Source organism: candidate division Zixibacteria bacterium HGW-Zixibacteria-1, assembly GCA_002838945.1.
Lineage (GTDB): Bacteria > Zixibacteria > MSB-5A5 > GN15 > PGXB01 > PGXB01.
Genome location: PGXB01000015.1, coordinates 1 through 57,671 on the forward strand (window position 1 = coordinate 1; position 57,671 = coordinate 57,671).

General features: G+C 48.5%; 49 protein-coding genes and 1 tRNA gene (1 of these 50 running past the window's edge). 39 read left to right on the forward strand and 11 right to left on the reverse strand.

From position 1 onward, the window contains the following. Positions 1-211: 211 nt before the first annotated feature. Complete coding sequence (locus tag CVT49_07475) at positions 212-493, reverse strand: hypothetical protein (GenBank protein PKK83588.1); 282 nt, start codon at positions 491-493, stop codon at positions 212-214. A 598-nt stretch (positions 494-1,091) separates the two neighbouring features. Further along, on the reverse strand, positions 1,092-3,974 hold the full coding sequence (locus CVT49_07480; GenBank protein PKK83589.1) for a hypothetical protein: 2,883 nt from the start codon (positions 3,972-3,974) through the stop codon (positions 1,092-1,094). A gap of 462 nt (positions 3,975-4,436) precedes the next feature. On the opposite strand from CVT49_07480, the gene CVT49_07485 reads away from it, so the two are divergent. From CVT49_07485 to CVT49_07545, 13 genes are all read left to right on the forward strand, one after another. Then, entirely contained in the window at positions 4,437-5,270 is an 834-nt protein-coding gene (locus CVT49_07485; protein ID PKK83590.1) for a hypothetical protein, read from the forward strand. 482 nt (positions 5,271-5,752) lie between these two features. Further along, positions 5,753-6,100, forward strand: a complete 348-nt coding sequence (locus CVT49_07490; protein PKK83591.1) for a hypothetical protein — start codon at positions 5,753-5,755, stop codon at positions 6,098-6,100. Next, positions 6,045-6,500 carry a diguanylate cyclase gene (locus CVT49_07495; protein PKK83592.1) on the forward strand — a complete coding sequence of 152 codons (456 nt, stop codon included), beginning with the start codon at positions 6,045-6,047 and terminating at the stop codon, positions 6,498-6,500. The genes CVT49_07490 and CVT49_07495 overlap by 56 nt, the downstream gene beginning before the upstream one ends. Positions 6,501-6,603: 103 nt before the next feature. Next, positions 6,604-7,950, forward strand: coding sequence for a Fis family transcriptional regulator (locus CVT49_07500; protein PKK83593.1), 1,347 nt, complete (start codon positions 6,604-6,606; stop codon positions 7,948-7,950). A 186-nt stretch (positions 7,951-8,136) separates the two neighbouring features. Further along, a complete protein-coding gene (locus CVT49_07505) occupies positions 8,137-8,886 on the forward strand; it encodes a hypothetical protein (protein PKK83594.1) in 750 nt (249 codons plus the stop codon). Positions 8,887-8,960: 74 nt separating this feature from the next. Then, a complete protein-coding gene (locus CVT49_07510; protein PKK83595.1) occupies positions 8,961-10,430 on the forward strand; it encodes a (Fe-S)-binding protein in 1,470 nt (489 codons plus the stop codon). Positions 10,431-10,432: 2 nt separating this feature from the next. After that, entirely contained in the window at positions 10,433-11,137 is a 705-nt protein-coding gene (locus CVT49_07515; protein PKK83596.1) for a hypothetical protein, read from the forward strand. Continuing rightward, positions 11,101-11,904, forward strand: a complete 804-nt coding sequence (locus tag CVT49_07520) for a 4Fe-4S ferredoxin (GenBank protein ID PKK83597.1) — start codon at positions 11,101-11,103, stop codon at positions 11,902-11,904. The genes CVT49_07515 and CVT49_07520 overlap by 37 nt, the downstream gene beginning before the upstream one ends. Beyond that, positions 11,897-13,771 carry a Ni/Fe-hydrogenase cytochrome b subunit gene (locus CVT49_07525; protein PKK83598.1) on the forward strand — a complete coding sequence of 625 codons (1,875 nt, stop codon included), beginning with the start codon at positions 11,897-11,899 and terminating at the stop codon, positions 13,769-13,771. The genes CVT49_07520 and CVT49_07525 overlap by 8 nt, the downstream gene beginning before the upstream one ends. Then, positions 13,722-14,183 carry a response regulator gene (locus CVT49_07530; GenBank protein ID PKK83599.1) on the forward strand — a complete coding sequence of 154 codons (462 nt, stop codon included), beginning with the start codon at positions 13,722-13,724 and terminating at the stop codon, positions 14,181-14,183. Before CVT49_07525 ends, CVT49_07530 begins: the two co-directional genes overlap by 50 nt. A gap of 7 nt (positions 14,184-14,190) precedes the next feature. Continuing rightward, the gene (locus CVT49_07535; protein ID PKK83600.1) at positions 14,191-15,648 is read left to right on the forward strand and encodes a hypothetical protein; all 1,458 of its coding nucleotides are present in this window, start codon (positions 14,191-14,193) and stop codon (positions 15,646-15,648) included. A 23-nt stretch (positions 15,649-15,671) separates the two neighbouring features. Further along, positions 15,672-16,202 (forward strand): hypothetical protein, encoded by a 531-nt coding sequence (locus CVT49_07540; GenBank protein ID PKK83601.1) that lies wholly within the window; start codon positions 15,672-15,674, stop codon positions 16,200-16,202. 38 nt (positions 16,203-16,240) lie between these two features. After that, positions 16,241-16,621 carry a response regulator gene (locus tag CVT49_07545; GenBank protein PKK83602.1) on the forward strand — a complete coding sequence of 127 codons (381 nt, stop codon included), beginning with the start codon at positions 16,241-16,243 and terminating at the stop codon, positions 16,619-16,621. Positions 16,622-16,694: 73 nt separating this feature from the next. Here the strand turns inward: CVT49_07545 and CVT49_07550 are convergent. Further along, positions 16,695-16,770 (reverse strand) — tRNA-Asn (locus CVT49_07550). A gap of 486 nt (positions 16,771-17,256) precedes the next feature. Here CVT49_07550 and CVT49_07555 point away from each other — a divergent pair. From CVT49_07555 to CVT49_07585, 7 genes are all read left to right on the forward strand, one after another. After that, complete coding sequence (locus CVT49_07555; GenBank protein ID PKK83603.1) at positions 17,257-18,036, forward strand: hypothetical protein; 780 nt, start codon at positions 17,257-17,259, stop codon at positions 18,034-18,036. Between the two features lie 156 nt (positions 18,037-18,192). Then, positions 18,193-19,164, forward strand: a complete 972-nt coding sequence (locus tag CVT49_07560) for a hypothetical protein (protein PKK83604.1) — start codon at positions 18,193-18,195, stop codon at positions 19,162-19,164. Between the two features lie 141 nt (positions 19,165-19,305). Beyond that, positions 19,306-20,274, forward strand: a complete 969-nt coding sequence (gene hprK, locus CVT49_07565; GenBank protein PKK83605.1) for an HPr(Ser) kinase/phosphatase — start codon at positions 19,306-19,308, stop codon at positions 20,272-20,274. Positions 20,275-21,072: 798 nt separating this feature from the next. Next, positions 21,073-21,357, forward strand: coding sequence for a hypothetical protein (locus tag CVT49_07570; GenBank protein ID PKK83606.1), 285 nt, complete (start codon positions 21,073-21,075; stop codon positions 21,355-21,357). A gap of 38 nt (positions 21,358-21,395) precedes the next feature. Beyond that, entirely contained in the window at positions 21,396-23,543 is a 2,148-nt protein-coding gene (locus CVT49_07575) for a hypothetical protein (protein ID PKK83607.1), read from the forward strand. 819 nt (positions 23,544-24,362) lie between these two features. Further along, positions 24,363-25,460 carry a hypothetical protein gene (locus CVT49_07580; GenBank protein ID PKK83608.1) on the forward strand — a complete coding sequence of 366 codons (1,098 nt, stop codon included), beginning with the start codon at positions 24,363-24,365 and terminating at the stop codon, positions 25,458-25,460. Between the two features lie 19 nt (positions 25,461-25,479). Beyond that, the gene (locus tag CVT49_07585; GenBank protein ID PKK83609.1) at positions 25,480-27,327 is read left to right on the forward strand and encodes a hypothetical protein; all 1,848 of its coding nucleotides are present in this window, start codon (positions 25,480-25,482) and stop codon (positions 27,325-27,327) included. Between the two features lie 65 nt (positions 27,328-27,392). Here the strand turns inward: CVT49_07585 and CVT49_07590 are convergent, their stop codons facing one another. Further along, positions 27,393-27,650 carry a hypothetical protein gene (locus CVT49_07590; GenBank protein ID PKK83610.1) on the reverse strand — a complete coding sequence of 86 codons (258 nt, stop codon included), beginning with the start codon at positions 27,648-27,650 and terminating at the stop codon, positions 27,393-27,395. A 76-nt stretch (positions 27,651-27,726) separates the two neighbouring features. On the opposite strand from CVT49_07590, the gene CVT49_07595 reads away from it, so the two are divergent. The 8 genes from CVT49_07595 to CVT49_07630 all read left to right on the forward strand — a co-directional run bounded on the left by CVT49_07595 (position 27,727) and on the right by CVT49_07630 (position 33,954). Further along, positions 27,727-28,479: a cyclopropane-fatty-acyl-phospholipid synthase gene (locus CVT49_07595; GenBank protein ID PKK83611.1), complete on the forward strand. Its 753-nt coding sequence runs from the start codon at positions 27,727-27,729 to the stop codon at positions 28,477-28,479. 71 nt (positions 28,480-28,550) lie between these two features. Beyond that, entirely contained in the window at positions 28,551-28,928 is a 378-nt protein-coding gene (locus CVT49_07600) for a cupin domain-containing protein (GenBank protein PKK83612.1), read from the forward strand. Positions 28,929-28,939: 11 nt separating this feature from the next. Then, positions 28,940-29,617, forward strand: a complete 678-nt coding sequence (locus CVT49_07605; protein PKK83613.1) for a transcriptional regulator — start codon at positions 28,940-28,942, stop codon at positions 29,615-29,617. Between the two features lie 85 nt (positions 29,618-29,702). Next, positions 29,703-30,494: a 4Fe-4S ferredoxin gene (locus CVT49_07610; protein PKK83614.1), complete on the forward strand. Its 792-nt coding sequence runs from the start codon at positions 29,703-29,705 to the stop codon at positions 30,492-30,494. Next, the gene (locus tag CVT49_07615) at positions 30,491-31,723 is read left to right on the forward strand and encodes a DUF438 domain-containing protein (GenBank protein PKK83615.1); all 1,233 of its coding nucleotides are present in this window, start codon (positions 30,491-30,493) and stop codon (positions 31,721-31,723) included. Before CVT49_07610 ends, CVT49_07615 begins: the two co-directional genes overlap by 4 nt. A gap of 12 nt (positions 31,724-31,735) precedes the next feature. Further along, the gene (locus tag CVT49_07620) at positions 31,736-32,290 is read left to right on the forward strand and encodes a hypothetical protein (protein ID PKK83651.1); all 555 of its coding nucleotides are present in this window, start codon (positions 31,736-31,738) and stop codon (positions 32,288-32,290) included. Further along, positions 32,283-32,630: a cupin domain-containing protein gene (locus CVT49_07625; protein ID PKK83616.1), complete on the forward strand. Its 348-nt coding sequence runs from the start codon at positions 32,283-32,285 to the stop codon at positions 32,628-32,630. Before CVT49_07620 ends, CVT49_07625 begins: the two co-directional genes overlap by 8 nt. 16 nt (positions 32,631-32,646) lie before the next feature. Beyond that, the gene (locus CVT49_07630; GenBank protein PKK83617.1) at positions 32,647-33,954 is read left to right on the forward strand and encodes a 4Fe-4S ferredoxin; all 1,308 of its coding nucleotides are present in this window, start codon (positions 32,647-32,649) and stop codon (positions 33,952-33,954) included. On the opposite strand, the gene CVT49_07635 is transcribed toward CVT49_07630, so the two are convergent. The 4 genes from CVT49_07635 to CVT49_07650 form a co-directional block, all read right to left on the reverse strand. After that, entirely contained in the window at positions 33,955-34,884 is a 930-nt protein-coding gene (locus CVT49_07635; protein PKK83618.1) for a hypothetical protein, read from the reverse strand. Positions 34,885-34,959: 75 nt separating this feature from the next. Next, entirely contained in the window at positions 34,960-35,850 is an 891-nt protein-coding gene (locus CVT49_07640; GenBank protein ID PKK83619.1) for a mechanosensitive ion channel family protein, read from the reverse strand. Between the two features lie 123 nt (positions 35,851-35,973). Continuing rightward, complete coding sequence (locus CVT49_07645; GenBank protein ID PKK83620.1) at positions 35,974-36,873, reverse strand: mechanosensitive ion channel protein MscS; 900 nt, start codon at positions 36,871-36,873, stop codon at positions 35,974-35,976. A 221-nt stretch (positions 36,874-37,094) separates the two neighbouring features. Continuing rightward, positions 37,095-38,915 carry an oligoendopeptidase gene (locus tag CVT49_07650; GenBank protein ID PKK83621.1) on the reverse strand — a complete coding sequence of 607 codons (1,821 nt, stop codon included), beginning with the start codon at positions 38,913-38,915 and terminating at the stop codon, positions 37,095-37,097. A gap of 231 nt (positions 38,916-39,146) precedes the next feature. Here CVT49_07650 and CVT49_07655 point away from each other — a divergent pair, with 231 nt between their 5' ends. The 5 genes from CVT49_07655 to CVT49_07675 all read left to right on the forward strand — a co-directional run bounded on the left by CVT49_07655 (position 39,147) and on the right by CVT49_07675 (position 46,112). Continuing rightward, positions 39,147-39,647, forward strand: a complete 501-nt coding sequence (locus CVT49_07655) for a hypothetical protein (GenBank protein PKK83622.1) — start codon at positions 39,147-39,149, stop codon at positions 39,645-39,647. 46 nt (positions 39,648-39,693) lie between these two features. Then, a complete protein-coding gene (gene pruA / locus CVT49_07660; GenBank protein PKK83623.1) occupies positions 39,694-41,313 on the forward strand; it encodes a 1-pyrroline-5-carboxylate dehydrogenase in 1,620 nt (539 codons plus the stop codon). 195 nt (positions 41,314-41,508) lie between these two features. Then, a complete protein-coding gene (locus tag CVT49_07665; GenBank protein ID PKK83624.1) occupies positions 41,509-43,026 on the forward strand; it encodes a carboxypeptidase M32 in 1,518 nt (505 codons plus the stop codon). Positions 43,027-43,078: 52 nt separating this feature from the next. Then, a complete protein-coding gene (locus CVT49_07670; protein ID PKK83625.1) occupies positions 43,079-45,724 on the forward strand; it encodes a hypothetical protein in 2,646 nt (881 codons plus the stop codon). A gap of 136 nt (positions 45,725-45,860) precedes the next feature. Beyond that, positions 45,861-46,112 (forward strand): hypothetical protein, encoded by a 252-nt coding sequence (locus CVT49_07675; protein ID PKK83626.1) that lies wholly within the window; start codon positions 45,861-45,863, stop codon positions 46,110-46,112. Between the two features lie 72 nt (positions 46,113-46,184). Here the strand turns inward: CVT49_07675 and CVT49_07680 are convergent, their stop codons facing one another. Then, on the reverse strand, positions 46,185-46,886 hold the full coding sequence (locus CVT49_07680; GenBank protein PKK83627.1) for a DNA-binding response regulator: 702 nt from the start codon (positions 46,884-46,886) through the stop codon (positions 46,185-46,187). Beyond that, on the reverse strand, positions 46,886-48,505 hold the full coding sequence (locus CVT49_07685) for a hypothetical protein (GenBank protein ID PKK83628.1): 1,620 nt from the start codon (positions 48,503-48,505) through the stop codon (positions 46,886-46,888). Before CVT49_07685 ends, CVT49_07680 begins: the two co-directional genes overlap by 1 nt. A 152-nt stretch (positions 48,506-48,657) precedes the next feature. On the opposite strand from CVT49_07685, the gene CVT49_07690 reads away from it, so the two are divergent. Genes CVT49_07690 through CVT49_07710 form a run of 5 tightly spaced genes read left to right on the forward strand, consistent with a single transcriptional unit; the run spans position 48,658 to position 54,636 of the window. Further along, positions 48,658-49,425 (forward strand): hypothetical protein, encoded by a 768-nt coding sequence (locus CVT49_07690; protein PKK83629.1) that lies wholly within the window; start codon positions 48,658-48,660, stop codon positions 49,423-49,425. After that, on the forward strand, positions 49,422-50,930 hold the full coding sequence (locus tag CVT49_07695; GenBank protein ID PKK83630.1) for a hypothetical protein: 1,509 nt from the start codon (positions 49,422-49,424) through the stop codon (positions 50,928-50,930). Before CVT49_07690 ends, CVT49_07695 begins: the two co-directional genes overlap by 4 nt. A 17-nt stretch (positions 50,931-50,947) precedes the next feature. Beyond that, positions 50,948-51,736, forward strand: a complete 789-nt coding sequence (locus CVT49_07700; GenBank protein ID PKK83631.1) for an ABC transporter ATP-binding protein — start codon at positions 50,948-50,950, stop codon at positions 51,734-51,736. After that, a complete protein-coding gene (locus CVT49_07705) occupies positions 51,687-53,153 on the forward strand; it encodes a hypothetical protein (GenBank protein ID PKK83632.1) in 1,467 nt (488 codons plus the stop codon). Before CVT49_07700 ends, CVT49_07705 begins: the two co-directional genes overlap by 50 nt. A 22-nt stretch (positions 53,154-53,175) precedes the next feature. Further along, positions 53,176-54,636, forward strand: a complete 1,461-nt coding sequence (locus CVT49_07710) for a hypothetical protein (GenBank protein PKK83633.1) — start codon at positions 53,176-53,178, stop codon at positions 54,634-54,636. Between the two features lie 84 nt (positions 54,637-54,720). Here CVT49_07710 and CVT49_07715 read toward each other — a convergent pair whose 3' ends face one another. After that, positions 54,721-56,025, reverse strand: coding sequence for a hypothetical protein (locus CVT49_07715; protein ID PKK83634.1), 1,305 nt, complete (start codon positions 56,023-56,025; stop codon positions 54,721-54,723). A gap of 358 nt (positions 56,026-56,383) precedes the next feature. Here CVT49_07715 and CVT49_07720 point away from each other — a divergent pair, with 358 nt between their 5' ends. Beyond that, a protein-coding gene (locus tag CVT49_07720; GenBank protein ID PKK83635.1) for a hypothetical protein crosses the window boundary here: on the forward strand, positions 56,384-57,671 show its 5' portion. The gene runs 287 nt beyond the window's last position; the window shows 1,288 of its 1,575 coding nt (coding positions 1-1,288); the start codon lies at positions 56,384-56,386; the stop codon falls past the right edge of the window.

The window sequence follows — 57,671 nt, forward strand, 5'->3', positions numbered from 1 at the left end:
TCGTCGTCATTCTACGCTGAATTATCTCAGCCCGGTTGACTTCGAACGGTTAAACCAACAACCTTATTTAATTGTCCAATAAAACAGGGCAAGATCAATTTCGACCTACCCGTACTTTTGCCGAGTTGTCATTCAAAGATGTGGTCATCCACTCAGGCAAGATAGAATGTTTTGAGGAATTGGCAAGGGGAAAATTGGGGGGGGTGTCAGGTCACAATTCCCCGATTGAAATCGGTGAATCAAGACCTGACACAACATTGGCAAAAACATAGGCTATACATCGATGAACTACATCCCGATGAAATTGAGCCATTCCCGTTCTGGAAGGAGAATCTGAAGAAGGATCCGGTTTGTTGACAACGGCTATCACGCCGGATGAAAAGGGCGGGCTTCGCACATGAACATGAATTAATAGGCAGAACCACTCCATTTGGCCTTCGGCGCATTCCGGGTTCTGCCCTACGGCCATCTGCACCTGACAGCACAAAATCATGATAACTCCCTGCAAAATCCACATCACTTTGATGGTAAATTGGTCAGCGGGGGGTATTGTAGAGGAGTGTTTCTTTTATTATGGGTATAAGTGCGCCAAAATGTGTGATTATTGAGGCCTTGTCTGGGGGCAGATGTGGACATCTGCCGCCCACTAAAACAACCTCGATAAATCTCGGTCCCTTCAAGAATTCAGGGTCTTCGACAAGACCTGACCGAACATTAAATGGGTGGCAGCCTCAAACATGTTTCATGCGAAGCAATGATACATGTTTGGGGATGTTTCTTAAAATCACCGCCCCATACAAGTTTGGCGCGGCCACCCTTTTGATTTATATCGTGACCGGTCGGTCCTCAGATCGACCGCCGATCACAAGAAAAGATGTCGAAACCGCGGGGTTTCGACCTGCTCGGACTAAATTTTACCGGAATTGGCAAGTGGGAAATGCAGTCTATTTATAATTAACCTGTTAGGCCGCCGGGAAACAATTACGTCCCCGTGACCGGGATTCGGCCTGCCGCCGGTTCAACAGGTCTATTCCTCAGGCAGTAAAAGAACTGCGTCTTTTCTCGCCATTCGGACCAGGTTTGGGTTTATTCTAAGGACAATCAGGCTGTGGCCCGTTTTTGTAAAGATAATTGATTAAATAGGTCACATCCAATATGTTAATTGCACCGGAATTATCAACGTCGGACAATGCAATCGGGTTGGGCGCGGTTCCGCCTTTGTATAAATAGTTGATCAAATATGTAAGATCCAATAAATTTACATTTCCATCATCGCTGGCATCACCGCATAAAAAACCCTGACAGGTATAAGAAACTATACGAACATCATCAATATTCCAGCCGATGTAGTGTAATCCCCCGTCGGTCGGTCCCATAACCCAGGCGGCATAAACGCTTTTCTGATTTGCGGCTATGTCGGATATATCAAATTCGATCGGCTGCCACTTCAGATCCGCGATAACCTCATTATTACGCCAGATTTCCGTCCAGTCGACGCCGTCAATACTAATCAAAATATTCACTTTATCATAAACATACTGTTCCACACCGAGCCATCGATAAAACTTGAGATGAACATTATCACGATCCGAACAATCAAATTCGGGACTGATGACATAGGTTATAGGAAGATTATTTTCGTAGTCGCCATTTAAATTATATCCCATGACCTTGGGACCGTTACATCCTTCGGTTGGATCCGGCACGGGATAGTTAAGTTCTTCACCGCCGAGACCGGCAGGGACACCGCGTGCCCATAGACCACCGGAAATCAACCATCCCCGATCGGTTTCGAAATCATCAGCAAAGAGAATGACCGAGTCGGCTATTGGAGAAAGGCTAATCGGATGAGCCGGGTCGGGTGAATAATGCAGCTCTCCACCTTCCTCTTCGGCGCTGACATAAAAAGCAATCGTACTGGTGCATCCCAAAGGAGGCAGAACCGCCTTATAAAGATTCGGCGACAGCATTTCCATGTCGGCCGTTTCCCAGCCGCCCTGATTGATGCAATAATGTAATTGTCCACTGCCCTGAACCGCAGTACCCGTTCCAATGCCTGTGACCTGAACATTAAAAGAAGTTTCTTCATACGGCAAAATGCGTTCAGGTACATCATCCGGAAAACTGATTGCCAGACTTTGAACCGACTTCAATTTTATCGCCGGATCGCCGAAGAGGTTTATTTCATAATAATTCCACCTGACCCCGGGGCTATTGATGTGATAAGCGTGATCGATTCGGGCCTCCGCCAGGGCCCGGCCCAATTCAGGTTTGGCTTCCTCACCGCTGTAAATGGCATCCCAGAATTCACGGTTGAAGATATGCACCGGGTGAGCGGTTGATCTCGATCCCAGGCCAATTCGTGAATTGGCGATACAGCCGAAGGCGCCGTTGGGCAGTTTGGTGGTCATATATTCCGCCCAGCAATCGGTTATGTCGAATTTGCCGGCATTGCACCCTTCGGCATAGATAAAGAAATAATCGGTATTGGCCAATTGGTTCTTAATCATCAGGGTGTCGGTCCTCATGGCGTACCCGTTATCGCTATGACCCAAATGATCGATGATATGAACTCCCGCATTCATTCTGGCGATCATTTGAGAAGCCGGCCAATAATTGGCAGACAGGCTTAAAATATCATAAAGCTTATCGATTTCATATTCCGTTTCAGGAAAGGCAAAGGTCAAGAACCCATGAGCATCGGAGTAATTAACCATTTCATCCATGGCGTAACCGCCATATTCGCCCAGTCCTCCGAAGCCCAATTGCTCACCCGATAATAAGACTTTTTGAAGGTATGATGATTCACTTCCGAGGTAGGCAAGGGTTTTATTGACCAGATTGGAGACCTCCTGGGAAGACCGTGCTCCAAATCTCCCGACATAAACATCAGGAAATAAATCAATGTCGCCGCCGTCTTCTCCGTCGGTGGGTTCTCCCCATCGTGTATCATTATCGTAATTAAATGTCCCGTCCAGGCAGGAAAAGTAAATATCACCCGGCATATCATACTCGGTTATCCCGGTGGTGCCCTCCCATGAAACAACATACATATCGAGCGCCGGAATAAAATCATCATCGGCGCCTATCACGACATATTCAATACCGTTGTTCAAATACTCCTGCCGGATATAATTGCGGACTGAGTGAGGATCGGATGCCCCAATCATGTCGAGAGTATGGATCTCCGTGATGACCCCGGTCGTGTCATGATATTCTTTCAGGGGCATGAAGGCATTTACGAATTGCGGAAGAGTTATAATCAGCATATCATATTCGGCGCGGCCCATTTTGACTGCGGTGGAATAAGAGTCCACAGCCGAAATATTATCGATCCATTTGATGACCTCAGCCTCGTCGGTCGAAGTATTTCTCAAGGCGGGAAATAATTTGTCCGATGATTCGGAATTTACCTTAACGGTCAAGTCTTTATAATAGGAAACGGAGCCATCGGCCGGGGTATATTCGAGCGGAAAAATATTCAGAACTAATATTTGATAACCACGAAAATACTGGACCCCGATTTTTTCGTATCTATTTGCCGGGAAGGGGGTAGTTTGTGAATATGTAATTGAATCCAGGAAAACATTGTCCAAATCATTTGGGGCGGCCGACAGGATAAAAGGTTTTTCGACCGGCTCAATAAAATAACCGGCCCCGATTACCGTTTTTTCCCCCGTCAAGACTTCAATCGATGAGACTTCTGATTTAAAAGGCAGGAGGATTCTAACACCAAATGATGGCAGAGAAGGCTGACCGATTTCGCCGTAATTAGGAACCCCTGGCATTATAACACGGTCATATATTTGATCGGCGATTTTAACTTTTATAAGTTCCGGTCGATCAAATGAATATTCCTGAATTATGGTCGACGATCGGCCATTTATGACCGACAGAAGCAAAACTGAAATAACCAGGATTGACTTTATAACGACCTGCTTCAATTTTGAATCAACAATATCGGCAGCCTGCATAGCGTCCTCCTCAAGATGTGGTATTTTTAATATAGCTGAAATCCTGAATTATGCAATAGATTGATTATGAAATGGAATTGGGTTAAATTATTTCCTTGGAATATGCGGTTATATTCAGCTCCCCGGCAAGGCTCGAACTTGCGACCCGGTGATTAACAGTCACCTCTCCAAAAGGATGGGCAGATCCTTCGCGGCTCAGGAGGCCTGTGGACCCGCCGCGGCGGGCCGCGCACAATACATTAACAGCAGGCTGTGGAGCACTTCGGAACCTCTTACGGGAACCAGAGGATGAAAACTATCTTGACAATTGATCGTGAGGGGGTAATATTTAGTCAGGCACTAGCTTTCGCGCAGGGAAATATCATGGAATACAGATTCTATAAATTAAGGTCATTTGCGGTTTTACTTTTTTATGCGGAGCCGTAAATTTATTGTCAAAAGTATTGGTGAAAGATATAGGATATGAGTGTTATAACCATCGCCAGAGCCGTCAAGAGCGGCGGCCGTGATCTGGCCGACTGTCTCGCCAGGCGGCTTGATTATAAGTTTCTTCAGAATCGGGATGTTATCACCGACTGCGCCAAAAAATACAATATTATGGAAGAGGAACTGATCAGAAAGCTGGAGGAGGTCCCCGGTTTCTGGCAGCGTCTGACCAAGGAGCATACCCGGTTTCTTGTTTATGTCCAGTCCGCGGTCGTGGACGCGGTAAAATGTGACAATGTCGTATATCTGGGCCTGGCCGGGCAGATTTTTCTGACCGGTATCAAGCATGTTTTCAAACTGCAGGTGGAAGCGCCTTTTGAGGACCGGGTCCGGCGGGCCATGAAAGAATTGAACATGGACAAAAATAAGGTCTCGGAATATCTAATGGACGCCGATGATAAACGCAGCCGGTGGGTAAAAATACTTTTCGGCGAAAACTGGCGGGATCTGGCCCTGTATGACCTTTCGGTGAACCTGAGTAAGATGTCCATCGATTCAATTTGCCGGATGGTTGTCTCCGCCATGGATAGTGAGGAGTTCAAGACGACCGAGCAGTCGAAGACCGCTCTCAATAATCTCTCGCTGGAATGTGAGGTGAGAGCGGCGTTTGCATCGGAGGACCTTCTCTGGAACCAGAAAATCGGTGTTATCGCCAACGGTTCCAATATTACGCTGAAGGGCATGGTCAAGAATAACAAGATCGAGCAGGAGCTGGTGGATATCGCTTCCAAAGTAAAAGGTGTGACCAATTGTCAATCCAACATCGTCCTGGCTTCCAAACAGCCCAAGGGCGGTATCTGGAACGATTGATTCCGGCATCGGGGTAACATATTATAAAAAATGACCCATCCGTCAGATGGGTCCGAAAATAAAAAGCTCCCCGAACCGTGCAGAACTCAGAACTTTTAAGTTGGTTTTAGGCCCATGGTGACTCCAACATGTTATGGCTCCAGCGTTACCCTGAGAAGCCGTTTATGGATTATTTATGGGTCTGATTGCCTATTTCTGTCATTAGCCAATGGCGTTATTAGACAATGAAATACGAGTATATTAAAAAAAGAGGCGGGCAAATCGTCGCCACCGGATTTAAAAAATCGTGGTTATTTCAAAAAAATTACCTTTTTGGATTGAACAAATTCTCCTGCCGTCGGTAATGGATATTAATGCCCTGCGCAACAGGGGCGTCAAACCTCACAGATTATATTTTAGAAAAGTGAATTAATTATTTGACAAAAGAATGACGATAACTTATAATGGTATTGTGCATATGCACAAAAATAAAAGGAGCCGAAATGGGTCGTCCCAAAAGGACTCGATTTTGCAGAAAATATCCGGCCGATCGGGTGTTCAAACCGCAGGGGATTCCGCTGAAGGAAATTGAGACTGTTTTCCTTACGCTGGATCAATTTGAGGCCATGCGGTTGTGTGACTATGACGGTCTTGAGCAGGAGGAGGCCGGCAATCGGATGGGTATCTCCAGGGGGACGGTACAAAGGCTGCTTTATGAGGCAAGAAAAAGGATGATTGAAGCGGTATTGAACAATAAAGCTTTAATCATAAACCTGAAAGAAAGCGAGGCATGTGATGTTGATATGCATTCCCACCATTGGCGATACCGGGAAAGAGGACGTGGTAAATGAGCACTTTGGATCGGCCCGATATTTTACGCTTTATGACAGCGAATTGGACCAAATCAAGGTTGTTGAAAATCGCAATGCTCATCATGATCATGGCACCTGCCACCCGATGAACCAGTTGGCCAAATATAAAATTGATGGAATTATCTGTTCCGGTATTGGAAGGCGGGCAATCCTGACGATGCAGGCCGAGGGAATCAAAGTCTATCATGCAAGAGACGCCCAAGTCGCCAAAGTCTTAGAAAATATAAAGAATGGTGATCTGGAAGAAGTCGATCCGTCGAGGGCCTGCCGGGGGCATGGCTTGCAGGGCGGCTTCGTACATGGCAATCAAGCCGGCTGCGGGCATGGTGGAAAAGGCGGGCATGGGCAGGGCCGGGATGGCGGTGGAAGTCGGGATTAGGAATATTTTTATATTTTCCTGCTCATCAAATACTTGAATATATATTAATCGGACTGTATAATAGGGGAGACCCATAAGATTTTATTGAAAAGGCATGCGGAGCATGGACGATAAGTCGGAAAATCTGAGATTTTTCAAGGTTATCCTGAGTTCGATCGCCGATGGTGTCTTCACCGTTGACAGTCGGCGGATGATTACCAGCTATAATCGGGCGGCGGAGAAGATAACCGGGATACCCGCTTCGAAAGCCATCGGTAAAAGATGTTCGGATGTTCTGCATTCGGATATCTGCGCGAATTGTCTTCTTGAAGAGACCCTTAAAACCGGCATTGAGGCCATCGACCGGCCGGTTTATATAATAAACAATCGGGGCGAAAAAATTCCGATCAGTATTTCCACCGCCGTTCTTCGAGATGACAAAGGTGAGGTCCTTGGCGCCGTGGAAACTTTCCGGGATCTCTCGGCCATCGAACATTTGAGAAAAGAGCTTAATCAGAAATACACTTTCGAGGATATAATTTCAAAAAGTCCCCGGCTTCATAAGCTTTTTGCGATTCTTCCGGACATTGCGGAAAGCGAGAGCACTGTCCTGATTCAGGGGCCGTCGGGATCGGGCAAGGAACTGTTCGCGCGGGCGATTCATAACTTGAGCCCGCGCAAAGACCGGCCCTATGTTATTATCAATTGCGGAACGCTGCCGCATCAACTGTTTGAATCGGAACTGTTCGGCTATATGAAAGGCGCTTTTACCGATGCCAAGCAGGACAAGCGAGGAAAGCTGGCCATGGCGGAGAGAGGCACTGTTTTTTTCGATGAAATCGGCGATTTGCCCTTGCCGACACAAATCAAACTGCTGCGCATGTTGCAGGAGCGCGAATACGAACCGGTCGGAAGCACTTCTCCGATAAAAGCGGACATCCGTGTGGTTGCGGCCACCAATAAAGATTTGAAGCAACTGGTGGCCCAGGCCAAGTTCAGGGATGATTTGTATTTCCGGCTGGCCGTGGTTAAGTTTGATTTACCGCCTCTGAGAGATCGTCGCGAAGATATTCCTTACCTGGTGGATCATTTTATCAAGCGTTTTAACGCCCGCAAGGGCAAGAAAGTGATCAGTGTCAGTCCCGATGTTATGAGCATACTCCTCCGCTATGATTTCCCGGGAAATATCCGTGAATTGGAAAACATTATTGAGTATGGCTTCGTGGTGTGCAAGGGAAGCATTATTCAGAAGGAACATCTTCCGGCAGAGCTTTTAAAGACGGTCAAGGAAAAACAGCATGATGAAAAAGAACCCGGCTCGCCAATCTCAGAATCGATAGATGAATACAGCCGTATTATCGATGCTTTCGAAAAAAACGAAGGCAGTATAGTCAGAACGGCTCAGTTTCTTGGAATCCACCGGACCACTCTTTGGCGTAAACTGAAGCGCTATAATATCCATATCAAATAGGTTCCCGCACCATTTGTAAATGTTGCGCATGTTGCAAATGCAACATATTATGTTGCATGCTACATCCATATGTTGCATTTAACGCAACACACAAAATCTGCATTATTACACAAGATATTATAAGTCAATTAATTACATCGAAATTGTAAACTTGGCATGATTGATGCATAGTAATGTTGCAGAACTATGATAAAAATAGCCATACCAAAGCTGAAAAACCGGGTGGCCCCCTGTTTTGAAGCGGCCAGCAGTTTCACGGTCGCTGTGGCCGACAATAACCGATTGATTTCGCAAAAGACTGTTCATTGTTCCGGCTCTGAAGGCTACCATCGCGTCCGGTTGATGAAACTTCATGATATAGATATGGTCCTATGCAATGGCATTGGGGGGTTTTACTCAGATTTGCTGCATACCATGGGGCTTCGAATCATCGGTAATTTAAACGGCGGCATAAGCCGCGTTCTCAGGTTGTATCTTTCGGGGGCTCTGAAATTATCCGAAAGCAATCCGGACATATCGACCAGAATGTCCGGAACCTCTCTTGATGAGTTGATAAGCTGGTCGCGCGAATTGTTCGAAAGAAACGGCTACTGTGTCAATCCGGGACCGGGAAGAGATTCCTTCCTGATCGATCTGGTGGCTGAGATGATCTGCCCGGTATGCGGGGAAAAAATAAGAGTGGCCATTTGCTGCGGCGCGCACACTTATCGGCCCGACCAGGAGATACGGGAGTTCCATTATACCGCCAAGTCGGAATATAATGCCCGCGTTTTTATCAGCCCGACTAATCCTGCGGCCGAACGATTCTGCCGCGAATATGGCATCGAGTTTATCCGATCCGATAAAGTCGGCTCCGATGCATCGGATTCCAGCCGGCAAACCATTCCTATTCTGAGCGGTCCGATCGAGGGGCACGAGAAGGTGTTCGAGTCATGAAATCAAACTTTAATTACAATGACATTATCGGCACGGTAAAGATGAGTAACATAATTAAAATAAATGGAGCATGAATGAAAACCAGTCTAATAACTCCCGAGGAGCGGATCAGGGCCTTCAAATCGGCCCGCAAAGCGGAGGTGAGCCGGAGGCAGAAGCTGGATGTCCGTTATCATGTGGAGGATTTCGATGTCAACGACCGCCCGCGGCGTTTTCTGGAGGCCTTTGCGGCCATCCTGAAGCATACCAATTATCGCATGGCGCTGGAGCATTTTATCCGTATGAGCGCCAAATGCTCGCGGTGCGCCGTGACCTGCCAGGTATATCAGGCGACCAATGATTTGAAAGACATCCCGTGTTATCGTTCCGAGCTGCTGTTGAGCGTTTATCGCCGGCATTTTACGGTCGGCGGTTTGATCAAGGGAAGGTTGATGGGCAATGATTATCTGACCGATGAGAAGATCCGGGAGATGGCCGAGAGTTTCTGGAACTGCACGGCTTGTCGAAGATGCTCGATGGAGTGCCCGTCAGGCATCGATCATGGTTTGATAACTCATCTGGGGAGGTTTATTCTCAGCGAGATAGGAATTGCACCGAGAGCTTTGGTAGTAAGCACACGCGAACAGCTTGAAGGTGCGACCGGGAACACGTCGGCCATACCGGTTCCGGCCATGATTGACACTCTGGATTTTCTGGAAGAGGACATGCTCGAAGAAAAAGGAGTGGAGATTAAATTTCCTCGTGATATTGAAGGGGCCGATTATGTCTTTTTCCCGGCGGTCAGCGATTTCCTGATGGAAGCGGAAACCCTGATGGGTATTGCCGCCGTATTCACGGCGACCGGCGACTCCTGGACCACCGGGACCGGTTATTTCGACGGCATCAATTATGGTCTTTTTTATAGCGACCGAATTCTGGAAAGAGTAGTCAAAAAGATTGACTCCGAGACGAGGCGATTGAAAGGCAGGAATGTCCTTATCGGCGAATGCGGTCATGCCTCGCGTTCCGCCAAATATTTTCTGCCGACGTACTGCGGCGGAAAGGACGCTTATCCTGTGATCAATATCATGGAATACACCCATAAAGTTTGGAAAGAGGGGCGGCTTAAATTCGATCCCGATATCGTTACCGAAAAGGTTGCCTATCACGATCCCTGCAATATTGCCCGTCAGCGATGGATTATCGATAAACCGCGCGAATTGCTGAAGGCTTTCTGCAAAAACTACGTGGAGATGACTCCCAGCGGCGAGAATAATATATGCTGCGGGGGAGGCGGCGGGACAGTATCCATCGACGAAATCCGGTCGTACCGGACGATGGTCGGCGGCAAATTAAAGGCGGATCAGATTCGCCGAAGCGAGTGCAAAATACTGGTGGCGCCATGCGCCAATTGCAAAAAGCAGCTTCGGGAACTGGTCGAGGATCAGAAAATCGACTGCGAGGTGGTCGGTTTGCATGATCTGATCTACAAGGCCATCATATTCGATGACAGCCTGAAAGTAAAAAAAGATGAAGTCAAGGACCATGAGATAGTTGAGGAATAAATATGGATTTTCTACTGGAATTCGCAAGGGGGCCTCTATTTCGATTAAGTCTGGCAATAATGCTTCTCGGTCTGGCAAGGATCCTGATTCTTGATCTTTGGGGAGCCTTTGAAGCATATCGCCGGGCAGGGGATAAAACCCTGCCATGGGGAGTCATGATCGGCCGCAGTCTGGAATGGCTGGTTCCATTCAGGCGGGTGTTCAACAATCGGCCGCTATATTCGATTTTTTCGATTCTTTTTCATGTCGGTCTGTTAATCGTTCCTGTTTTTCTTTTTGCCCATATTGATCTCTGGAAGGGAGCGATAGGAATATCATGGCCGACACTGCCGTACAACTGGGCCTATTGGTTGACGGTGACGACCATAATCTGTGCGGTGGCGCTTCTGGCCGGCCGCGCCTTCAGCCGTTCTTCCAGTTATCTCAGCCGCAAGCAGGACTTTATCTGGCCGATTATTTTGCTCATTCCGTTTATCACAGGCTTTGTTTGCGCCCATATTAATATCAACCCGGCGGTTTATCGTCTGTCGATGCTGGTTCATGTTTTCGCGGGTGACCTGATTTTTGTACTTATTCCATTCACCAAAATCGCTCACTGCGTGATCATGCCGCTTTCGCAGTTAATAGCGACCCTGGCCTGGAAATTTCCACCCGAAACGGATGAGAAGATATGTATGACCCTCAACAAGAAGGGAGAGCCGGTATGAGTTACGCGATTCTGACCGATATCACGAAATGCATCGGCTGTCTTGAATGTGTCGCCGCCTGCAAGAAGGTCAACGGGCTGGAAATGGATATTCCGCGTATCTGGCAGAAAAACGACGGTTTGTCCGCCGAAAACTGGACCTCGGTTCTGCAGAAGCCGGACAAGCATTACGTTCGCAAGCAATGCCGCCACTGCCTGGAGCCGGCCTGCGCCTCGGCCTGCCCGGTCGGCGCTCTGCATACCACGACAGAAGGCGCGGTTGTTTATGACGACGATAAATGCCTTGGATGCCGGTACTGCATGATGGCCTGTCCATACGGCATACCTCGCTATGACTGGGATCAAAAAGTTCCTTACGTGCGTAAGTGCATTTTGTGTTATGACAGAATCAAGGATGGCAAAAAACCGGTCTGTACCGAGATATGCCCGACCGGAGCGACTATATTCGGTTTGAGAAACGACCTGATCGAACTGGCACACGCTCGCATCAAAGAAAATCCCGGTAAGTACATCGATAAGGTCTGGGGTGAGCACGAGATTGGGGGAACCTCGGTTCTCTATATCTCGGACATGGATCTTGGATTTCTGGCATATCAGACAAACCTCGGCAATAAGGCGCTTCCGGAAAGAACCGCTCCGGCCATGAAGGCGGTTCCGGCCGCTTTTGTCGGGATGGGCGGGATAATGTACGGCCTTAACTGGATAGTCCGCCGTCGCATGGAACTTCGAAAAAAGGGAGAGACAGATAAGGCGGATTCAAATGAATAGAGTCCAAAATTTGAAACTGGTTCTGTGGATGATCATTGGCTTGGCGGCCGCCGTGGGGGTTACGCGGTTTATTTTCGGCCTTGGAGCTACGACCAATTTGACCGACGCCACTCCCTGGGGTCTCTGGATCGGGTTCGATGTGATGGCCGGCGTCGCCCTGGCCGCGGGGGGATTCGTTATCACCGCCCTGTTCTATATCATGAGGAGGGAAGAGTTCCATTCTTTTGTGAAACCGGCGGTACTGACCGCGTTTTTGGGATATGTTGCCGTCATTGTCGGATTGTTGTTTGACCTGGGATTGCCCTGGAATATCTGGCACATGATTATTTTCTGGAATCCTCATTCACCGCTTTTCGAAGTCGGCTGGTGCGTGATGCTATATACCACCGTGCTGCTTCTTGAATTCAGTCCGGTGCCGCTGGAGGAAGCGAGCCGCTATGCCAGAATCAGGACCTTTCTGCTGAAATTCCGCTTTCCCCTGATCCTGCTGGGAATAATGCTTTCGACCCTTCATCAATCCTCACTGGGTTCGCTTTTTCTGATAATGCCATATAAGCTTTATCCTCTTTGGTATTCGAATATAATGCCGATACAATTTTTCATATCGGCGGTGGCGCTGGGGTTGATGATGGTTGCTTTCGAAAGTCTCTTCTCACATTGGCTCTATCGCAGGAAGACGGAAACTCAGAATATTGCAAAGCTCGGCAAAATAGCCGTATGGGTGCTGCTGATATATCTCGCGGTCAAGCTAATCGACATAATTATATCAGGCGAGTTTTCACTGATTTTCTCCGGAACGTGGGAAGCCAACCTCTTCATAGTAGAGATTCTCATTTCGACAATAATACCGATAGTCATATTTTCTTTCAGGAACCTTCGCGACAAATCCGAATGGCAATGGGTCGGCGCTGTTTCGGTCGTTTTTGGCATGGTTTTTAACCGGATAAATGTCGGCGGTTTGACCATGCTTCGCGCGACGGGTGATGTCTATATTCCGTCGTGGATGGAAGTTTCAATCAGTCTTGGTGTTGTCTCGGCGGCTGTTCTGGCGTTCCTGTTTGCCATAGAAAAATTCCATGTCTGGGAGGATCGGCCGAAGCATCCGGAGACGGATCAATATGCCCTGCCTCAATTCGATCGCGCCTCGGAAGTCTGGCTGGGGCCGTCATCGGCGGCGGCACGAACCAAATATTCCCTGGCTTTCATAATATGTTTTGCGATTGCGTTTGCCTTCATTCCGGAACAGAAAATACGCAGTGAGGGAATCGAGCAAGTCCTCGTGCAAAGATCACGCGGCGGTGATAAGATATTTATCGATGGCAACCGCGACGATTACGGTGTTCTATTTGACCATGCCAGGCATGTCAAGGACAATGGAAAAGAGAATTCCTGCCTTTTATGTCATCATATGAATATGCCGCTTGACAGCAACAGCGGCTGCTGGGAGTGCCATCGGGACATGTACTCAAGGACCGATGTTTTTGATCATGACTGGCACGCCTCCGCCTCAGGCGGCAGACTGAGATGCAATGACTGCCACTCCTCCGGTGTTCAAAGAAACGGCGAAGCCGTGAAAAAATGCGAGGATTGTCATGCGGATCTGATTTTGCAGAACTCGCCGATCGTTGTCAAGAGTCTCGAGGCGGTTTCATATACTGACGCCATGCATGACCTGTGCGTCACCTGTCACCGAAAGAAGGCGGTGGAAATTGCAGATAAGAAGGACCTGGCGCTGTGTTCAACGTGTCATCAATCGGCACCACCTGATTATTTGCAGCGGCTGTTGAAATTCAAAAATCCCGGCCCGTCGTACAATCATGTTGTTTTGCCGGGGCTGGAAAAAGTTCAGCCGGAAAAGGTGCAATAAAAACATGGGTAATAAAATCATGATAATTGATGATGAGCAGGATGTGCTCGATTATTTGACAACTGTCCTGCAGGCCAATGGCTATGAAGCCATGAAATGTAAAACTGCCGATCAGGGCATGGAAATGGCCCGGAAAAACCGTCCGGATTTGATATGCCTGGATATCATGATGCCGAAAGAAACGGGGATTTCATTTTACGCCAAACTCAAGAAGACGGCCGAATTCAAAAATGTTCCGGTGGTGATTATCAGCGGGGCCATTCAGCGCGGGGAATTCGATTTCAGGTCCTATGTCGATGATGATACCATCGAAGAGCCGGAGTATTATGTCGAGAAACCGATAGTGGTCGATGAATTCCTGAACCTGGTGGCGAGCCTGCTGTCGGGACAAAAAACGGCGCGTGACAGGTGAGACGATCATGAGTGTGAAAGCTGCCAAAGATAAAAATGTATCGAAGTCATGGTTTGTGAATCGGTTTTTCCATCTGGTTCCATTCAATGTGGCCATTATTGATAAAGACTACAATATTGTCGAGGCCAATGACAATTTCCATGATTATTTCGGTGAATGGGAAGGGCGAAAGTGCTACACGGTTTACAAGAAACAGAACAAACCATGTTCGGTATGCCCGCACAAACATATCTTCGAGGATGGCCGGCCGCGGGTTGTCGATACGGTCGTGATCGATCGCGACGGCCGCAAGGCGCATAATGTGGTACAGAGTATGCCCATGCGAAAGGGATCGGGCAACCCCATTGACTATATTGTCGAGATGTCGTCGGTCGTGACCGAGACTACCCGTCAGCAGCAGGAATTTAATATTCTCTTCGATCGGGTTCCATGTTATGTCGCTGTGATAGACGAGAATTATCGAATTGTCCGGGCCAATGAGAGCTTTCGTGAAAATTTCGGCGATGTTATGGGGCGGTATTGCTTTGAAGTTTACAAACGGCGCCGCAGCCGATGTCATAATTGTCCGGCGGCAAAAACATTTCGGGACGGCAGGATTCACCATTCGAACCAAAGCGGCCTTGGTAAGAGGGGTCAGAAGATTGATTATATCGTGTCGACGTCGCCGCTGCGACGCGGCGGCGGACGAGTCGCTCATGTCATCGAAATATCGAATGATGTTACCAAAGTCAAAAGACTCGAGAGGGATATTCTCGATGCCGAGAGGCTGGCGGCTGTCGGGCAGACTGTCGCCGGTCTGGCGCACAGTATCAAAAATATTCTGATGGGCCTTGAAGGCGGAAAATATATGATCAGCCTGGGGCTGCAAAAGGGCGATCGGGCCATGATCGACCGCGGCAGTGAGATGCTCGATAGAAATTTCAATAAGACCACGACCCTGGTAAAAGATTTCCTCAGTTTTTCCAAGGGGCGGCTGCCAAACTTGAAGATGGTGGACCCGAACGAGCTGGTTATGGAAATTGTCGATTTGTATAAGGATATCGCGGCACAGTCGGGAATCGAACTGAAAGCCGATCTTAAGACGAGTACAAAAAAAGCGCCGCTTGATCCTGACGGTATCCATACCTGTCTGACGAATCTTGTTTCAAATGCCATCGATGCCTGCCTGATGGGGGAGCAAAAAGGTTCCGAAGTGGTGATATCGGTCAGGGATGAGAAGGGGAAACTTGTTTTCGGAGTGATGGATAACGGGGCCGGGATGGATTATGAAATAAAGAGAAAGATATTTACGACTTTCTTTACCACCAAGGGCGGGGGAGGGACCGGTCTCGGGCTTTTGACAAGCCGCAAGATTGTCCAGGAACATGGCGGCAAAATCGTGGTCGAGTCGCAGAAAAACAGGGGTTCCCGATTCCGCATGGAATTTCCCCGTACCCGGCTCACCGCTTTGAATAAAGAAAATTAAATATTTTTTATAAGGAGTCATAGATGACCGAACCAGCAGAAAAAACGATTCTGGTCGTTGATGATGAAGAGGATGTCAGGAATTTTCTTGAATTGGCCCTGATCGAGGCCGGGTTCAGGGTGATTACGGCGGCCGACGGTATTGAGGCGCTGGAGACCGTCAGGAAAAAAACTCCTGATCTTATCTCTCTGGACCTGGTGATGCCGAAAAAATCAGGGGCTAAATTTTACCGGGAGCTTACCAAAAACAAACAGTGGGCCAAAATACCGATCATCATCGTAACCGGTCATGCCCGCGACGAGCTCGGCAAAGCCGACCTGAAAGAACTTACCATGTCCGGCCCGGGGATATTTATCGAGAAACCGGTCAGGCCGGATCGCTATGTGGCGGCGGTGAAGAATAAACTGGGACTGGCCGTCACGGATGAAGAGAAGGAGCAGGCTGAACTTGTCGAACTGCAGAACGAGCTTAAGGATGTTATCGATAATGCGGATACCGAAACCCTGAAAAGCCTGAAAGACATTCTTGATCTAAAGATGAAAACCAGGAATTAACGGATTTGTCAACATGACAGACAGGAGAATATGGCATCATGCAAAATAATAAAACAATTTTGATCGTCGAAGATGAAGCCGATCTGGTCGAGGTGCTGACCGTTTTCTTCAAAGAAAACGGGTATAAAACCATCGCCGCCTTCGACGGGCACGAAGGGTTTCAGAAGGCGGAGTCAGAGCGGCCCGACCTGATCACACTGGACATATCGATGCCGGGTGAATCGGGGATAAAAATGTATCGTAATCTGATACATTCGGATAAAACGAAAGACATTCCGGTGATCATCCTGACCGGGGCGCCCTCCGAGTTAAAGACTTTTATTGCCCGGATGAAATCGTTTCCGGACCCGGCCGGGTATCTCGAGAAACCGGTCGATCGCGACGCGCTGCTGACCACAGTTCGGGGTTTGATCGGCTGACTGATCCTGACTCGTTTGAGTTGAACCTCCGATTGAGCGCAAAAAAAAACCGCCGTAACCGGCGGTTTTTTTTTTGCTCCCCCGGCAAGACTCGAACTTGCGACCCGGTGATTAACAGTCACCTGCTCTACCAACTGAGCTACAGGGGAGTATAAACTTACTACTTTATCTAAATTCTATATTATCTATGTCTTTATTATCAATATCTAAATCAGCAGTTCCTAAATTATTAATATCGATATTATTAATGTCTATTCTCTCAATCGGTTATCTTCTTGTATCGTCAAATCAGGCCCAAAGGCCAATCTTTTTCAATAAATCAAATCCTGCAGAAAACCAACTTTCTTAACTTGTCAAATCTATCAGTCCGCCAAAACCACCGAATAAACAAATACTCAAGTGAGTTTCCATCATTTATACGGCCGGCAATCCGCTCAAGATCGCCTATAATCTGCTTTAACAGGCAGTTATTATAATCTTTTTTCCGCCTTTGTCAAGCCGAAATAATCAAAATTCGGCCGCATAAATCCCGTTTCCGGCATATTTGGAAAAACAGAAAATAAATCTAACCCCTTGATATTTGTCGCGTATAGCTCTACATTAAACTCCCGAACACCAACGGCAGGGATGCTTGAATGAGTTGCAAACTTAAACAACCGGCCTTAATATTTCTGGTTCTTTTTCTGGGATTGTCTTCCGCTTATGGATTTGGCCATCCGGCGCATCCTGACGGCCGTGTGGGGCGCCCCGGCGGCTGGCTGTCGGCGGGGTATGCTTCGATTTTTGTCGAAAGGGGGATTCCCGGTTTTGACAAGACCAGATTCTCAGGGGGGCTTATTTTTCCCGTCATAAAAAATCTGACCATAGAGTCTTCCTATATGCTCGAAAGCGAAGACACCCTGTATCATATTTACACGGTCGGTTTTCGCGGTTATTCCGGAAACCCGATCAAGCCGAATTCCGGGATCAACCCGGACGGACGGATCGGTATTCCATTTATTCAGGTGACTCTTATTGGGAAAATGCCCGACGTTTCTCCGGAGAAACATCGGTACCGGGTGGAGATGGCCGCGCTTATGCCGATTTCGGGCCGCTTTACTCTCGGGGGCGGCTGGAATTATTATGAGAAAGACCACCCGCGTATTGTCGATGAGTTTATCGGAAAACTCAACTATTTTCCGAAGAGTTATGTTGCCGGGAGTGAATATGAAAGCCCCGATGGTGTCGAGGGTTACCCGTCATTTTTCCTTTCCGGGGGCGGATCCCAATATGGTTTTTTCGGCCAGCTTGACATCGCCGTTCCGGTCAGGCCCAATTTAACCCTGACCCTGCTGATTCGCGGGGAGAGGGTGGCTTCACCTTATGTCCGGACCGCCATTTTGAGCGGCCGGATAAGTTTTTATCCCGGTAATTAATCCCTCGCACCGATCCGATTTCTTCATCCTTTTTTTGCCGCTCGCTCAAATCAGGTTTTAAAGATTTTGGAACCTCGGCCAATTAGACAGGTAAAATTGGTACAAAATGACAGGAAAGCAAAACAGTTATTGCTTTCGAAAGGAGTTGTGATTGTTATGGACAGAAAGAGATTTGCACTGGTAATTGCTCTTACTGTCGCTGTTCTAACCTTATCCGCCGCCGCCTGGGCCGGGCCGAATAACGACGCCTGGATGGGAATCTATACCCAGACGGTTGATCCTGATTTGAAAGAAGCCTTCAACCTCGACAGCGATCATGGTGTCGTGGTCAAAATGGTTGTTCCCGATTCGCCGGCCGACCGCGCCGGGCTGAAACAGGGTGATATTATCCTGATGCTGGACGATCAGAAGCTTGTTGATGCCGATGATCTTGTGGTCTATGTTCAGAACCGCCGGCCGGGCGACAAAGTGAATGTGGAAGTCAACCGCCAAGGTGTGGCGAAGACAATTGAAGTCCAGCTTGGCCAACGAGATAATTATAGTGATGACCGTGATTATCTGTTCAACAGCCCAAATCCGGCCCCCCACTCATTCTCCAGGACTTACAAATTCTATGATTCCAAATATGCCGACAGCTATATCGGGGTGACGCTTCAGAGCCTTAATGCGCAGCTTGGCGAATATTTCGGTGTTGCAGACGGCAAAGGGGCACTGATTACCGAGGTTATGCCCGATTCCCCGGCCGGAAAAGCGGGGCTCAAGGCGGGTGATGTGGTGGTTGCCGTTGACGGCGGCGCCATCGGTGATCCTTCGGATGTCCAGAAGGCCGTGACGGCCAAAAACGAAGGGGACAAAATAGAAGTCAAAGTAATCCGCGACCGCGGCGAAAAGCAGTTCGCCTTCGAGGTCGAGAAATCCCCGGATACTTTTCAACCCTTCGGTAATTTCTGGGTTCCGGATAATGATGAAGATATGATTTTCCTGCCACGGATGAAGGGGCTTTTCCAGGGTGATTTCGATCAGGGAATTCCCGATATGAAGGAGCTTCAGGAGCAGATGAAGCAGCTTCAGGAAGAGCTCAAAAAGATGCAGGACAATATGAACGAAATGCAGAAAAAACATGAATAAAAACTCTCTCTTGCTGTTATGATTCTTTTGCTGTAATCCGTATTTCCTGACCCTCCGGAAACGATCCCGGAGGGTTTTTTTATTGCGCATAACCTCCGCGTAGATTATTATTGGTCAAATCGATTCAAAAGAGGTTGTCCTATGCCGGAATTGACTGTCGAGAAATTTTACAAAGAGCGTAAAGACTTTTTCGACCTGACTCTTCTCAACAGCGAGATCGGGTTGAAAAAGAGAATCATGAACGCCGAAACGCATCGGCCGGGGCTGGCGCTGGCCGGTTTTATGGATCGATTTCCCAATCAGCGGACCCAGGTGCTGGGCGAGACTGAGATGACCTATATCAATCAGCTCAGTCCCGAAGGATTGATCGACACCTGCGAGCTTATTTTCGGCAACAATGTGCCTCTGGTCATCATCGCCAAAGGCATCACGCCGCCGCTCGATTTTCTGGCCATTGCCGACAAGTTCAAGACGGCCGTTTTTTCATCACGGTTGACCACATCGGAATTGCTGAACCGGCTGTCGGTGGTGCTCGATGTCATTTTCGCGCCGAGTATCACGGTGCATGGGACGCTGGTCGATGTGTATGGTGTCGGCCTGCTTTACACCGGCAAATCGGGCATCGGCAAGTCGGAAATCGCGCTCGACCTGGTCGAACGCGGCCACCGTCTGGTGGCCGATGATGTCATCAAGATCACCCGCAAGGCGCCCGACCTGATTGTGGGGACCGGCTCGGAACTGCTGGGGCATCATATGGAAGTGCGCGGGATCGGGATTATCGATGTCGAGAAGCTGTTCGGGATCCGGTCGATTCGTTTGCAGAAGCGGATCGAGGTGGAAGTGCACCTGACGCTGTGGAGCGATGATATCGATATCGAGCGGCTGGGTATCGACGAGCGCGGAACAACCATCCTGGGGGTGCAGATACCGCAGGTGATGATACCGATTTCGCCGGGGAAGAATATCACGGTTATTTCCGAGGTTATCGCCATGAATCACATGCTCAAGACGTACGGCGAGAACACGGCAATGGAGTTTTCGAAACGGCTGGCCGAGCGGATTCACCGTCAGGCGATGACCAAGGATTATCTCGAATCGGATTACGAGTAGTTACGTATTCCTTCAAATTTTTCGGATAAACAATATTTAAGTCATGCGTAATTTACGCATTTTCCAATCACCGGCTGCGTAGTTTACGCACTTTATTGATTTTCCGGGACGATCCCGGGTTTGTTTTATTATTCGTAAAGCGTTGCTATGCAGGAGTTTGTTGTGGGCGTTTATGCTTTTGTTCATAATTGGTACATAGCTTGCTTGTTATAACGGTACCACTTTAGCCTTAGAGGCATATCTTTCCTCCTAGGTGGTTGAAGTGTTTTAGTGTTGCAGTATTGCCGGGCCGGGAGCCGACAGTGTATGACCCACCATTTACCCGGCCCGTCTCTACTTTAAAGAGCCCAAGTACTGCATAAAGAAACGCAATCCTCTCAAATTCGAAAATGCAAAATCCGGCCCCCAAAAAATCTGACAGTTTAGGTCATCAAAGACATTTAAATCGGTGATTTTAAGGTAAAAACGGCCGAAAAAGGGCATAAATTCGCCCATTTTGCTCCAAAAGCGGCCAAATTGCCTTTTTTTCACTTGACATATTTTTTATATTTTGCATAATTCAAGTGTATTGTGGGAAACTGGACATAGCGGGAGGCTCACCCTGTTTCGGCAGCGTCCCTGATCTTTTTAAGATTTCGGTGAGAATATCCTCTTCATTGGGTAAGCCTCAAACAAATTAGTTGGGCTATAAATGCGCCAGGTCGGTGTATATTGAGGCATACTGCAATGATTGGGACAACCTCACACATTAGAGACATTTTAAAGCACGGGAACCCTTGATTAATGGAGTGGAGGCTTATGAAAAAGCTTTGGTTGTTAATCGTGTTAGTGGCATTCTTAGCGATGCTGTATGCGCCGGCCGTCGTAGCTGCCCCGCCGGGCTCGGATGATGGATTGATGACACCTGATGGCTCTGATCCTGGTGGAACTATAGACCCGCCGCCGCCGATCGATCCCCCGGATGGAGATCCTTGGGATCCAGGGGCCAAAATTATTGCTCCGCGCAATGATGACAAAACTGTACAATCAGAATTTTGGGTTGTCATAAAAATTTGGAGTATCAGAATAATCTGTACCCGTTAAAAGAATTTAAATTCTAGGAATAGATTAGTCTTGGAAAGATGAAAACTTTTAAAAAAACATTTGAATCAATCGAGGAATTATTTGGTAATGCCAAATTTAGCGAGGCATTGGGAATTCTTAGAAAGATCGATGTTTCCAGTTTGACTGAGACTGAATATTCCTATTATTGTTTGTTATTATCGCAGGCTATATTGTCAGTCGGTGATAATAAGGTCGATGAGTATATTCAGAAGGCTCTTTCTTTCTATAAATTATCGAACGATGACATACTCTATGCCAGATCTCGATATTTATTTGGGTGGCATTTGGCTGTAACCGGTGATTTCATTGAGGCACATGAAGTTTTGATGGAATCTTTTGTATTCTTTAAGCGTCACGACAGGTTTAGAGAAATGTCGTTGGTCCTTAACCGACTGGCATACGTGCAAAACCATACCGGCGCTATTGAGGATGCCATATCAAATCTTAGAGAGAGCATTGCCATCAACAAAAATTTGGGTGTTCATGCAAATGTAATACAGTTCTCACGCAATTTAGGCATGGTTTTGGTCAGATCCGGAAAATTCCATGATGCAATAACCCATTTCCAATCCCTAACTAAAGAAGTCAAAAATCTTGATGTTGGCGGCAAACTAAGATTCGATCTTGGATATTCGTTGGTGCTTGCATTTTTGGGTCAAATAGATGAAGCAATTAAAAAAATGCAGGCAGCCAGACCGAAAATATCTTCGTTAATGGTAGATGAAGCCATATTTTACGAATACCTTGGCTGGATTTACAATCTTGATTCGAAGTACAATAGGGCAGTTGAGACACTTGAAAAGGGTGTTAAGATTGCCATCAAGATTGGTCCGGAATCTACCTATGTCTCCCAGACCAAGAGGCTTTTGGCGGATGCGTATTTGGGGCTGAAAAAATACGACCTGGCGCATAAAACCGCCCAAGAAGCCCTCGAGGTCGCCGAGAAAATCAGAGAACGTTCGGAAATTGCCGCGTGTTATCGGATTTTTGCTCAGGTAGAGCAGAATAAAAATAACAGCCGGCAGGCAAAAGTCTGGTATGGCAAGGCGATTGACATATTTTCCAATGTCAAATCGCGCTACGAATTGGCCGTGACCCGCTATCAGGCAGCGATATCGGGTCTCTACGAAAACGGCGAGAAGGCGGCGATGCTTTATCTGGCCAAAGAGTACTTTGTGTCGGAAAACATCGAGCACTATGTCAGCCTGACCGAACGTGAACTTGATCAGTATCGGCAGATGATTCCTGCGGCTTCGCATCCCGGCGAAGAAACATCGGTGTTCATCGTTCGGGATAAGCGGATGAAGCAGCTTGTTAAGCTTGCAGAGAATGTTGCTCCGTCAGCAATGACGATCTTTCTGACCGGGCCAACCGGCAGTGGAAAAGACCAGTTGGCCCGGTACATTCATCATTACTCGGGGCGCAAAGGCAAGTTCGTTATTGTCAATTCGGCGGCTATCCCGGACAGTATGGTCGAGGCGGAACTTTTCGGCTTCAAGCGCGGCGCTTTTACCGGCGCAGAGCACAGCCGCGTGGGATTGCTCGAAGAGGCGGATGGCGGGACGTTTTACTTGAACGAAATCGCCGATGCCACCCCGGAGTTTCAGGCCAAGCTGCTCGAAGTGATCGAGACGAAATTTATTCGTCAGCTCGGAAGTAACGCCCGCAAGTCGATCGATATCAGAATCATTGCGGCGACCAATAATGATCTCGAGGAGAAGATGAAATCGGGCCGTTTCCGCCGCGATTTGTATCATCGTCTCAATGAAATCCCGATCGAACTGATGCCGCTGTCGGATCGTCCGGATGATATCCGGGCTTTGATCGAGCACTTCATCGAGCGGAACGGGCATGATCTGGAGAGTGTCTCCGACCGTAAAAATCTCGAAAGCATATCCAAAATTCTGGCTGAACGTTCCTGGCCGGGGCATGTCCGGGAGTTGAAGGCGGAAGTGAACCGGCTGTATCTTCTGGCCCGCGGTGATCTGGGCAGAATGGCGGAGAATGCGCTGGCCGAAAATCATGATGAGTGCGAGCAGCTTCTTAAGGCGCTCGAGCAAACCGGTTGGAACCGCCGCGAAACCGCCCGGCTGCTGGGGATATCCGAGGGGGCGGTCCGGTATCGAATCAAAAAGTATGAGATCGCTCAGGATGTCACTGCGTAATTTACGCATTTCTACATTTCCACCTGCGTAAATTACGCAGGAAATCAAGCCTTTCAATAAATACTTAACCCCTCCAAAGTGACCGTAAGCCATTATATTATAATGGGTTGAGTCGTCATGTGGGGCGGCTGTTCAATTTCGGTACAGAAGTTGCTTAATATATCAGTACCTCCACGTTGTTTCTATGTTCCCACAAGGTGGTTGAAGTGTTACGGTGTTACCGAGCCGGGAGAGGGGGTTAGGAAACTTCCTTAGGTTTCCCGGCTCGGTGATTCATTAAAGAGGAGATAGAATTTGAAGCTTGCGGGCCGATTCGGGCTTTCAGGCATTAGGGGACACGACATCAGCGGACATTGCATCACCTGTCAATCCAAACCCTGCTTTAGTATGGCGGGTTTACAAAAGGGGCGAGAATCTTAGCCCGTCGACATCTTTGATCAGACACCGGGGAGAACGGGCTGCTCGCTCCCGAAAAATATAAGGCCCCGGGAATAATCGAAATATCATAGTAAGCGATCCATGAATGGGAGGCTTACATAGAATGAGGCGGGAGTACGTCCCGGCCATAACTCATTCCATTGATTATATTGGCCGGACTGCTCTCGCTTCATGAAAATTACCTGCGGCGGTTCCGCCGAAAAAACACCTCGCCCGACATCAAGAGTACCGCAAAAATCGATTACGAATTTTAAAGAGGGAGGAAAATAATATTGTATCAAAAAAGGTTTTTGCGTCTCTTATATTAGGCAATTAAAAAATCACTGTCGGCTGAGAGCCGATTTCGAAGGTCGAATCGAGCAATTCAAGGGAGGTAAGTCAATGAAGCACAAAATGTTGATGTCCGCCTTTATACTGGGTGTCTTTGGATTATTTATGGGTCTGTCATGCTGTGATGACTGCCCGACCTGCCCGAAAAAGCCGGAGCCGCCGCCGCTGGGGAAGTATCGCATATTCAGTTTCAATAGTTCCTATAAAAGGGTGGTCGCAATCGACACCCCGGCGGATACTGTCGTTAATATTACTCAGCTTGATTTTTACGGGTATGGCGTATTTGCTGTCCCGGGCGGTGACCGCTTATTGATAACGAATACTGATACACGAAAGATGCAGGTAATGGATACGAGAAGTTTTGAGTTAACCGAAGAGCTTGACCTGTATGGAGATTATTTCTTTGACAAGAGCGACAATTATGGAATTGTATCTTCGTTTGAAAATGAGAAGACCTACCGAATTGATCCTGTGACACTATCTCCGGTCGATTCAGTACCTCTCGTAACTTATCACGGTTATCTGGACACCCTTACAAACAGCTTTTGGGGCACGATTTGCGTGACTGATTCATCGGGTTTGTCCTGCAATATGATTCTGAATCTAGATTGTGATGACTTTTCAAATGTTGACACGCTTTTTCTGGACACCAGTATTTGGGTTGTCAATGTGGCATATAGCTGGCGAACCAATGATTTATATATGCAGGGTGGAAAGAATGGATTCCCGGTAATTTTGTGTCACGATATTGACAGCGAGATCACGGAAGTAATACTGTACTTTACATTTCAAATCGGTGGCCTGCGTGTTTCTCCTGACGGCAGGTATGTATATATCACCGACAGCGGTGACGGGTCACATGGTATCTTTCCGACAGGTTATATTTATATAATAGATACCGAAACACGACAGCTTTATGATGTAATACCGCCGATTGTCTATCCAGCGCAAGAGATTGGAATTGCCCTATGGGGTGAAATGTTGATAACCCCCGACACCCGCCGGCTATATGTGGCCAGCAATCGTAATGCCTGGGGTACGATGCCGATTGCGGTCGTTGATCTGTATGAGAATAAAATAATCAAAGCCATTCTCCCATTCAACAACTTTTGGGGTGAATCACTGGCATTGGTAGAATTACAGGATTAAAGAATAATAGGGGTATAATATGTGTAAAATAAAATATTTGATATTCGTTTCGGCGGTGCTGTTATTTTCTGCGGCTGTTAACGCCGATGATGTATATTATTATTGCGGCAATAGTACTCATTATATTACTCAGATCGATTCAATTATATCGATAAAATTTGATCCGGCGATGTCCGATAATCACTTTCAGACCTTCGCATATGAGATCGAAGAAATTAATGAAGAAATTTTGCCGGAACCGGCACATTATGGATTTAATGTCTATCATGTAAATGAAGGCGTCAATATTGACAGTTTACTTGATTCGTTAAATAGTCGCCCGGACATCCTATTTGCCCTGCCTGCCTTTACCGACCAATATGGCACTATTTACAAATTAAATGATCATTTAGTCACTAGAATCCGGGACTCAATCACATCGCAGGTATTGGATAGTGTAATAAATGCCAATTCTCTGGAATTGGAAAAAGGGCCCAATATTTATACCGGATGCTGTGTATATAAATTGTCAGCCAATACAGGCAATAGTGTAATTGCTATTTCCAATGATCTGGTTGAATCCGGTATATCGGTTTATGCTCATCCCAGTTTCGTAGAAGCGGATGATTTTGCCAGTATTCCAAATGATTCACTTTACCACTTTCAGTATTTTCTGCAGAATAACGGGGACTATGGCGGTAATCCAATGATCGATATCGATATTGAAAAAGCATGGGATATCAGTACAGGGAATCAGGATCTGATTATTGCCATTATTGATAATGGTTGCGTTTCATGGCATGAAGATTTTGATTATGAATTAAGTTCAGAGACAGAAGGATATGATATTATTGGTGACGATATCAAACACGAAAACCCGGATTATGATCCACGGCCGGGTGTACTTCAAAACCATGGCGTAGCCTGTCAGGGTATTATATATGGGACCCTAAATAATGGAATGGGTATTGCCGGAATAGCGCCAAATTGTCAATTGTTGCCAATAAAGTGTTCTGACAATAATGGTTATAACGGCTATCCAAATCACTATCACGATGCGATTGTACATGCGGTCGTACATGGCGCAAAAATAGTATCATGTTCCTGGGGGTGGCGCGGCTTTAGTCAGTGGGACGAAATAACTGATGCTTTGCAATTCGCAGTTAATTTTGGAGTTGTTTGCGTTTTTGCATCAGGGAACTATGGGGACCAATATCCAGTTGGTGAATCTATTGGTTTTCCGGCCAATTCACCCTACACCATAGGGGTCGGCGCCATTGAAAGAGATGGTGATTACTGGCTTTATAGCGGGTCGGGCCCGGAATTGGATGTTGTTGCGCCGTCCGGACATAATTCTGTGAGTCACGGCGATGTGTATACGCTGGATCAGATGGGCAATGCAGGGTGGAATCCCAATTTAGGCACGTGCGACAGTACTAATGAAAATTATGTTTGCTTTTTTGGGGGAACATCTGCCGCGACTCCGCAGGTCGCGGGAATATTGGGATTAGTCAGAAGCAGGAGACCCGATATTAATTCGTTTGATACTCTTAAAATGATAATAGACAACTCCGCGGTAGATGGAATTGGCGATTATTACGATTTGCCGGGATTTGATGTTGCCTATGGCAACGGGCTGGCCAGCGCTTTTCGGGCACTCTTGGCTATCAGCAGGGGTGATGTCAACTGCAGCGGCTCATTAAATATACTGGATATTATATATATTATTAATTATGTGTATAAAGGCGGACCTGAGCCGATTCCTGATGTTTTAATGGCCGATGCGAATTGCGACGGCGTGATTAACCTTATGGATTCGGACTTCCTCATCGATTATCTTTACCGAGGCGGCCCGGCCCCGCAAATTTGCTTTGATTATGGTGAGTAAATTGAATTGCTCAGTCTATAGAAATTCTGACGGGTAAAAAAATGCAACTCCGGGTGTCAATGGTGTCAGTTCTCGAGGCATGCCCGGAGTTGCGGCTTTGTGAATCCCCAAAAAATCAAGGATGCAGCACCCCAAAAACCCCTTTTTATGAATGCTACAAACCCTAAGACAAAATTGACACCGATTTGTTCCCGGCCGGCAAAAAAAAGACAGGCAGATGCGGACCCGCCGCGGCGGGCCGCCCACGAGGATATGAAACCGGCATTTATTTGGTGAACGCCATGCGTATCGGCAGCAGTTCCCGGATTAATTGCCTGCAACATTTTGATTTCGTAATTCGTTAAATCGGTGTAAATTACAGGAAATGATACTTGAACAATCTATGTGAGGCAAATATATATGAGTGATAAGAAAGGATGGAAAGATTTTTTTAACGGTTTCGCGCCGCTTTATATGAATGAATCATTCACCCGCAATACAGTTAAGGAAGTTGACTTTATAATTGAAGAACTGGCGATCAAGCCGGGCAGCAGGATTCTTGATATCGGCTGCGGGACCGGCCGCCACTCGGTCGAACTGGCCCGGCGCGGATATAAAATGACCGGCGTGGATTGGTCGTCGGGTATGCTGGCTATGGCAAAGAAGGCAGCCGAAAAGGCCGGGGTTGAAGTCGAGTTAATTCAGTGCGATGCTGCCAAATACAAAGCCGCCGACAAATTCGATGCCGCCATCTGTTTGTGCGAAGGTGCCTTCGCGCTTCTTGGAAAAGACGATGATCCGCTCGAGCGGGATCTGGCAGTTTTACTGAATATCAACCGCGCCCTGAAATTATCCGGCAAATTTGTTTTAACCACGCTCAACGCCATGCAAAAAATCCGTAAGTCTAAACAGGATGATGTCGAAAAGGGTCTTTTCGATCCTGTCAACATAGTCGAAACGATCGAAATGGAATATGACAGTGCCGGTGGAAAGGAATGTGCCCGGTTGCGCGAGAAGGGGTATCTTGGATCGGAACTGAAGCTTCTTCTTAAGATGGCCGGATTCAGGACCAAAAATGTCTGGGGTGGGACAGCCGGCAACTGGGGAAAGCGGACAATTTTGCTGGATGAAATGGAAATCATGGCCGTGGCCGTCAAAGAGAGCGGTGATTGATATATACATGAATAATATGTATATTATCCTGAACAAATAAAATTGCGAATTTATCAGCCTAGCGAGGAAATATGGAATCGGATAAAAGGAAATATTATATCGAGCCCGACAGCGCACCTCGTTTTTCACCAATGGAGGGAGTCGAAACGGCCCTTCTGACCGGAATGTCGGGCGAGAGCATGATGCTGGCGCTGACGACCATTCAGCCGGGATACGAAGTGCCGGAGCACAAACATCTTCAGGAACAGATCGGGGTGGTGCAGGCGGGCAAGGCGCGCATGAAAATCGGCGGCAAAGAGCATGTTGTCGAGAAAGGCGATGTCTGCGTTTTTCCATCCAATGTCCCGCACAGCGCCAAATCGATTGGTGATTCGCCGTTCGTGATGCTGGATATATTTCATCCGGTGCGCGAGGACTTTATCGCCATGGCCAAAAAGCAAAACGGCTGACATAAGGCCATATGAAAAACACTGAATTGCTTGGGAAAACATATCTCTGCTCGGGATTCGAGGCGGAGGAGCTTCACGAGTTCGCCGCCATTGCGCGTTTTATGGAGATCGACAAAGATAAAATCATTTTTTTCGAGGGTGATCCGGCTGAGGGATTTTATGTTTTACTTTCGGGGCGGGTTCGAATTTATAAAGCTTCGCCCGACGGCAAAGAGTATACCATTCATATTATCAAGCCGGGCCAATTGTTTGCCGAAGCGGCCATTTTCAAGGGGCATGAGTATCCGGCCAACTGCGCGACGGTGGAAAATTCATCGGTGGCCTATTTCCCGAAAGATGCCTTTCTGAATCTCCTGAAAAAATATCCCGAAATATCGTTGAAAATAATCGGCTCCCTGGCCTCGTTCGTCCGGGATTTCAACCGGCAGGTGGAGGAGCTTTCTTTGAAAGAGGTCCCGGCACGGCTGGCTTCATATTTATTGAACCTGGCCGAACAAAAAGGGAGTAATTCAGTCTATCTTGACTCCACCAAGACCGAACTGGCCAACCGCCTGGGGACGATAAGCGAGACCCTTTCCCGCAATCTCAAGAAATTAAGCGACTTAGGTGTTATCAGCGTCAACGGGCGCGAAATTTCAATCATCGATAAAAATCGCCTGAATAATATCGCCGATGGCGAAAAAATCTGATTATTTGACTTAAGTCAATGCCTTTCAGGACATTTCTGTCGTATTTAATACCAGACAAAATGAGTAGTAAAATTGGAGAATAAAATTGGCTATTAGAAAAGTAATTCAGATTGATTCGGAAAAATGCGACGGTTGCGAGTTGTGTGTTCATGCCTGTGCCGAGGGTGCGATTGCCGTTGTTAACGGAAAGGCTAGGCTTGTCAGTGATACCTACTGCGACGGCCTTGGGGCTTGCATCGGGGACTGCCCGCAGAATGCCATCACCATAATCGAGCGGGAGGCATCCGAATTCAATGAAGAAGCGGCCAAGGCCAATGCCTCGGCACGGTTGAATAAAAATAATAACCGGCGGCCGGTGAAGGCTCCTTCGGCTCCTCCGGTTCATGCCTGTCCGGGATCGATGTCCCAGACCTTGCAAACTTTTAATCAAGCGCCAGTGGCAAGGCAGGCGGAGGCGACAGCAGGGGGCACTCCTTCGCGCCTTGCCAACTGGCCCGTTCAATTGATGCTTGCACCGATCAAGGCGCCATATTTCGAGAACGCCGATCTTTTGATAGCGGCCGACTGCGTGCCGTTTGCCTTTTCTGATTTTCATGAGAAATTTCTGGCGGGGCGGACCTTGTTGATCGGTTGTCCCAAGCTGGATAATGTCGAGCATTATCTTGAGAAACTGACGCAAATATTTCTTCAAAACAGTATCCGATCCGTCGAGATCGCCTATATGGAAGTGCCGTGCTGCCGCGGACTGGTCCGGCTGGTCGAGCTGGCGTTGGAAAAAGCCGCCGTCAAGCTGCCGCTGACCATGACAAAAGTCGGCATCAAGGGATATATCAATGAAGTCAGTGAATTGCCCTGCGGGAAGGAGCAAGTTAAATGAGTGAACTAATCGACAATGCCAGAAAACGCAAGGATCTTCTGAAACACACGATCCTACAGCTTCACAAGGGTGAAACACCGGAGGCGGTCAAAAAACAACTGTCGAGGCTGCTGGGAGAAGTGCCGTACGGTGATGTCGTTGAGGTAGAGCAGGAACTGATCGCCGAAGGGCTTCCCGAAGAAGAGATCCTGCAACTGTGTGATCTGCATTCGAATGTTCTCAAGGGAGCCATCGATCATGAAGGAGCAAAAGTAGCTCCGCCCGGTCATCCGGTGCACACGTTCAAGGAAGAAAACAAGGCGCTCGGTTGGGAAATCAGCACCCTGCAAAAGCTTTTCGATATGGCTGCAAAAGTGAACGGTGCGGATGATACCAGGGTCGTGGCCGGTGAAATCCGCCGGCATATCAACGCCCTGACCGATGTCGAGAAGCATTACAGCCGGAAGGAAAACCTTCTTTTTCCGTATCTCGAAAAACACAATATCACCGGTCCGCCCAAAGTGATGTGGGGAAAGCATGATGAAGCACGCGAATTGCTCAAATCGGCGGTTGAGGCGGTGCATAATTCCGAGGAATTATCCGCCGAAGAACTGCGGTCAGTTGTGGAACTGGTTCTGGTTCCGACGGTCGATGCCGTCGATGAGATGATTTATAAAGAAGAAAATATTTTGTTCCCGATGTGCATGGATACGTTGTCCGACGGCGAATGGTACCATATAAGCAGGCAGAGTATTGAAATCGGTTTTTGCCTGTATGATCCAAAAGATGACTGGAAACCGGATAAGATTGAGGGTGACGCTGAAAAGGTCGTTCAGGGTGAGCGGATTCAACTGCCGAGCGGTTCATTTACCGCCATAGAGCTGGAAGCCATTCTCAATTCGATTCCCTTTGACCTGACTTTCGTCGATAAAGATGACACGGTTCGTTATTTCACCCAAGGCAAAGAGCGGATTTTTGCCCGCAACCGGGCCATTATCGGCCGCAAAGTTCAGCTTTGCCACCCGCCTTCGAGTGTTCATATAGTGCAAAAAATACTTGATGATTTTCACTCCGGACGGCAGAATCATGCCTCGTTCTGGATCGAAATGCGCGGCCGGTTTATCAGTATCGAGTATTTCGCGATGCACTCCGCCGACGGCGAATATCTCGGGACATTGGAGGTCAGTCAGGACCTCACCGAGAAACGCAAACTGGAAGGGGAGCAAAGGCTGTTGAACTATGCCGGTTGAATGGTCGAGAAAATGGAAAACGATACAAAGCCATACATAACCCCGGACAGCAAGGTCGGTGCGCTGCTTGAGTATTTCCCTGAACTCGAAAATGTCCTGATGGAAATGTCGCCATCGTTCAGGAAATTGCGCAACCCGGTCCTCCGTCGGACGGTCGCCAAAGTCGCAACTCTGCGGCAGGTGGCGAAAATAGGAAATATTTCGTTGTCGAAGATGATCAATGAATTGAGAACCGCGGCGGGACAGTCAACCGGAGACGCTTTCGAAAACGATGAAATCACGACTGATGCAAGACCGGAATGGTTCAATGAAGGTAAAGTGGTAAAATCGTTTGATGCCCGTTCGACAATCGAAGCCGGCAGAAATCCAATGGGGGAATTTTTTAAGGTGCTTGGGGAAGTCGAAGGCGGCAAAATTTGCGAATTGATTACTCCCTTCGTGCCGGCGCCCCTGATTGAACTAGCCCGGGGCAAAGGTTACCGGGTCTGGTCCAGACAAACCGCTGAAGAAAAATTCGGCACGTACTTCATTCGTAATAATATAAAAGAAGGTGATGGAAATGTCTGATAGTGATACAAGACAAAATAGCGCCATAGTTCCGGCCAAAGTATATTTTCTGGAGCAGATGGTGGATTATGCCGACGGAGCTGTCGTCAGCCGGACAATCTCAAAAAACAAAGCCGGTACGGTAACATTGTTTTCATTCGATACCGGACAGGAATTGAGTGAACATTCGGCTCCTTTTGATGCCCTGGTTCATGTTTTGGATGGCGAAGCGGAACTGATGATCGGCGGCGAAAAGGTTGTCGCCGGAACAGGTGAGCTGGTGATCATGCCGGCCAATGTTCCGCATGGCGTTAAGGCGGTGCAGAGATTCAAAATGCTTCTGACGATGATTCGGGGATAATTATCGGGAAAACCCAATGACCGTACTAAGATTGCTTCCTGTTTTACTCTCGGCACTGCTGATTACGGCGCATTTTTTCCGGGCCGGTAATATCGGGCTGGCGGTGGTCTCGACCTCGGCCCCGCTGATGCTGCTTATGAATCGGCGCTGGGTAATCTATGTCACTTCGGGCATGTTGTTGCTTGGGGCGCTGGTCTGGATCGAGGCGACGTTCACTTTTATCCATATCCGGCAGGCACTGGGTATGCCGTGGGCACGGCTGGGGGCGATTCTCGGTTCGGTAACGGTTCTTACGGCCTTATCGGCGCTGGTTTTCAGAAAGAAAAAAGTAACCGACCTGTACGTCCGGGCAATGGAAACAGCAGTACAATCATCGACGGCCTTTTTCCTGACCGGCTTTATTCTGACCATGGTACAAATTAAGGTGCAATTGCCTTTGCTGCTTCTGGAGAGATTTATACCCGGCGGCGGGTGGATCGAAATATTTATTCTCTCCGTATATGCCGCGTTCATCACCGAGAAGATGCTTGACCGCGCGGAATCATCAAAATGGCGGCGGCGAATCTGGGCGCTGTTTTCGATTGTCTTTTTCGGACAACTGGCGCTTGGACTGGCCGGGGCGGAGCAGTTTCTGATGACCGGGAAATTGCATTTGCCGATACCGGCGATGATCATCGCCGGACCGTTGTTTCGGTGGGAAAGCTCCATCATGCTGTTTTTGTTCGCCGGGGCGCTGGTGCTGGTCGGCCCGGCCTGGTGCAGTCATTTGTGTTATATCGGGGCCTGGGATGACGCCGCTTCGAGGAAGCTTCGCAAGCCGAAAAAACTTCCGGCCTGGCGGCAGCCGGTACGGATAGCAATTCTGTCTCTCGTTATTGCCGTGGTTATCGGCCTGAGGCTGGCGGGAGTTTCGATGACCATAGCGACATTTTTGGGGTTGCTTTTCGGGCTCATCGGTGTCGGCGTGATGTTTTTCTGGTCGCGGCGGACCGGGGCCATGACCCATTGCATCACCTGGTGCCCGATCGGGGTGCTGGCGACATGGCTGGGAAGAATCTCGCCTTTCAGAATACGAATCAACGACAGTTGCAGTAATTGCGGTATCTGCCGCCTGTCATGCCGCTATGACGCGCTTAATCTGGCCGATATCAAAAACCGCAAGCCGAATATTTCCTGCACTCTCTGCGGCGATTGTATCGGGAGCTGCGGCGATAGATCCATTGAATATCGATTTTTGGGATTGAAGGCCGATCACGCCCGGACTTTGTTCATAGTCCTGGCGGTATCGCTTCACACTATTTTTCTGGGGCTGGGCCGGATATAATTACTGAGGGCTTTCATTAACGACCGGAGAGGAGCGCGCGGCGGCGCGCTCGCGGTAGAGCTGACCGATTTCGGCCCCGATTATAAAGACAATAGCAGAATAATATATCCAGAAAATCACCGCTATCAGAAATATGTAGGCGCCATAAACCCGCTCGAGGGTGGCGGCGTGGGACATATACAATCCGAATAATTGCTTGGCGATTTCCCACATGACAGCGGCCCACAGCGCACTCAAAAATATCGATTTTTTCGGCAGCCGGCCGTGTGGAATCAACCAGTATAAAATAAGGAAGGCCACCAGGACGATCGTAAATGAAAAACCGCTGAAAGCAAGTTCTTCCAAAAATTTGAGATTAAGGTTCTCGAAAATCTTAGCCGTCGCATTCATCCCCTGGAAAATATCAATCGCCGGCAGAAAGGCGGTGGTCAGGACAAAATAAATCAGAACCAGAAGAACCATCCCGAAATCGCGCAGCTTGCCGATTAAGGCATGTTCGGTCACCTTGATTTTGTAAACCAGGTTGAGGACGGTCCGCATACTGCTGAAAAGGCCGCTTGAGGCGAAAAAAAGGCCGACGAAACCGATAATTCCTGCCATGCTTCTGTACAAGCGAAATTCCTCGATCCGCTCGAAAACCATCTGTTTGACATAATTGGCATAGTCCTGGTAGGGGATGACTCGGTCGATAAAGACATTAATTTCCTCCCAGACCGACTGCTTGGCAAGGACTTGTCCGACCACAAAGAAGACAATCAATATCAATGGAATAATACAGATTAACAATGAAAAAGCCAAACCTCCGGCCAGCAGAAAAATATGGTGCCGGTCGACGCGGTCATAGAGACCGCCGAAATAATGTTTCAACCAGTCCCAGACCACCATGACTCCGGACTTATCTTTTATCCAGTTGACAATTTTTCCAGTCATCTATTTTGCTTTCCAGTGTTGCTCCATTCCTGATTATATGCAGTAATGGACGACATATCAAGCCTTTAGTTTCACCTATTTCCGGTCAGGCATCGAGATATTCAGCGGCGCCGCCTTGCCCTCTTTGTCCTGACCCATATATACGGTCATGTGCGGAAAAGGAATTTCGATATTCTTTTCATCAAAAGCTGTCTTGAGCCGTCGGTTGAATTCGCGGCCAATACGCCATTGTTTGATCGGCTTGGTCTTTATTCGGGCCTTGATGATCACCGAGGAGTCGGCAAACTTATCCAGACCCATTATTTCAATCGGTTCCAGAATATCCTCATTATATTCGGGGTCCTGCCGGAGTTTCTCGGCCGTTTCCCTGATTACGCCAATGACCTCATCCACATTTTCCCGATAGGCGATACCGATATCAAAAACGTAATAGGAATATTCCTTGGTCATGTTGGTGACAACATCGATATGCCCGTTTCGCACGAAGTGGACACTCCCCGATAAGTCACGAAGAGTTGTGGTCCGCAGGGTGATTCTTTCGACCAGACCGCCTTTTCCGGCGATGTTAATCACGTCGCCGACTCTGATCTGGTCCTCCATCAGAATAAAGAAACCGCTGATTACATCCTGGACCAGTTGCTGAGAGCCAAAACCGATGGCCAGGCCGACAATACCGGCGGCGGCCAGGATCGGGCCGATTTCAATTCCGAATTCGCCGAGAATCATCACCAGAGTCACAAGTATAATTGACACACTCAGGATATATCGAATGAGCGAACTGAGAGTATCGGTTCGTTTTTTAATTTCGGCCTCAAGTCCATCTTTCTTAAATGGAGCGAAAATGCGCCGTGACAGAATGTGGGCCAGCCGCAGAGCGATTAACATCAGAATAATAATCAATACTATGCGTAATCCGCTGGTCATCATCCATTCTGTTGTATGCTTCAGCCATGCTTGAAAATCCATTGCATCCTCCTTCTTTCCACAGCTTCATACTGCTTCTGTATACCGCCGATTAGTATGTTATAACAATCCCGCAATAATGTCAAACATGCAAACTCGCGAAATCAGTCAGCTTACATGTTCTCCTCAGACAGCCGGCTCCCGCGAAGCAAAAGGTATCGGCAGGGGGGAGCGGACATGCAGATCCCTCTGCGGGAACGGTATCTCTATTTTGTTTTGCCGGAACTTGACGACAATGGCCTTGTTCAATTCGGACCTGATCTGATAATACCTTTCCGGGCTCGACAGCCAGACTCTTAGTTTCATGTTCCAGGATGAGTCCCCGAATTCGGATAGCAGCACATCCGTCTGGGGCTCCGCAATCACATCCGGGTGCTCATCGGCGACTTCATGCAGAGCCTTGATGACGGTGTCGAGGTCGGAATTGTAAGACACGCCGACATCAACCACCAGCCGGATTTTCGGGTCGCCGTGCGACCAGTTGGTGACCCGGTTGGATATAAATTCCGAATTCGGGACGATTATAGCGATATTGTTAAGAGTCTGGATGGTGGTCGAACGCATGTTGATCGACATTACATTGCCTTCCGTATCGCCGACCGTGACCCTGTCCCCGATTTTGATCGGCTGTTCGAACAGGAGAATAATTCCGGCTATGAAATTCGAGGTTATATTTTGCAGGCCGAATCCGATTCCGACCGACAGCAGACCAAAGATGACGGCCAATCCGCCCAGATCGATTCCGACGAACTGGAAGGCGACAACTGCTCCGGTAATCATAATCAGATAATGGCTGATGCGAAGCATCCTAAAATGGGTGCTTTCTTCGATATTGAGTCTTTTCATTATCCTGCGGATTATGAGGCGATTGATTATCTGCGAGGAGATATAAAATATGGCAATCACCAGGACGAACATAACCAGCGACAAGACGGTAACCGGCTCGTGGTTCAGTTCGAAAAGTTGAAAATGCAGGACCTTATAAATTGCCTGCCAAACATCGGCAAAGCCTTCTTCGGGATTCATAAAAACATCCTTTTTTATTGTTTATATTTATTTACAGTTTGATACGGTTAAAGATATTTGTAATAGAATAAAAATTCCACAATAAAGGTTTTTGTCAAGTAACTTTAATCTCCGACAGCAAGCCATGAATATTACGCCTGGAATAATTCAATTGCGTATATAAACGAAATGCCGGGTCATAGGACCCGGCATCTCCAGGAATTAAAAATACCCGGCCGGTGTCACCGTTTTATCTTTTCCACCAGTCGCACAAATGGTTCGGTATCGGACATGATACGGTTGACCGATTCCAGCCAGAAATCTTCTTTGGTCAGATCGACTCCCATGTGCTTCTTGGCCGTCTGTTCGCTGGAGCCGAGCCCGGTGCCGGACAGAAGTTTAATATATTTTTCCGCGAAGGCCGGTCCTTCAGTTTTGGCGCGATTATAAACGCCGCCGGCGAAGAGAAAACCGAAAGTATAGGGGAAATTGTAATAGGGGACATCGGTCAGGAAGAAATGCAGTTTCGAGGCCCAGAACAGCGGATGATAGCCGTCATCGGCAAGTGTACCCATAAAGGCCGCTTTTTGAGCTTCAACCATCATCTCATCGAGCCGCTCTTTAGAAACCAGGCCATTCCTGCGTTCGGCATAGAAAGCGTTGTCGAAAATAAAGCGGGCATGCAGATTGCAGAAAAGCGTGGCGGCATTCTGAAGTTTCATGTCGAGGAACATCAACTTTGTGTTGATATCATCAGTCTTGTTCAATTCGGAATCGATGATGAGAAACTCGTTGAAAATCGAAGCGGTCTCGGAAAGCGGCATCGGTGAACCGGCGGCAAAAGACGGCATATCTTTTCGGAGCCACTGATGGTAGGCATGGCCGAGTTCATGTGCCAGGGTGGCGAGGCTGTCGAAATTTCCGCTATAGGTCATCATAACGCGACTCTGTTTGGCCTGGCGGAACGGGCTGCAGAAAGCGCCGCCGCCCTTGCCGGGACGATCCTCGGCCTCCACCCAGCGCTTCTCGACAGCCATACGGGTGAAATCGGCCTGATCCTTATTGAAGGCGGTAATGTTACCGACAATCAGGTCGGCCGCTTCTTTGAAGGTATATATTTTCTCGGATGCACCAACCGGCGCCCACTGGTCGTACCAGCGATAGGCATCAAGGCCAAGCAGTTTCTTTTTGGCCTTGATATATTTCCGGATTTTGGGCGCCGCCTGTCCGACCGCACTCCACATGGCGTCAATGGTTTCTTTTTTGACGCGGCACATCAAAAGCGGTTCGATCAGCGGTGAGTCCCACTTGCGGCGTTCATAAAGCGAGAGGCGAAACCCGGCCTGAAAATTGAGCGCCATCGATGCCTCGGCCGAACGATTCTCCCAGGCCGCCTCAAGTTTCTCAAATGATTGTCGCCTGATACTGCGGTCGGGGCTGGTCATCTTATTGGCCAATTGGCCGACCGAAAGTGTTTCGGTCTTGTTTTTTTCGGTAAATTCGACCCGCACATCGCCGTAGATTTTATTATACAGGCGGTTCCACGCATGATACCCGTTGACCGACAATTCGGCGGCCATGGCCTCGAATTCCGGTTCCATTTTCATTTTGGCAATACGGCGCATTTCATCGAGATAAAACCGGCAATCCTTCAGTTCATCACCGGTCACCAGTTTTTGCCATTCTTTGTCGGGCTGCTTTTTGGCGAAGGCTTCAAGCATCACCCCGATTTTTTCCATTTCGGCGTTGAAAACATCGATTTCACCGAAAATCTGTCTGGCTTTGGCATCGTTGACATCGGCATTTACCAGACATTCGACAAAGGCGTGGGCCTGCGACAGCCGGTCCGATAACTTCTGCAATTTATTAATATAATCGATCCAGGCCGGACGGCTGGATCGATTATATTTTTGGGGCAGCGACTTGAGATTTTTGAAGGCGCTTTTCAGATCGATTTTTATTTTTTTTCTGAATTCGGCATATTTGGTTGAACTACTTCCACCCGGAAATATGGAATCCATATCCCAGGTCGGCGCTTTGGAAGTCGAAACGGTTGAGCTCATTAGAACAACTCCTATTTTTATAATTGCAATCTTCAAATCCGGCTCAAGATTGTCATCTATAACCCCTGGCCGGAAACCATATTATACAATCTCCGCCCGATAATCCCAAGGAAAAATAAATGGCGATTTTCTCCACAATGTTACTTGCGGATTTCCGACAATCTTGTAAATTAGCAGACGCGTATGTAATTTAATTGGTCTATGAAATGAATAAAATAGAAGGAGTGGAAAATGAATGTCTTTGAATTTGCCATGAAGATGGAGCAGGACGGCAAGGCATATTATGAAAAAATGGCCCAGAATGCGGGCAATGCTTCGATTAAGAAGATTTTGCTGGACTTGGCCAATGATGAACTGAAACATTACAACATTTTCAAGAAATTCAGCGAGGGCGATTTTTCGGGCGTCGCGGAATTGAAAACGACCGGAACCAAGGTGCTGGAAACGGCCCAGAATGTATTTCAGCAAATAGCCACAAGCGGTAAGAAGTTTGAGTTTACTTCCGATATCCGTTCCGCCTGGGAAGAAGCGCAGAAAGTGGAAAAGAAATCGGAAGACTTTTATCGTATTAAGGCTGAAGAAGAAACCAACAACGATGTCAAAAAGACTCTGAAAGTAATCGCGGATGAAGAGCACAAGCATTGGGCCCTGATCGAGCATGTCTTGCAGTTTATCGACCGTCCCAAGCAATGGCTCGAAGACGCCGAGTGGCATCATCTCGACCAATATTAATAGATGTTTTATATAAATGATTTAATTTTACGGAGGATTAGCAAGAATGGGAAACTTCAAAGTACCAATCCCGAAAAACGAACCGGTCCTTGATTATAAACCGGGTTCGGCGGAAAGAGCCGGGATTGATAAAGCTGTCGCCGATCTTAAGGCACAGAAAATAGACGTTCCGATGGTTATCGGTGGTCAGGAGATCCGGGTTGGCGATCCCATTAAAATAACCTCTCCACATGATCACTCGCTGGAGTTGGGGCAATATTATCAGGGCGGTAAAGAGCAGATTGAGATGGCCATCAACGCCGCCGCCAAAGCCAAGAAAGACTGGGAATTCCTTCCGTGGGAAGAAAAAGCGGCGATTTTTCTGAAAGCGGCCGATCTTCTCACCGGACCATATCGGTATAAAATGAATGCCGCCACCATGCTGGCGCACAGTAAGTCGATTTTTCAGGCCGAAATCGATGCCGTCTGCGAACTGGCCGATTTCTTCCGTTACAATGTTTATTATGCCGAACAGATATTCAATATGCAGCCGGATAATGCCAAAGGTATCTGGGACAGGCTCGACTACCGCCCGCTGGAAGGATTTATTTTTGCGGTGACACCGTTTAACTTTGTTTCGATTGCCGGCAACCTGCCGACCGCCCCGGCGATCATGGGCAACACGGTGATCTGGAAACCGGCTTCGTCGGTGACCTACACCGCTTACATCATAATGCAGATTCTCAAAGAAGCGGGGCTTCCGGACGGCGTCGTCAATATGGTCACCGCCCGCGGCGCCGATGTCGGCGAGTATGTTCTTAAGAGTCCGGATCTGGCCGGAATTCATTTCACCGGTTCGACCGGCGTGTTTCAGACCATGTGGAAAACGGTCGGAACGAATATCGCCAAATATAAGTCATATCCGCGCATAGTCGGTGAGACCGGCGGCAAGGATTTCATCTTCGTGCATAATTCGGCCAATGTCGAGGAAGTGGCGACGGCCATTATCCGGGGCGCCTTTGAGTTCCAGGGGCAGAAATGCTCCGCGGCTTCGCGCAGTTATATTCCCAAATCACTCTGGCCGAAGATTAAAGAGAAGCTGCAGGTCGATATGAAAGATGTCAAGATGGGCGGGGTCGAGGATGTCGGCAATTTCGTCAATGCCATTATCGATCGCAGCGCCTACAATGATATCGTGGCCTTTATAGATTATACCAAAGAGGCGAACGACGCCGAGTTCCTCTGCGGCGGGCATTATGATGATTCCAAGGGATGGTTTATCGAGCCGACCATTGTGGTTACGACCAATCCCAAATTCAAGCTGATGGAAGAAGAAATTTTCGGGCCGGTGATGACTATCTATATCTATGAAGACAATGAATACGAAAAGACTCTTGAATTATGCGACGAGACTTCGCCGTACGCTCTCACCGGGGCCATTTTCGCCAGGGACCGCAAAGCGGTCGTGACGGCGTCGAAGATGCTTCGGCAAGCGGCCGGTAATTTCTATATCAATGACAAACCGACCGGGGCGGTGGTGGCGCAGCAGCCATTCGGCGGCGCGCGTGCATCCGGTACCAACGATAAAGCCGGGTCATGGCTGAATATGATTCGGTGGACATCGCCGCGCTCGATTAAAGAGAATTTCCTGACTCCCCGGTATTTCAAATATCCCTTTATGGGATGAGCGGGAAGTCTTATTTTATCTCGACGGCCGGGTTACACCCGGCCTTTTTTTATATAAAAATTAAAAGAATTATCCCTCCGGCAACAATTGCCTTATTGTAGCGTAGAAAGTGAAATATGAAAGCGTTCTTTTGCAATTTGGGCCGTTTTTTTATATATTAGCGGCACCTAAATCTAAAATCAATTGGAGACTGTTATGTCAAACAATGCCGAAAAAGCTTATAAAGAGTTAGTTGAAAAGTGGAGAGAAGTAAGCCTTATCGCCAGTTGTGCCGGAATGCTGCATTGGGATCAGGAAACCTATATGCCCAAGGGGGGCGGAGAGCACCGCGCCGAGCAGGTCGCTTATCTGTCGGGGCTGGCTCACAGCAAGGCGGTCGATCCCAAAGTCGGCGAACTCTTGAAGACGGTCGAAGGTTCCGACCTTGTCAAGGATGAATTCTCCGATACCGGATCCAATATGCGCGAAATGCGCCATCAATATGACATGGAAACCAAACTTCCGCAGAGGCTGGTCGAGGAGCTTTCGCGGACGACGGCCATCGCTCAGAATGTCTGGGTCGTCGCTCGAAAGGAATGCGATTTTGCTAAATTCCTGCCGCATCTGGAGAAAATAGCCAAATTAAAACGGGAGCAGGCCGACTGCCTCGGTTATAAAAAAGAGCCCTATGACGCGCTTCTGGATCATTACGAGCCCGGTATGACCACGGAAATGATAAGGGGAATCTTTGAGGGTTTTCGGCAGGAACTGGTTGATCTGGTTCACGCCATCGCCGATTCTCCGAAAAAACCAAAGGTCTCGATTCTTGAGAAAGAATATCCGATCGACCGCCAGATACTGTTTTCGCAGGAAGCGGCAGCGGCCATCGGCCTTAATTTTCACACCGGGAGGCTCGATGTTTCGGCGCACCCGTTCACGACCGGGCTTGGCCCCGGCGACACCCGGATAACGACCCGCTATAATCTGCATCATCTGGGGCAGGCCTTTTTCGGGACGCTGCATGAAGGCGGCCACGCCATCTATGACCAGGGTTTGGATCCGGCGCATTATGGTATCCCGAGGGGCGAAGCGGTATCGCTGGGTATTCATGAGTCGCAGTCGCGGATGTGGGAAAATCATGTCGGTCGCGGTAAATCATTCTGGAAGCATTTCTTCCCGCGGGCCCAGCAGATGTTTCCCGAAAATCTGAGCGATGTCAAATTCGATGATTTCTTTTTCGCCATCAACGATGTGCGCCCGTCATTCATCAGGGTGGAGGCGGATGAGGTGACCTATAATCTGCACATTATGCTTCGTTTTGAGCTGGAACTGGCCCTGCTCAATGGCGACCTGCAGCCAAAGGATCTGCCGGCGACCTGGAATGACAGGTTTACGAAATACTTCGGCATTACGCCCAAAAATGATGCCGAGGGGTGTCTTCAGGATGTGCACTGGTCGGCCGGATTGATCGGCTATTTCCCGACATATTCGCTGGGCAATCTTTATGCCGCGCAGTTCTATGTCAAGGCGGAAGAGGATATCAGGTATCTTGACGATCAATTTGCGTCCGGAAACTTTACCGAACTGAAAGCCTGGCTGAACAAGAATATCCATGCTCACGGTCAGCGTTACCGGGCCGCCAAGCTGGTCGAAGTTGTCACCGGCAAGAAGCTTGACCATAAGTATGCCATGTCGTACCTTAAGAGCAAGTACGGCGAACTGTATGGATTATAATTCCTGACTTTGTTATTAAAAACCCTCCTGAAAAGGAGGGTTTTTTTATGGGATGGGCGGATTTTTTTCCCTTAATTTGAATATGTTTTCGAAGTGTAAGTATATTTGGGGAGGAGAAATATCTCTTTTTAAATTTAACGGCAGCATAAAAATTTTTTTCAGGGAGATTCTGGTTATGAAAGGCAGCACAATTAACTCCGTGTCGGAAAAGAAAGTTCTCACCAAATTCATTCTGGTCCTAATCTTAATATTTTTGTTCAATATCCCGGCCTTTTCCGATAATCCGGTCGATTCGAGTATCAAAGCTTTTCCCATGAATGTTCTCCGGGATTCCGGAAGTTTTACCCTGTATGTCAATGAAACGCCGCTTATTACCGGGCAATTCAATTGGCACGATGGCGGCGGATATACCGGCGAATATACTTTGAAAATGGCCGGTCAGGAAGTCTCTTCGAGTATGGAAATCAAGGTCGACAGCGCCGGCTATTGGAATTCCATTATTATGCAGACTCCGCAGGGGGAAGTGACCGTTCAAATTCAGGGTGACTCCGTAATAGTAAACGCCATGGGAAGTTCTGCGACTATGGCCATGAAACCTGGAACAGTTCTATTCGAGAATTACAGTCCGGCACTGATGAGTCATGCGGTTTTGGCATATGATCAGGACCTTGGCGGCAAGCAGACATTTCCGCTGTTTATTGTTCCCTCGATTATTATGGATGCCAGTCTGGAGCGGCTGGAAACGGTCCAGAAGCAGGTTTCGGGGAAGCTGCAGGAATTTACCAAGTATCGCTATGGATTGCCGGGGGTCGATGTTACCCTCTGGGTCGATGCCGACAAGCGGTTTTGCCTTGGGGATGTTCCGGCCCAGCATGCAGCTTATGTTCGCGACGGGTACGAACTTCTTATGGTCTCCGAGGAGGCCGATTCGCTTCTCTCTCAGCCAAAGTATGGGGTGGTTATCGATACTAATGTGTCGGTTCCGATGCGTGACGGGATCAAGCTTGCGACCGATATCTATCGGCCGGATACCGCGGGGCAGTTCCCGGTTATCCTGGTCCGGACCCCCTATAAGAAAGAGATGGATGAAATCAAGGCGATGTTTTTTGCCCGTCGGGGATATGTTTATGCCGTTCAGGACTGCCGCGGGAGGTTTTCCTCGCCCGGTGAATGGGTGCCTTTTTTTGACGAACCGAAAGACGGCTATGATGCCATCGAATGGCTGGCCGTACAGCCATGGTCGAACGGCAAAGTCGGCATGATCGGAGCTTCTTATCTCGGCTGGGTGCAGTGGTGGGCGGCCGGAGAAAATCCGCCGCACCTGACAACAATAATACCCAATGTGGCGCCGCCCGACCCATACTACAATATACCGTACGAGTACGGCGCCTTTTTTACTTTAGGCGCCATCTGGTGGGCCGACATTCTCGAGAGTGAGGCGACCGGGGATTTATCCGGCAGTATCATGAGCAAAATAAATAAGCGGGACTATGTCGCCCTGCTCAAGCATTTGCCGGTGGTGGAGCTGGATTCGGTGGTTCTCGAAAAAAAGAATAAGTACTGGCGCGACTGGATCGCTCACCCGGATCTTGACGAATACTGGAACCGGGTCTGTTTTCTCAACCGTCTGGAAAATGTAAATATACCGGTTTATCATCAATCGGGATGGTATGACGGCGATGGGATCGGCTCCAAATTGAATTATCTGACCATGAAGAAATTCGGTCATGCGAATCAAAAGCTTGTTCTTGGCCCGTGGGGGCATTCTGATGAAGCCACCCGGCGCGGACGGCATGATACCGATTTCGGCCCCAAAGCCATTGTCGATATGCAGCGGAGTTATCTACGCTGGATGGATCGCTGGCTGCTGGGAATCGACAATGGAATCGAGAAAGAACCTTTGGTTTCGGTGTTCGTGATGGGTTCCAATGACTGGCTGTACGGGAATACTTATCCTCTGCCGGAGACTGAATTCACCAGGTATTATCTGGCCAGCCGCGGTTCGGCCAACAGCTCGCTTGGTGACGGCTGGTTGAGCGCTGAGACCCCGGCGGATTCTGTCGCCGCAAGCGATCATTATACCTATGATCCGGCCGACCCGACACCCGATCCGAATGTATTTTTCGATTCTGATAATGACGGCGAAGAAAAAGCCGATTCAACTGAATCCGAGGCGATCGAGGTTGCGATAGCGAGAGCGCGGGCATACTATGCCAAAGTTGACAGTGAGCGTAAGGATATTCTGGTTTACGATACGCCGCCGATGGCCGAGCCGCTGACTTTTGTCGGCCCAATCGAAGCGGTCCTGTATGCGGCCTCATCGGCCAAAGATACCGACTGGTTTATGAAATTGAGTAAAATCGACAGCAGCGGCATGATCTTTCCGCTGACGCACGGTGTCATCCGGGCGCGGTACCATAACTCGATGACGAAACCGGAACTGCTCGAACCGGGAAAGATTTATGAATATCACCTCGACATGTGGCAGACCGGCCTGACCGTTATGCCGGGGGAGAAGCTGCGCGTGGAAGTGGCTTCGGCCTCATTCCCGATGTTTTCCCGCAATCTGAATACCGGCGGTCACAATGAAATGGAAACGGAGTTCATCGCGGCCGAGCAGACCATCTATCATGACAGGGAACACCCGTCACATATTATTCTGCCGGTCATAAAAAATCCCGGTTTCGGATCAAAATGAGGTCGATGAAGTAAGAGGAAGATATTTGTTGCCGGGCACAAATCATTGGCGTTAAATAAAATAATTGTTTTGCGTTTTAAAGATCGGCCGCCTATATTTAATTGATCGACTTTTTCATTAACAGGGAGTTGTTTATATGATTTTAAAATGCGTGACATGCGGAAATCTGGTGATGAGTCCGCCTCGGAAAATGGGAGACCGATGCGGCAAAAATGGTTGTTACGGATCATTGTCATTTCTTGCCAACACCCTTACGGTCGGCCCCAAGAAGTTGATGCTGCAATGTAAGAAATGCGGCAATGTCTATGCCGCCGGACCGACCAGGAAAATTTTCGACACCTGCAAGGTAAACGGATGCACCGGCAGGCTTGATCGGTACTGGAGGTAAGGCAGGAAAGATCCGGTAAAAGGTTCCCTGGGCGAAAGGGGGGAACACGATATCAAACATTATTGCGATCGATTAATCATGGATAATCAGCTTATAGCCCTGTCCATGCACGTTGACTATCTCGATGTTGCTGTCGCTTTTCAGGTATTTGCGGAGTTTTGATATAAAGACATCCATGCTTCTGCCGCTGAAATAACTTTCATCTCCCCAAATATTTTTAAGGGCAACCTGGCGTTTGAGAACCTGATTAATATTAAGGCACAGCAGCTTGAGAAGCTCGGACTCCTTGGAAGTCAGCTTGAATTCCGCGTCCGGGCCGGTCAATAATTGTGACCTGCTGTTGAATTTATAAAGGCCAATATCAAATTCAGATCGACCCGATGAAGCATTACCCCCGCTCGTTCTTTTCAACACCGCCTGGATTCGCAGTAACAACTCCTGCACGCTGAACGGCTTGGTTATATAATCATCACAGCCGATTTTGAATCCCTCAATCTTGTCTTCCTGAAGCGATTTGGCGGTCAGAAAAATAAGCGGGGTTTCATCGCCCGCCTCTCTGACGCGCCGGGCAAAAGAAAAGCCGTCCAGCTCCGGCATCATTATATCGACCAGGCACAAATCAAAGGATTTACCGCGGAACTCCCTTAATCCGTCATTGCCGTTCCGGCATAAGACAACCTCATAGCCGTTCATTTTAAGATGTTCGCTTATGACCAGACCCAGATTACGGTCATCTTCGAGAAGAAGGATTCTAGCGGGGGCCGGCTGTTCCATTACTCGGCTCCCTTATCAAGCGGGAAAAATATCTCGACGCGGGTTCCCTGGCCGTATTGGCTCTTCAGGGTAATCTTCCCCCGGTGAGCCTCGACCATCAGTTTGACATAACTCAAACCGAGGCCGAATCCCTTGACATCATGAATATTTCCGGTCGAAACGCGGTAGTACTTATTAAACACGAGCTTGAGGTCTTCATCTTTGATGCCAAGACCATTATCAATTATGCGGATATATATTCCTCCATCGGCATTGATGGTCGAAATCAATATTTCCGGATGATCCGGCGAGTATTTGTTGGCATTGTCCAGCAGGTTATAAATAATTCCGGAAATATGCACCCTGTCGCCGCTTATGAAAGGATCTTCGGCCTTAAGCTCACTGGTGATCCGCCCGTCCCGGCTTTCCACCTGGAGAGTGATGTGGGCGACCGCATCCGTGATAATTTCATGAACATCGATCCTGTCCAGTTTTAGCCGGAAATCGCCTTCCTCCAGCGCCGCCATTTGCAATATCTTGTCGGTTTGCCGGCGCATCCTGTTGTTCTCGTCAAGAATCATCCTGGAAAAGTTGTCCACCTTTTCCTTTTCAGAAACTATGTCGGCCCGCATGATGGCCTCGGCGGCCAGCGAAATAGTCGAAATCGGCGTCTTGAATTCATGCGTCATGTTGTTGACAAAATCGGTCATCAAGGCGGCGCCTCTTTTCTGCGCCAAAATAATCCGGATAGTATAAATGAAGCAGAAAATTATAATTCCCATCAGTAATGTTATCGTGGCCAATATCGGAATAACCTGCTGCCAGATGAATAACTTTCGGTCCGGGAAGAAAAGCAATAATTCGGTAACCGGGTTGAAAACATCATAGGGGAACAACCTGACCCGGAAATCGGATTCCAGTAATTGATCCCTGTATTCAGATGCGGCAATAAGCAGGGAATCTGTATTGCCGTACTTAATGCCGAAAAGGTAATCGAGAGCAATACCGGATTCGGCCAGAGCCGAGCCGATCAATGAATCAATCAGGGTGGAGTCGAGCCGTTCCTCGATCGGCACTGTTTCGGATTGATAGATGCGGTTGATGGCCCTTTCCAGAAGGTCGATCCGCCCGCCCTGCCCGGCCACAATCGGGCCGGCAGACGCCTTGTCGATGCTATCCGTGGATTCTTTAATATGCATGACCCGAAGAAAACGCCCACCGTTGCTGTCCGTCATGACGGTATCAGTTGTCACCAATGTATCGAACCTGTCGATCGTACGCAGGTCGCAATAGATCGAATCATCACTTTTAATATATTTGGCATGCAGGGTGTCCCTTGCGATCATCAGCATATGCGGCTCGAGGCTGTCGCAGAGCATCGAACCGCCGATACCGGCGGTGACCGTAACGCTGTCGCCGTTATCAGCAGTTCCGGAAAGCCCGATGACAATCTGAAGAGCATGCCGGGTCTCCATTCCTTCGGTCACCATTCCCAGCGCTCTGGCGACATTTTCATTGAATGCCTGCTCCTTGAGTCTTATGGAACTTTTGAGAAGCGAAGCCTGAAATATAACCAGGCCCGTCAGCGAGATTGTTATCAGGGTTATAATCAACCCGATTGTTTTTCCTGATAGTCTCATGGTTCAAATATACGCATTTTGATTAAAATCCGCACCCAATTTAACATTTCTTAACATTTGATAACATTAATTAACTAAGACAATAGAAACCGCTGCCTTTAATTCCAAGTAAGACATACTAGAAGAAACATTAACCAACGGAGGAAATTAAAATGTTCACCAACAGCACTACTAAACCACTAGTAATCAAGATCCTTCCACTGCTGCTTTTAGTTTTTTGCGCCCAAATTTCCGGGGCGCAGACGGTCCGGACGATGACCATGACCCTCGATGAGGACTCACCGGTTTTTATGCTCAAGGAAATCGGGGGCATTGTAACGGAGACAAATGACACGATCAAGGTCCAGATGGTCATGCCGCCGGATAATCGTTTAAAAGACTACAAGGAAGTCGATATCCAGGCCGGCGATATTATCAAAATGGCGAATGGCAAGAAAATCGAATCGGTCAAGGCGCTGGAAGAATTATATAATTCTTTGACCGTCGGCGAAGAGCTCAAGCTGGGATTGATTCGGGGCAAGGAGATGAAGATTGCCGCATTGGTCAAAGGCGACGAGAGCAAGATGCCCGGCAAAATGATGGTCATGACGGCAGGCGGACCCGGCGGCGATATATCGACAGGTCTTATGGATGCCGGTCTTCTATTGAAGGTAAGCGAGGGTAATCTGATTGTCGAGGATGTTATCGAGCAGATACAGATACCATTCGATGGTTCCGCTCCCGAAAGAGGCGATGTAATTCTTCAATTGAATAACCAGGCCATAGGCTCTTCGGAAAAATTGGATGAAGCCTATGGCGCGATAGAAATCGGGCAAAAAATCGAGCTGAAAATTCAAAGAGACGGCAAGGAACTGACCACGACCTTTGTCAAGCCTGAGGCAAGACCGCTTCAAAAGGCCGTCATGAAAAAAGGTGAATGATGACCTCCGATAATTTATTCCGAACTTTAATACTGGTTCTGATTTTTTCGATTATCAGTCCGGTTGCTTCTGCACAAACATATAATGCCTTCAACCAGCGTGATGATCAGTACCGATTGCTTGGACTCAAACGAGCCAAAGAGGCCTATGATGTGGCCCGGTCGGAATATGAAAGACAAAAATCACTCTTCGAAAAAGAGCTGATAACGCAGGTTGAACTTGACAGGGCAAGGGGTGTTTTTGTCGATTCCGAAGTGAATTACCAGCAGTCGCTTCTGGCAGTTCTGTTCGAGGAGCAGTACATCTCGGTGCAGTCGGCTGTCAAATATCATGACGCCGATGGTTCGAGGCGGGTCAGTCTGACTCTGGCCAATACTTCCGGAGGTTCCGAGGAGTTCCGGAAGTTGATTAATATAGAAGATAAGCTGTTTCGGGCGCTTCAGCCTGATGTGATTCACAATGTCTATGTCTCGCTTATGAATGATGGCAATGCTATTATCGGTCAACCCTATGAAATTAAATTAAATGAGCTTCATTATGGAGCGCCCCAGAAGGTCGATTTTGCCCTGCTGCAGGATCTGGATGCCGTGACGGTATTTATGATCTACGGCAACGGCAGCCAGCGAAGCATGAAGATATTTCTCCAGAAGGATGCTTCGGTCAACCGGGTGGCGGTGCAGTCGGAGCAGTTTTCCCAGGAAGTCGAACTGGGTAGTTCGGCGTACTATGATCTCACCCTCGAACTTTTCAGCGGTACCAATAATACTTTCACGCTGGAAGCCGTTAATCTTCCGGAGCAGATCAGCCGTTATTTCAAGAACGAGACCGGCCAGGTTCGCCTGCGCCAGGTTAAATTTACGGAATCCGGGCGCACCAAAAAGGCCATTCTGCAAATCACCCTGCCGGATCGGGCCTCCGACAAGGTCTCAATGGACGAATCGATTCCGTTCTACGTTCTGGCTCTTCCCGATGATAAATTGCAGGATATCGATGAGGTGGCTTCCCGGATTTGGACCGAGGACGAGCTGAAAGCCCTGGATGTGGGCTATGTCCGGCTTGAGTTGATACCCCGCGGCAAGGGTGAATTGAATGTCAGAGCGCCGCAGTTGTACCATACCATCCTGCCCGATGAAAGCGCCGAAATGACCATTGAACTTGTCAACGAAGGCAGCCGCCGGCTGGATCATCTCGAAATCAAGGCCGATCCGCCGCTGAACTGGACCAAGGAAATTATTCCGTCAATGATACCTTCACTGGATATCGGCGAAGAGGCGAAGATAAAATTGAAATTTACTCCTCCTGATGATATCGCGGTGGGTAAGTATGAAGTCAGAATCCAGACATCGGCGCTGTCCAATGGCCAGCCGATTAACGGTACCGACAAGATCGCCACAATCGAAATTCGTGCCCGGGCCAATATTATCGGAACCGCCCTGATAGTGATATTCATTCTGGCGATCGTCGGCGGTGTGGTCACCTATGGCGTTCGACTGTCACGACGATAAGCTTGAAAGGAAAATATATGAAAGATCAGAATTCAAATAATGTTCCGGCTTTGGAAGCGATAAATCTTACCAAGCAGTACGAAGACGGCGTCATGGCGCTGGACCGGGTCTCGTTCAATGTCAAGCCGGGAGAGATTTTCGTCCTTCTTGGCGGGAACGGCGCCGGCAAGACAACGACCATAAATCTGTTTCTCAATTTTATCGAGCCGACTTCCGGAGAGGCCTTTATTAACGGGTTTGTAACGCATCGGGAGCCGCTGAAGGCGAAAGAGAATGTCGCCTTTGTTTCCGAAAATGTGATGCTGTATTCGAATTTTACGGCGATGCAGAACCTTGAATTCTTTTCCAGGATCGGAGGAAAAAAGCAGTACACTCGCTCGGACTTTCATGATGTTTTGTTTCGGGTCGGGCTGGCCGAAGAATTTCATTATAAAAAGCTGAAGGGTTTTTCCAAGGGCATGCGTCAGAAATGCGGCATTGCCATCGCCATTCTGAAAGATGCACCGGCGATTCTTCTTGACGAACCAACCTCGGGTCTTGATCCCAAAGCGGGGCGCGAGTTTATCGAATTGCTGAAATCACTCAAAGATGAAAATAAAGCCATTCTGATGTCGACCCATGACATTTTTCGGGCGAAAGAGGTCGCCGATGTCGTGGCTATTATGGATCGCGGCCGAATAATAATGCAGGAATCGGCCGGTGATATTGTCAATAAAGATCTGGAACAGCTTTACATGCAATATATGAGCGGGATGAATGCAACTCGGCAGGAGCACGGAGGTGTCGATGTTACGCATATTAATTGAAAAGGAGATTCGGGATTTGACCGGATCAGCCAAATTCGTTATTATGTTCGGCGTCTGCGCCCTGCTTATCATTGCAACCTTCTATGTCGGAGCAGTCAGGCATAAGTTGAGTCTGGCGCAATATGATGCATCGAGGACCGAACAGGCGCGGGCGCTGGAGGGTGTCACCGACTGGATGGATGTCAATGATGTCCGTGTCTTTCTGCCGCCTGAACCACTGGCCGCCCTTGTATCCGGCGTATCGAATGACATCGAGCGAACCGCCGTCATATCGGGAAGGGGCGATATCCCGACCGAAGACAGCCGCTTCAATGAGGATCCGATCTATGCGATTTTCCGATTTATCGATCTCGAATTTATTTTCGCTGTGATCCTGTCGCTATTCGCTATACTTCTCGGCTATGACGCCATCAGCGGAGAAAAAGAACGGGGGACATTGCGGCTGACCTTTGCCAATGCTGTTCCCAAGAGAACATATATTATGGCCAAGCTGCTTGGGTCATATCTGACTCTGACGACTTCGATAGTTATCGCGATACTGGTCGGCGTGCTTTTGTTTCTGATTCTCGGCATGAGTCTTTCCGCGATGGAGTGGCTCCGATTATTTTTGATTGTCCTGGCCGGCCTTCTGTTTTTCGGCGTCTTTCTGTCGCTTTCGATTTTTGTCTCGGCCCTGACTCATCGTTCTTCCAGTTCATTCCTGATTTTGCTCGTCATCTGGGTGATGTTTGTCCACATCGTACCGCGGGCCTCGGTGCTGCTGGCGGCGCGATCGGTCGATGTCCCGTCGGTCGATGAAATCGCTTACCAGAAATCGAGTCTGGCAATCCAGCTGGGCGAGGAATTCCGCGAAAGCATGCGCAACATTGAGATCCCGGCCACGTCCAACCCCAATGAAGATCCCATGATGAAATTCAATGAATACATGGATTCATTGACCAATATCCGCGAATCCAAACTCAATGCTTTATCTTCACGCCTGAGGGAAGAGCGGAATAATCTGCAAAGGGTTCAGGAGAGTCTGGCTTTCACCCTGGCTCGCTTGTCGCCGGTAACATTGTTCTCCTTTGCAACATCGTACCTGGCGGGAACATCAATATACTTGAAGGATAAGTTTGATGATGAGGCGCTCGCCTATCAGGCCGAATATGGAAGATTCATAAAAGAGAAGACCGGGCTCAATCCCGGCGGGATGCTGAAAATACGCGCCTCGAAATCATGCAGCGGCGGCGGCGGCGAAGAGGACGAGCAGCCAAAACAGATAGATGCCACCGAACTGCCCGCCTTTACATTCTCGAATGATGATTTCAAGAGTTCATTCGAATCAGCCGTTGTTGACCTTGGGTTACTGGGCATCCTTAACCTGTTTCTGTTTGCGGGATCGTTTCTGGCCTTTGTCCGCTATGATGTCAGATAGAATATAACGACGGAGTAAAAATATGCTGAAAGTTTTGATTAATAAAGAACTGCGGGCGATCATTTCGAGTCCCAAATTCGTGGGTGCGTTTGTGGTCTGCTCGATTCTGATACTGCTTTCGATTTATACCGGAATTAAAGAATATCGGGTGATGTCGGCCCGGTATGATGCCGCGGCCCTGATGGTCGACCAGGAAGTAAGGCAGGAAACGTCATGGGGTAGGATGTCGACGACCGTTTATCGCAAACCGGACCCGATGCAGATTTTCGTGGCGGGTCTCGATTATGATATCGGGCGGTGGTCCGCGGTATCGAACCGCGGAAGCGCCAAGCTTAAGAACAGCGCCTATTCCGATGACCCGATTTATTCGGTCTTTCGTTTTCTCGATTTTTCATTCATCACCCAGTTTATTCTGACGCTGTTCGCCATCTTGTTTACATATAATGCGGTTAACGGCGAGCGCGAAGACGGCACCTTGAAATTGATAATGTCGAATGCCGTTTCACGCGCCAATTTTCTGATGGGCAAGTGCTTCGGGGCATGGCTGGGACTGGTGGTTCCGATCAGCATCCCGATCCTTCTCGGGTTCCTCCTTATAATGTTGTTCAATGTCCCGCTGTCGGCCGATCACTGGATGAAAATTATATTTTTCATGGGTCTGTCGCTGGGGTTGTTCACGTTCTTCATTGTCCTGGGAGTGTTGATATCCTCGATCACAAAAGCCTCATCGATATCATTTCTGATCAGCCTGGTGGTCTGGGTTCTTGCCGTCATGATTATACCAAGGGTGGGAGTGCTGGCGGCCGGGAGCATGGTCTATGTTCCGCGGGTAGCGGAAATCGAGGGCCAGTTGACCGGATTTGCCCAGAGCAAGTGGGATGAATTCATGCGCGGCACCGAAGAGAGGTGGAACAAGTACAACCAGACCGGGAATGGCGTGGAACTGGATGAGGAGAAAATGTGGGAAATCATGCAGTATGAAGATTCCCTGCACCGCGAGATAGAGGCGGAAATCATGCAGCATGAACTAAGGCTCCGCGAGGATCTTCGGCAGCGGAAAATTCGTCAGGAGCAACTGGCTTTTTCGCTGTCGCGGATTTCGCCGGTGGCCGCTTACCAGCTGGGGGCAATGTCGCTGGCCGGGACCGATGTCGAGATCAAGAATCGCTACGAAGAGGCGATCAACAATTATCGAAACGAGTTTTATAAATTCGTTCAGCAGAAGCAGGATGAAACGGGGGATAACGGCAAGGTGATGCTGGCTTTTACAATAAGCGATGACGGCAGTCAAAGCATGACCATGAGCGGTGACCGCACCAAGGAGAATCTGGATATCAGCGGCCTGCCGCGGTTTGCGGTCCCGGGGGTGGTGTTCGCCGAGGCAATATCGCCGGCCCTGGTTGATTTCGGCATAATAATATTTTATATCCTCTTGGCCTTCGCCGGCGCCTTCGTGATGTTTTTAAGATACGATGTAAGGTAAATTAATCAATACAATTAAATAAATTAGGCCGGCGCCATGAGGGGGGCGCCGGCCCGATGATAGGCGGGCTGCATGGTCAGAGATTTATTGCTGCATATTTGAGGCGCTCAAAATACCCGCCGCTTCCTCGGTATTGGCTTTGGAAGCAAACTGGCCGCCCCCGCACCAGACGCTGGCCATAAAGCCGTCACGGTCACCCGTGCCGACATGGAGCCACTTGAACAAGCGCCCCGAACCGGGCTCGGTCACCGGCATCAATTTCTGATAAACGACGCTTGATGACCACTCGCCCCACTCATTCATCCGCCCGGCATGCGTTTCACGGACCTCGGCTGTCAACGGATCGCCGATGGGAACCATGTTGATCGGGTCAAAGGGAATGACGGTCAAAGTACCGGAAGCTTGAAAATCCATGGCATAGGAACCATCGTGGGCCACTTTGACGGTCTGTGTCATCTGTACCGGTCCTTCGACGTAAACATAATCCATCGGCCCGGAGGAACAGAACGGGCGCGGCACGACCTGTCCGTAATTGATGATAAAGTCCTGAACATAGACATTACTTACGGGTGGAAGCGCGCCCAGGATGTTGATGACAAGAGCATGCCCGTCGGTGCCGATCGGAACATCGGCGCCGACATTGCCGAGCGGCCCCTCGATAAATCCGCGGATTTCGAGCGGCAGTTCGTTGTAAATGTCTTTCATGATCGTGCGGAACGGGGAATCATTGATCTGGTCGGTCGGTACAATTCCGGTTGACGGGTCAACCAATCCGCTTCGAATAAGATCGACCATAACGAACTGCTCGGCCTTCTCCCAGCTCAGCACCTGATGATCGGCGGTGCCGGGAATCTGCACTTCGAAATGGGCATTGGCCACGGTCCATTCGCCCATTTTGAAAAAGCGAATATGGAAGCGAAGCGGCCCGTAGGGTCCGCAGGCCAGTTGAACCGGGCTGCCGTTCCAGCCTTCGCCGGTACCATAAGAGGTCTGCATATCGCCGATGGCATCCTCCCAGGTGCTGTTGAACGGCTGTACGGGCGGATATCCAAAGGCGGTACGGTCGCCGTCAAGTGACATCAGGGCGGTGCGAATATCACGCGGGTCGGCATGGCCGCAGAAGATAAGATTGATGGGATCCTGCGGGGTGCCGGAAAAATCGGTTCCGGAGTAGGGCCAGAAGTCGAGATTGTTTCCATCATAGCCGACCGTCACCAATCCGGCGGGCGGCGGATAGAAGGCAGTTGTTTTGGCCGTTGCCATCAGGGCCGACATTTCCTCGTCGATATCAGAAACATTGGCGGCGCTATGGCCGACAGGTTCGATTGACTTTTCGCAACCGACGACCACAAGAGCCACGATGACCAAAAACACAAATAGCGTTTTCATTCTTTTCTCTCCTGCTGTGAGTTTTTTGATTTGTTGTCAGCGGAATTTCGTGCTTTTTGTTCCATCCGGTCTCCTTCCAATTTAACTGAGGAATTTATTTATTTTGCTTTAGTTTGCTTGAATAGCAAGCCGGATGCCTGAATTTGGCGACACGGCCGGATAATTGTACATGATTGTATTTCAATGAGATACAGTATTGGATGCAGGCCCCGATGTCTTAAACAAGATGGATATGAGCTATACAGGTGGTTAGTATCAATCTCATCGTTGATGCCCGATCAGCTTGATATTCGACTTGACAATATAAAATTTGATACGCTTTTTAAATACGACAGAGTGATTTTCTCCGGAGTTAATATTGTCAGAAGAGAATAATAAAGGCGGCCTTCAAAGCGCCCTTGATGAATTGCGAAGTATCAATCGCATAATAGACAAAATTTGCCGTGTATGCGAAACCAATCATATAATGACTATCATTATTGATGAATTGGTTGATATTACTGATGCCTCGCAGGGGGTCGTCAATCTCATATCCAGATTAAAGGATGAGGATCTTGTGACCGTCGTCCGCGGCAAAAAGTCGCCGCCAGGTGAAATCCCTTTTCGCGTCAGCAGCATGATTTCGGGATGGGTATTAAAAGAGAAAAAAATCCTCAAAATTGCCGACCTCGATTCTGATGAGAGATTTAAAGGGCTTGATTCCGATGACGGGAAATTTAAATCGATCCTTTGCTGTCCGATGGTTGTCCGGGGGGATGTCATCGGACTGACCACCCTCGTCAGAGACAAATCGAAGGGTCCTTTCAATGAGGATCAAAGCCGTCTGGCCGGGATCGTTGTTTCCCAGTCGGCGCAGATTCTCAGCAATGCCCTGTTGCTTGAAGAGGTGGCCCGCAAAAACGAATTACTGAAACTGTCACAGCGGCGGCTTCACGACGAGAATGTCCGTCTGCAATCTGAGATAGGTTCGGTTTTTTCCTTCGAGAATATTGTCGGCAAATCGGAAGCCATTAAAAGGGTCCTGATGACCGCCTCGAAAGTCAGTCACAATGATTCGCCTGTCCTCATCACCGGCCCGACCGGAACCGGAAAGGAATTGATTGCCCGGGCCATTCATTATAACAGCACCCGCAAAGATAAACCATTCGTGGTCAAAAACTGCGGGGTGAAAACCGAATCGCTTCTGGAAGCGGAGCTTTTCGGTTATGTCAGGGGTGCTTTCACCGGGGCCGATCGCGACAAGAAGGGTTTGTTCAAAGAGGCCGATGGGGGAACCATATTTTTGGATGAGATAGGCGATGCACCGCTCTCGACCCAGGTGGCCATATTACGCGTTCTCGAAACCGGCGAAATTAGGCCGGTCGGAGCTACCAAAACAGAATTTTCCAATGTGCGCATTATTTCGGCGACAAATAAGAATCTTCAGGAAGAGATCGAACGCGGGGACTTTCGACGCGACCTGTACTATCGACTCAACACCTTTACGATTGAAATGCCGCCTCTTTCGCAGAGACGCGAGGACATACATTTGTTGATTCATCATTTTATCAGAAAACTGAAAATAAAATTGGGACGCGATGATCTGTCGGTCTCGCCGACGGCGCTTGATAACCTTGTCCGGTACTCATGGCCGGGCAATGTCAGAC

Excerpts from the sequence above, each read along its gene's own strand:
- hprK (PKK83605.1), top strand. The coding sequence starts at position 19,306 with ATGCCGGAATTGACTGTCGAGAAATTTTACAAAGAGCGTAAAGACTTT.
- CVT49_07705 (PKK83632.1), top strand. The coding sequence starts at position 51,687 with ATGCAACTCGGCAGGAGCACGGAGGTGTCGATGTTACGCATATTAATT.
- CVT49_07485 (PKK83590.1), top strand. The coding sequence starts at position 4,437 with ATGAGTGTTATAACCATCGCCAGAGCCGTCAAGAGCGGCGGCCGTGAT.
- pruA (PKK83623.1), top strand. The coding sequence starts at position 39,694 with ATGGGAAACTTCAAAGTACCAATCCCGAAAAACGAACCGGTCCTTGAT.
- CVT49_07580 (PKK83608.1), top strand. The coding sequence starts at position 24,363 with ATGAAGCACAAAATGTTGATGTCCGCCTTTATACTGGGTGTCTTTGGA.
- CVT49_07500 (PKK83593.1), top strand. The coding sequence starts at position 6,604 with ATGGACGATAAGTCGGAAAATCTGAGATTTTTCAAGGTTATCCTGAGT.
- CVT49_07605 (PKK83613.1), top strand. The coding sequence starts at position 28,940 with ATGAAAAACACTGAATTGCTTGGGAAAACATATCTCTGCTCGGGATTC.
- CVT49_07635 (PKK83618.1), bottom strand. The coding sequence starts at position 34,884 with ATGACTGGAAAAATTGTCAACTGGATAAAAGATAAGTCCGGAGTCATG.
- CVT49_07680 (PKK83627.1), bottom strand. The coding sequence starts at position 46,886 with ATGGAACAGCCGGCCCCCGCTAGAATCCTTCTTCTCGAAGATGACCGT.
- CVT49_07525 (PKK83598.1), top strand. The coding sequence starts at position 11,897 with ATGAATAGAGTCCAAAATTTGAAACTGGTTCTGTGGATGATCATTGGC.
- CVT49_07685 (PKK83628.1), bottom strand. The coding sequence starts at position 48,505 with ATGAGACTATCAGGAAAAACAATCGGGTTGATTATAACCCTGATAACA.
- CVT49_07495 (PKK83592.1), top strand. The coding sequence starts at position 6,045 with ATGTTGATATGCATTCCCACCATTGGCGATACCGGGAAAGAGGACGTG.
- CVT49_07645 (PKK83620.1), bottom strand. The coding sequence starts at position 36,873 with ATGAATCCCGAAGAAGGCTTTGCCGATGTTTGGCAGGCAATTTATAAG.
- CVT49_07560 (PKK83604.1), top strand. The coding sequence starts at position 18,193 with ATGGACAGAAAGAGATTTGCACTGGTAATTGCTCTTACTGTCGCTGTT.
- CVT49_07510 (PKK83595.1), top strand. The coding sequence starts at position 8,961 with ATGAAAACCAGTCTAATAACTCCCGAGGAGCGGATCAGGGCCTTCAAA.
- CVT49_07595 (PKK83611.1), top strand. The coding sequence starts at position 27,727 with ATGAGTGATAAGAAAGGATGGAAAGATTTTTTTAACGGTTTCGCGCCG.
- CVT49_07575 (PKK83607.1), top strand. The coding sequence starts at position 21,396 with ATGAAAACTTTTAAAAAAACATTTGAATCAATCGAGGAATTATTTGGT.
- CVT49_07515 (PKK83596.1), top strand. The coding sequence starts at position 10,433 with ATGGATTTTCTACTGGAATTCGCAAGGGGGCCTCTATTTCGATTAAGT.
- CVT49_07640 (PKK83619.1), bottom strand. The coding sequence starts at position 35,850 with ATGGATTTTCAAGCATGGCTGAAGCATACAACAGAATGGATGATGACC.
- CVT49_07655 (PKK83622.1), top strand. The coding sequence starts at position 39,147 with ATGAATGTCTTTGAATTTGCCATGAAGATGGAGCAGGACGGCAAGGCA.
- CVT49_07530 (PKK83599.1), top strand. The coding sequence starts at position 13,722 with ATGTTGTTTTGCCGGGGCTGGAAAAAGTTCAGCCGGAAAAGGTGCAAT.
- CVT49_07675 (PKK83626.1), top strand. The coding sequence starts at position 45,861 with ATGATTTTAAAATGCGTGACATGCGGAAATCTGGTGATGAGTCCGCCT.
- CVT49_07590 (PKK83610.1), bottom strand. The coding sequence starts at position 27,650 with ATGTTGCAGGCAATTAATCCGGGAACTGCTGCCGATACGCATGGCGTT.
- CVT49_07600 (PKK83612.1), top strand. The coding sequence starts at position 28,551 with ATGGAATCGGATAAAAGGAAATATTATATCGAGCCCGACAGCGCACCT.
- CVT49_07585 (PKK83609.1), top strand. The coding sequence starts at position 25,480 with ATGTGTAAAATAAAATATTTGATATTCGTTTCGGCGGTGCTGTTATTT.
- CVT49_07710 (PKK83633.1), top strand. The coding sequence starts at position 53,176 with ATGCTGAAAGTTTTGATTAATAAAGAACTGCGGGCGATCATTTCGAGT.
- CVT49_07505 (PKK83594.1), top strand. The coding sequence starts at position 8,137 with ATGATAAAAATAGCCATACCAAAGCTGAAAAACCGGGTGGCCCCCTGT.
- CVT49_07520 (PKK83597.1), top strand. The coding sequence starts at position 11,101 with ATGTATGACCCTCAACAAGAAGGGAGAGCCGGTATGAGTTACGCGATT.
- CVT49_07690 (PKK83629.1), top strand. The coding sequence starts at position 48,658 with ATGTTCACCAACAGCACTACTAAACCACTAGTAATCAAGATCCTTCCA.
- CVT49_07630 (PKK83617.1), top strand. The coding sequence starts at position 32,647 with ATGACCGTACTAAGATTGCTTCCTGTTTTACTCTCGGCACTGCTGATT.
- CVT49_07695 (PKK83630.1), top strand. The coding sequence starts at position 49,422 with ATGATGACCTCCGATAATTTATTCCGAACTTTAATACTGGTTCTGATT.
- CVT49_07625 (PKK83616.1), top strand. The coding sequence starts at position 32,283 with ATGTCTGATAGTGATACAAGACAAAATAGCGCCATAGTTCCGGCCAAA.
- CVT49_07715 (PKK83634.1), bottom strand. The coding sequence starts at position 56,025 with ATGAAAACGCTATTTGTGTTTTTGGTCATCGTGGCTCTTGTGGTCGTC.
- CVT49_07535 (PKK83600.1), top strand. The coding sequence starts at position 14,191 with ATGAGTGTGAAAGCTGCCAAAGATAAAAATGTATCGAAGTCATGGTTT.
- CVT49_07540 (PKK83601.1), top strand. The coding sequence starts at position 15,672 with ATGACCGAACCAGCAGAAAAAACGATTCTGGTCGTTGATGATGAAGAG.
- CVT49_07480 (PKK83589.1), bottom strand. The coding sequence starts at position 3,974 with ATGCAGGCTGCCGATATTGTTGATTCAAAATTGAAGCAGGTCGTTATA.
- CVT49_07700 (PKK83631.1), top strand. The coding sequence starts at position 50,948 with ATGAAAGATCAGAATTCAAATAATGTTCCGGCTTTGGAAGCGATAAAT.
- CVT49_07475 (PKK83588.1), bottom strand. The coding sequence starts at position 493 with ATGATTTTGTGCTGTCAGGTGCAGATGGCCGTAGGGCAGAACCCGGAA.
- CVT49_07555 (PKK83603.1), top strand. The coding sequence starts at position 17,257 with ATGAGTTGCAAACTTAAACAACCGGCCTTAATATTTCTGGTTCTTTTT.
- CVT49_07545 (PKK83602.1), top strand. The coding sequence starts at position 16,241 with ATGCAAAATAATAAAACAATTTTGATCGTCGAAGATGAAGCCGATCTG.
- CVT49_07570 (PKK83606.1), top strand. The coding sequence starts at position 21,073 with ATGAAAAAGCTTTGGTTGTTAATCGTGTTAGTGGCATTCTTAGCGATG.
- CVT49_07620 (PKK83651.1), top strand. The coding sequence starts at position 31,736 with ATGGAAAACGATACAAAGCCATACATAACCCCGGACAGCAAGGTCGGT.
- CVT49_07665 (PKK83624.1), top strand. The coding sequence starts at position 41,509 with ATGTCAAACAATGCCGAAAAAGCTTATAAAGAGTTAGTTGAAAAGTGG.
- CVT49_07650 (PKK83621.1), bottom strand. The coding sequence starts at position 38,915 with ATGAGCTCAACCGTTTCGACTTCCAAAGCGCCGACCTGGGATATGGAT.
- CVT49_07670 (PKK83625.1), top strand. The coding sequence starts at position 43,079 with ATGGGCGGATTTTTTTCCCTTAATTTGAATATGTTTTCGAAGTGTAAG.
- CVT49_07490 (PKK83591.1), top strand. The coding sequence starts at position 5,753 with ATGGGTCGTCCCAAAAGGACTCGATTTTGCAGAAAATATCCGGCCGAT.
- CVT49_07615 (PKK83615.1), top strand. The coding sequence starts at position 30,491 with ATGAGTGAACTAATCGACAATGCCAGAAAACGCAAGGATCTTCTGAAA.